Source organism: Pseudomonas sp. TE3644 (assembly GCF_056278815.1).
This window is the reverse complement of the sequence record NZ_JBWBQF010000001.1, coordinates 5,064,071-5,117,284: the sequence shown is the minus strand read 5'-3', so window position 1 is coordinate 5,117,284 and position 53,214 is coordinate 5,064,071. Positions and strand designations below refer to the sequence as shown.

At 62.9% G+C, this 53,214-nt stretch carries 57 protein-coding genes (2 of these 57 only partly in view); 28 read left to right on the top strand and 29 right to left on the bottom strand.

The window, feature by feature from the left end; translation table 11 throughout:
• Positions 1-221, bottom strand: partial view of a hypothetical protein gene (locus ACZ9GA_RS22590; protein WP_455924278.1) — the 5' portion only. The gene continues 46 nt to the left of window position 1, outside the view; only the first 221 of its 267 coding nucleotides appear in the window; the start codon lies at positions 219-221; its stop codon lies off the left edge, out of view.
• Positions 222-474: 253 nt separating this feature from the next.
• Here ACZ9GA_RS22590 and ACZ9GA_RS22585 point away from each other — a divergent pair, with 253 nt between their 5' ends.
• From ACZ9GA_RS22585 to ACZ9GA_RS22570, 4 genes are all read left to right on the top strand, one after another.
• Positions 475-1,131, top strand: coding sequence for a class I SAM-dependent methyltransferase (locus ACZ9GA_RS22585; protein ID WP_476226848.1), 657 nt, complete (start codon positions 475-477; stop codon positions 1,129-1,131).
• An 82-nt stretch (positions 1,132-1,213) separates the two neighbouring features.
• Positions 1,214-2,347, top strand: a complete 1,134-nt coding sequence (rnd, locus tag ACZ9GA_RS22580) for a ribonuclease D (RefSeq protein WP_457360675.1) — start codon at positions 1,214-1,216, stop codon at positions 2,345-2,347.
• On the top strand, positions 2,344-2,637 hold the full coding sequence (locus ACZ9GA_RS22575) for a YcgL domain-containing protein (protein WP_457360676.1): 294 nt from the start codon (positions 2,344-2,346) through the stop codon (positions 2,635-2,637). Before rnd ends, ACZ9GA_RS22575 begins: the two co-directional genes overlap by 4 nt.
• A 57-nt stretch (positions 2,638-2,694) precedes the next feature.
• Positions 2,695-3,627 (top strand): D-2-hydroxyacid dehydrogenase, encoded by a 933-nt coding sequence (locus tag ACZ9GA_RS22570; protein WP_457360677.1) that lies wholly within the window; start codon positions 2,695-2,697, stop codon positions 3,625-3,627.
• A gap of 110 nt (positions 3,628-3,737) precedes the next feature.
• On the opposite strand, the gene ACZ9GA_RS22565 is transcribed toward ACZ9GA_RS22570, so the two are convergent.
• Positions 3,738-4,331: a nitroreductase family protein gene (locus ACZ9GA_RS22565; RefSeq protein WP_027977076.1), complete on the bottom strand. Its 594-nt coding sequence runs from the start codon at positions 4,329-4,331 to the stop codon at positions 3,738-3,740.
• Between the two features lie 182 nt (positions 4,332-4,513).
• On the opposite strand from ACZ9GA_RS22565, the gene ACZ9GA_RS22560 reads away from it, so the two are divergent.
• Positions 4,514-4,963, top strand: a complete 450-nt coding sequence (locus tag ACZ9GA_RS22560) for a YcgN family cysteine cluster protein (protein WP_027977077.1) — start codon at positions 4,514-4,516, stop codon at positions 4,961-4,963.
• 130 nt (positions 4,964-5,093) lie between these two features.
• Here ACZ9GA_RS22560 and ACZ9GA_RS22555 read toward each other — a convergent pair whose 3' ends face one another.
• From ACZ9GA_RS22555 to ACZ9GA_RS22540, 4 genes are all read right to left on the bottom strand, one after another.
• Entirely contained in the window at positions 5,094-5,468 is a 375-nt protein-coding gene (locus tag ACZ9GA_RS22555; RefSeq protein ID WP_457360678.1) for a YgaP family membrane protein, read from the bottom strand.
• Between the two features lie 64 nt (positions 5,469-5,532).
• Positions 5,533-6,003, bottom strand: a complete 471-nt coding sequence (locus tag ACZ9GA_RS22550; RefSeq protein WP_027977079.1) for an RNA methyltransferase — start codon at positions 6,001-6,003, stop codon at positions 5,533-5,535.
• Between the two features lie 6 nt (positions 6,004-6,009).
• Positions 6,010-6,375, bottom strand: coding sequence for a YajD family HNH nuclease (locus ACZ9GA_RS22545; RefSeq protein ID WP_457360679.1), 366 nt, complete (start codon positions 6,373-6,375; stop codon positions 6,010-6,012).
• Positions 6,376-6,550: 175 nt separating this feature from the next.
• The gene (locus tag ACZ9GA_RS22540) at positions 6,551-7,237 is read right to left on the bottom strand and encodes a spermidine synthase (protein ID WP_457360680.1); all 687 of its coding nucleotides are present in this window, start codon (positions 7,235-7,237) and stop codon (positions 6,551-6,553) included.
• Positions 7,238-7,314: 77 nt separating this feature from the next.
• Between ACZ9GA_RS22540 and ACZ9GA_RS22535 the strand changes: the two genes are divergently transcribed.
• Positions 7,315-7,590, top strand: coding sequence for a hypothetical protein (locus ACZ9GA_RS22535; protein ID WP_476226842.1), 276 nt, complete (start codon positions 7,315-7,317; stop codon positions 7,588-7,590).
• A gap of 91 nt (positions 7,591-7,681) precedes the next feature.
• Here the strand turns inward: ACZ9GA_RS22535 and ACZ9GA_RS22530 are convergent, their stop codons facing one another.
• Together ACZ9GA_RS22530 and ACZ9GA_RS22525 are read right to left on the bottom strand one after the other, a co-directional pair.
• Positions 7,682-8,155 carry a cyclic nucleotide-binding domain-containing protein gene (locus tag ACZ9GA_RS22530; protein ID WP_457360682.1) on the bottom strand — a complete coding sequence of 158 codons (474 nt, stop codon included), beginning with the start codon at positions 8,153-8,155 and terminating at the stop codon, positions 7,682-7,684.
• A 115-nt stretch (positions 8,156-8,270) separates the two neighbouring features.
• A complete protein-coding gene (locus ACZ9GA_RS22525; protein WP_457360683.1) occupies positions 8,271-10,325 on the bottom strand; it encodes a S9 family peptidase in 2,055 nt (684 codons plus the stop codon).
• Between the two features lie 1,167 nt (positions 10,326-11,492).
• Between ACZ9GA_RS22525 and ltrA the strand changes: the two genes are divergently transcribed.
• The 4 genes from ltrA to ACZ9GA_RS22505 all read left to right on the top strand — a co-directional run bounded on the left by ltrA (position 11,493) and on the right by ACZ9GA_RS22505 (position 15,136).
• Positions 11,493-13,199: a group II intron reverse transcriptase/maturase gene (ltrA, locus tag ACZ9GA_RS22520; protein WP_457360684.1), complete on the top strand. Its 1,707-nt coding sequence runs from the start codon at positions 11,493-11,495 to the stop codon at positions 13,197-13,199.
• Positions 13,200-13,295: 96 nt separating this feature from the next.
• The gene (locus ACZ9GA_RS22515) at positions 13,296-13,802 is read left to right on the top strand and encodes an MFS transporter (protein ID WP_457360685.1); all 507 of its coding nucleotides are present in this window, start codon (positions 13,296-13,298) and stop codon (positions 13,800-13,802) included.
• 18 nt (positions 13,803-13,820) lie between these two features.
• Positions 13,821-14,597, top strand: coding sequence for a class II glutamine amidotransferase (locus tag ACZ9GA_RS22510; protein ID WP_027977086.1), 777 nt, complete (start codon positions 13,821-13,823; stop codon positions 14,595-14,597).
• 11 nt (positions 14,598-14,608) lie between these two features.
• Positions 14,609-15,136, top strand: a complete 528-nt coding sequence (locus tag ACZ9GA_RS22505) for a DUF2937 family protein (RefSeq protein ID WP_457360686.1) — start codon at positions 14,609-14,611, stop codon at positions 15,134-15,136.
• Between the two features lie 118 nt (positions 15,137-15,254).
• On the opposite strand, the gene ACZ9GA_RS22500 is transcribed toward ACZ9GA_RS22505, so the two are convergent.
• From ACZ9GA_RS22500 to ACZ9GA_RS22490, 3 genes are all read right to left on the bottom strand, one after another.
• Positions 15,255-16,433, bottom strand: a complete 1,179-nt coding sequence (locus ACZ9GA_RS22500; RefSeq protein ID WP_455924294.1) for a vWA domain-containing protein — start codon at positions 16,431-16,433, stop codon at positions 15,255-15,257.
• A gap of 10 nt (positions 16,434-16,443) precedes the next feature.
• A complete protein-coding gene (locus tag ACZ9GA_RS22495) occupies positions 16,444-17,289 on the bottom strand; it encodes an AAA family ATPase (protein ID WP_457360687.1) in 846 nt (281 codons plus the stop codon).
• 215 nt (positions 17,290-17,504) lie between these two features.
• Positions 17,505-18,581, bottom strand: a complete 1,077-nt coding sequence (locus ACZ9GA_RS22490) for a DUF748 domain-containing protein (protein WP_457360688.1) — start codon at positions 18,579-18,581, stop codon at positions 17,505-17,507.
• Positions 18,582-18,705: 124 nt separating this feature from the next.
• On the opposite strand from ACZ9GA_RS22490, the gene cysK reads away from it, so the two are divergent.
• Positions 18,706-19,680 (top strand): cysteine synthase A, encoded by a 975-nt coding sequence (gene cysK, locus ACZ9GA_RS22485; protein ID WP_457360689.1) that lies wholly within the window; start codon positions 18,706-18,708, stop codon positions 19,678-19,680.
• A gap of 226 nt (positions 19,681-19,906) precedes the next feature.
• Positions 19,907-20,845, top strand: a complete 939-nt coding sequence (locus ACZ9GA_RS22480; protein WP_457360690.1) for an aspartyl/asparaginyl beta-hydroxylase domain-containing protein — start codon at positions 19,907-19,909, stop codon at positions 20,843-20,845.
• A 37-nt stretch (positions 20,846-20,882) separates the two neighbouring features.
• Here the strand turns inward: ACZ9GA_RS22480 and ACZ9GA_RS22475 are convergent, their stop codons facing one another.
• Complete coding sequence (locus ACZ9GA_RS22475; RefSeq protein ID WP_457360691.1) at positions 20,883-21,284, bottom strand: heme-binding protein; 402 nt, start codon at positions 21,282-21,284, stop codon at positions 20,883-20,885.
• A gap of 553 nt (positions 21,285-21,837) precedes the next feature.
• On the opposite strand from ACZ9GA_RS22475, the gene ACZ9GA_RS22470 reads away from it, so the two are divergent.
• Positions 21,838-22,698: a DMT family transporter gene (locus ACZ9GA_RS22470; RefSeq protein WP_457360692.1), complete on the top strand. Its 861-nt coding sequence runs from the start codon at positions 21,838-21,840 to the stop codon at positions 22,696-22,698.
• A gap of 92 nt (positions 22,699-22,790) precedes the next feature.
• On the opposite strand, the gene ACZ9GA_RS22465 is transcribed toward ACZ9GA_RS22470, so the two are convergent.
• On the bottom strand, positions 22,791-23,696 hold the full coding sequence (locus ACZ9GA_RS22465) for a helix-turn-helix domain-containing protein (RefSeq protein ID WP_457360693.1): 906 nt from the start codon (positions 23,694-23,696) through the stop codon (positions 22,791-22,793).
• 172 nt (positions 23,697-23,868) lie between these two features.
• Here ACZ9GA_RS22465 and ACZ9GA_RS22460 point away from each other — a divergent pair, with 172 nt between their 5' ends.
• From ACZ9GA_RS22460 to ACZ9GA_RS22450, 3 genes are read left to right on the top strand one after another with little or no spacing between them, the layout of a single operon-like run.
• A complete protein-coding gene (locus tag ACZ9GA_RS22460) occupies positions 23,869-25,227 on the top strand; it encodes a glutamine synthetase family protein (protein WP_455924301.1) in 1,359 nt (452 codons plus the stop codon).
• Positions 25,228-25,265: 38 nt separating this feature from the next.
• Positions 25,266-26,354, top strand: a complete 1,089-nt coding sequence (locus ACZ9GA_RS22455; protein WP_455924302.1) for a polyamine ABC transporter substrate-binding protein — start codon at positions 25,266-25,268, stop codon at positions 26,352-26,354.
• Between the two features lie 20 nt (positions 26,355-26,374).
• Entirely contained in the window at positions 26,375-27,664 is a 1,290-nt protein-coding gene (locus ACZ9GA_RS22450; RefSeq protein WP_457360694.1) for an NAD(P)/FAD-dependent oxidoreductase, read from the top strand.
• A gap of 85 nt (positions 27,665-27,749) precedes the next feature.
• Here ACZ9GA_RS22450 and ACZ9GA_RS22445 read toward each other — a convergent pair whose 3' ends face one another.
• Complete coding sequence (locus ACZ9GA_RS22445) at positions 27,750-28,619, bottom strand: DMT family transporter (protein WP_457363670.1); 870 nt, start codon at positions 28,617-28,619, stop codon at positions 27,750-27,752.
• 266 nt (positions 28,620-28,885) lie between these two features.
• Between ACZ9GA_RS22445 and aceK the strand changes: the two genes are divergently transcribed.
• Entirely contained in the window at positions 28,886-30,607 is a 1,722-nt protein-coding gene (aceK, locus tag ACZ9GA_RS22440) for a bifunctional isocitrate dehydrogenase kinase/phosphatase (RefSeq protein WP_457360695.1), read from the top strand.
• A gap of 3 nt (positions 30,608-30,610) precedes the next feature.
• Here aceK and ACZ9GA_RS22435 read toward each other — a convergent pair whose 3' ends face one another.
• Positions 30,611-31,330, bottom strand: a complete 720-nt coding sequence (locus tag ACZ9GA_RS22435) for a TorF family putative porin (RefSeq protein WP_457360696.1) — start codon at positions 31,328-31,330, stop codon at positions 30,611-30,613.
• A 177-nt stretch (positions 31,331-31,507) separates the two neighbouring features.
• A complete protein-coding gene (locus tag ACZ9GA_RS22430) occupies positions 31,508-31,696 on the bottom strand; it encodes a hypothetical protein (RefSeq protein WP_027977102.1) in 189 nt (62 codons plus the stop codon).
• 317 nt (positions 31,697-32,013) lie between these two features.
• On the opposite strand from ACZ9GA_RS22430, the gene ACZ9GA_RS22425 reads away from it, so the two are divergent.
• Both ACZ9GA_RS22425 and ACZ9GA_RS22420 read left to right on the top strand, forming a co-directional pair.
• On the top strand, positions 32,014-32,850 hold the full coding sequence (locus tag ACZ9GA_RS22425) for a CvfB family protein (protein WP_455926516.1): 837 nt from the start codon (positions 32,014-32,016) through the stop codon (positions 32,848-32,850).
• A gap of 85 nt (positions 32,851-32,935) precedes the next feature.
• Positions 32,936-33,337, top strand: a complete 402-nt coding sequence (locus ACZ9GA_RS22420) for a DUF2177 family protein (protein WP_457360697.1) — start codon at positions 32,936-32,938, stop codon at positions 33,335-33,337.
• A 118-nt stretch (positions 33,338-33,455) separates the two neighbouring features.
• On the opposite strand, the gene ACZ9GA_RS22415 is transcribed toward ACZ9GA_RS22420, so the two are convergent.
• Positions 33,456-33,836 carry a hypothetical protein gene (locus ACZ9GA_RS22415; RefSeq protein WP_455926502.1) on the bottom strand — a complete coding sequence of 127 codons (381 nt, stop codon included), beginning with the start codon at positions 33,834-33,836 and terminating at the stop codon, positions 33,456-33,458.
• Positions 33,837-33,965: 129 nt separating this feature from the next.
• The gene (locus ACZ9GA_RS22410; RefSeq protein WP_457360698.1) at positions 33,966-35,447 is read right to left on the bottom strand and encodes a right-handed parallel beta-helix repeat-containing protein; all 1,482 of its coding nucleotides are present in this window, start codon (positions 35,445-35,447) and stop codon (positions 33,966-33,968) included.
• Positions 35,448-35,694: 247 nt separating this feature from the next.
• Between ACZ9GA_RS22410 and ACZ9GA_RS22405 the strand changes: the two genes are divergently transcribed.
• The 3 genes from ACZ9GA_RS22405 (at position 35,695) to def (ending at position 37,578) form a co-directional block, all read left to right on the top strand.
• Positions 35,695-35,874 carry a CsbD family protein gene (locus ACZ9GA_RS22405; protein WP_457360699.1) on the top strand — a complete coding sequence of 60 codons (180 nt, stop codon included), beginning with the start codon at positions 35,695-35,697 and terminating at the stop codon, positions 35,872-35,874.
• A gap of 192 nt (positions 35,875-36,066) precedes the next feature.
• Positions 36,067-37,020 carry a YihY/virulence factor BrkB family protein gene (locus ACZ9GA_RS22400; protein ID WP_457360700.1) on the top strand — a complete coding sequence of 318 codons (954 nt, stop codon included), beginning with the start codon at positions 36,067-36,069 and terminating at the stop codon, positions 37,018-37,020.
• 18 nt (positions 37,021-37,038) lie between these two features.
• The gene (def, locus tag ACZ9GA_RS22395) at positions 37,039-37,578 is read left to right on the top strand and encodes a peptide deformylase (protein WP_457360701.1); all 540 of its coding nucleotides are present in this window, start codon (positions 37,039-37,041) and stop codon (positions 37,576-37,578) included.
• 89 nt (positions 37,579-37,667) lie between these two features.
• Here the strand turns inward: def and ACZ9GA_RS22390 are convergent, their stop codons facing one another.
• The 5 genes from ACZ9GA_RS22390 to ACZ9GA_RS22370 all read right to left on the bottom strand — a co-directional run bounded on the left by ACZ9GA_RS22390 (position 37,668) and on the right by ACZ9GA_RS22370 (position 42,979).
• Positions 37,668-38,492 (bottom strand): class I SAM-dependent methyltransferase, encoded by an 825-nt coding sequence (locus ACZ9GA_RS22390; RefSeq protein WP_457360702.1) that lies wholly within the window; start codon positions 38,490-38,492, stop codon positions 37,668-37,670.
• Between the two features lie 138 nt (positions 38,493-38,630).
• On the bottom strand, positions 38,631-39,038 hold the full coding sequence (locus tag ACZ9GA_RS22385; protein WP_457360703.1) for a GNAT family N-acetyltransferase: 408 nt from the start codon (positions 39,036-39,038) through the stop codon (positions 38,631-38,633).
• Positions 39,035-40,429 carry an efflux transporter outer membrane subunit gene (locus ACZ9GA_RS22380; RefSeq protein WP_457360704.1) on the bottom strand — a complete coding sequence of 465 codons (1,395 nt, stop codon included), beginning with the start codon at positions 40,427-40,429 and terminating at the stop codon, positions 39,035-39,037. The genes ACZ9GA_RS22385 and ACZ9GA_RS22380 overlap by 4 nt, the downstream gene beginning before the upstream one ends.
• 1 nt (position 40,430) lies before the next feature.
• Positions 40,431-41,462, bottom strand: a complete 1,032-nt coding sequence (locus tag ACZ9GA_RS22375; protein ID WP_457360705.1) for an HlyD family secretion protein — start codon at positions 41,460-41,462, stop codon at positions 40,431-40,433.
• Entirely contained in the window at positions 41,459-42,979 is a 1,521-nt protein-coding gene (locus ACZ9GA_RS22370; protein ID WP_457360706.1) for an MFS transporter, read from the bottom strand. Before ACZ9GA_RS22370 ends, ACZ9GA_RS22375 begins: the two co-directional genes overlap by 4 nt.
• Before the next feature lie 80 nt (positions 42,980-43,059).
• Here ACZ9GA_RS22370 and ACZ9GA_RS22365 point away from each other — a divergent pair, with 80 nt between their 5' ends.
• The 3 genes from ACZ9GA_RS22365 to ACZ9GA_RS22355 all read left to right on the top strand — a co-directional run bounded on the left by ACZ9GA_RS22365 (position 43,060) and on the right by ACZ9GA_RS22355 (position 44,978).
• Positions 43,060-43,812, top strand: coding sequence for an IclR family transcriptional regulator (locus ACZ9GA_RS22365; RefSeq protein WP_457360707.1), 753 nt, complete (start codon positions 43,060-43,062; stop codon positions 43,810-43,812).
• A gap of 210 nt (positions 43,813-44,022) precedes the next feature.
• Positions 44,023-44,277 (top strand): DUF2790 domain-containing protein, encoded by a 255-nt coding sequence (locus ACZ9GA_RS22360; RefSeq protein ID WP_027977116.1) that lies wholly within the window; start codon positions 44,023-44,025, stop codon positions 44,275-44,277.
• A gap of 74 nt (positions 44,278-44,351) precedes the next feature.
• Positions 44,352-44,978: a DUF998 domain-containing protein gene (locus ACZ9GA_RS22355; RefSeq protein ID WP_457360708.1), complete on the top strand. Its 627-nt coding sequence runs from the start codon at positions 44,352-44,354 to the stop codon at positions 44,976-44,978.
• 135 nt (positions 44,979-45,113) lie between these two features.
• On the opposite strand, the gene ACZ9GA_RS22350 is transcribed toward ACZ9GA_RS22355, so the two are convergent.
• Both ACZ9GA_RS22350 and ACZ9GA_RS22345 read right to left on the bottom strand, forming a co-directional pair.
• Positions 45,114-46,310 (bottom strand): trans-sulfuration enzyme family protein, encoded by a 1,197-nt coding sequence (locus ACZ9GA_RS22350; protein WP_457360709.1) that lies wholly within the window; start codon positions 46,308-46,310, stop codon positions 45,114-45,116.
• 27 nt (positions 46,311-46,337) lie between these two features.
• Complete coding sequence (locus tag ACZ9GA_RS22345) at positions 46,338-47,405, bottom strand: NAD(P)H-dependent flavin oxidoreductase (protein ID WP_457363671.1); 1,068 nt, start codon at positions 47,403-47,405, stop codon at positions 46,338-46,340.
• Positions 47,406-47,694: 289 nt separating this feature from the next.
• Between ACZ9GA_RS22345 and ACZ9GA_RS22340 the strand changes: the two genes are divergently transcribed.
• Positions 47,695-48,342, top strand: coding sequence for a LysE family translocator (locus ACZ9GA_RS22340; RefSeq protein WP_457360710.1), 648 nt, complete (start codon positions 47,695-47,697; stop codon positions 48,340-48,342).
• Positions 48,343-48,532: 190 nt separating this feature from the next.
• On the opposite strand, the gene ACZ9GA_RS22335 is transcribed toward ACZ9GA_RS22340, so the two are convergent.
• Complete coding sequence (locus ACZ9GA_RS22335) at positions 48,533-49,342, bottom strand: helix-turn-helix domain-containing protein (RefSeq protein ID WP_457360711.1); 810 nt, start codon at positions 49,340-49,342, stop codon at positions 48,533-48,535.
• Between the two features lie 227 nt (positions 49,343-49,569).
• On the opposite strand from ACZ9GA_RS22335, the gene ACZ9GA_RS22330 reads away from it, so the two are divergent.
• On the top strand, positions 49,570-50,055 hold the full coding sequence (locus tag ACZ9GA_RS22330) for a GyrI-like domain-containing protein (RefSeq protein ID WP_051373507.1): 486 nt from the start codon (positions 49,570-49,572) through the stop codon (positions 50,053-50,055).
• A gap of 4 nt (positions 50,056-50,059) precedes the next feature.
• On the opposite strand, the gene ACZ9GA_RS22325 is transcribed toward ACZ9GA_RS22330, so the two are convergent.
• Together ACZ9GA_RS22325 and ACZ9GA_RS22320 are read right to left on the bottom strand one after the other, a co-directional pair.
• Positions 50,060-51,715 (bottom strand): phosphoethanolamine transferase, encoded by a 1,656-nt coding sequence (locus tag ACZ9GA_RS22325; RefSeq protein ID WP_457360712.1) that lies wholly within the window; start codon positions 51,713-51,715, stop codon positions 50,060-50,062.
• Positions 51,716-51,818: 103 nt separating this feature from the next.
• Positions 51,819-52,340, bottom strand: coding sequence for a GNAT family N-acetyltransferase (locus tag ACZ9GA_RS22320; RefSeq protein ID WP_457360713.1), 522 nt, complete (start codon positions 52,338-52,340; stop codon positions 51,819-51,821).
• A 152-nt stretch (positions 52,341-52,492) separates the two neighbouring features.
• On the opposite strand from ACZ9GA_RS22320, the gene ACZ9GA_RS22315 reads away from it, so the two are divergent.
• A complete protein-coding gene (locus tag ACZ9GA_RS22315; RefSeq protein WP_457360714.1) occupies positions 52,493-52,999 on the top strand; it encodes an SRPBCC family protein in 507 nt (168 codons plus the stop codon).
• On the opposite strand, the gene ACZ9GA_RS22310 is transcribed toward ACZ9GA_RS22315, so the two are convergent.
• A protein-coding gene (locus tag ACZ9GA_RS22310) for a GAF domain-containing sensor histidine kinase (RefSeq protein WP_457360715.1) crosses the window boundary here: on the bottom strand, positions 52,974-53,214 show its 3' portion. It continues 938 nt past the right edge of the window; 241 of the gene's 1,179 nt are visible here — the last part of the coding sequence; its start codon lies off the right edge, out of view; it ends in the stop codon at positions 52,974-52,976. The two genes, ACZ9GA_RS22315 and ACZ9GA_RS22310, sit on opposite strands and share 26 nt — an antisense overlap.

Here is a 53,214-nt window from a genome sequence, read left to right as displayed (position 1 = left end):
TCCAACTGCTGCACAATCCGATCCTTGGCCAGCAAGCGTTTCTCCTTGAGTTTCTTCACCTCGTCATCCGCTGCGGCAGCGGATTCGGCCTTGAGCACGTCTGCATCGATGGCGTCGTAGTCGTCCAGCAGCTTGCTGAGCCTGTCATCGCTTTTCCTGCGGGTGTCGACCTCTTCGCGCGTGAGTTTCAAGTCCTCGAACAGATTGTGTTTGACCGGCATCTCGTCACCTCTGCTGGGTTAGTGGGCCTAGGTTGAGACTATTGAGGATAGCCCCGATTAGCGTTTTGGACCCGCGTGGACCGAGGGTGTTTCACCGGACTTACAAAGGCGCGCTTTTCACAAAATATTGATGTGGTTCTGCTTACAGTGCCGTGCAGGATATCTAACATTTTTTTCACAATGGGTTGACCGGTCTTTAACCCGGACGGCGTTAACGTCAATACCTACCTTATCCCTCGGGAAGTTGCGCTTCATGCCTTTGCCACCCTCGACACCTGCTGAGCGTGACGTGCCCGTAGCCCAGGCCACCCCCGTGCCGTGCGGCTTCGGCGCGCGGCTGGCCTATTGGCGCGAGGCGCAACTGGTGCGGCATTCCCTGCACTCGGCCGGGGAGCCGGGGCTGATCCTGGACCTACCTTGTGGCAACGGGCATTTCTGGCCGGTGCTGACTGAACACGCCAACCGCGTGATCCTGGCCGGCGGCCACAACGCCGACACCCTGGGCCGTGCCATGCGTGGCTTCAGTCCGGCACTGGCGGCGCGTATCACCCCGCTGCACGCCTCGGTAGAAGCCATCACCCTGGGTAATAATGCGGTGGACTGCATCTTCTGCATGGAGGTGTTTCATCGCGTGGCTGACGGCGAGCAGCGGCTGGCCATCCTGCGCGAATTCCACCGGGTCAGCCGCGATACGGTGATCATCTCGCTCTGGGTGGACGGCAACTACCGCGCCTGGCGCCGGCGTCGCCTGGAACAGCGACGTGCCAACGCCGAGCGCAACAACCGCTTCGTGGTGGCCCGCAGCCAGATCGAAAGCGAGTTTGTGCAGGCAGGTTTCGAAATCGTCGACCATCATGATCTGGTCCCCGGTTACGCGATGTGGCGTACCTACGTGCTGCGCAAGGTCTGATCCGCGGCGCCTTTGTCGATGGAATGCCCAGTAAATGTCGGGGTCGATATATACTGCGCGCCATTCTTCAGGGGAGAGCCTTGTGGCCATCGATATTCACTGGATTCGCGACGACGAAAGCCTGGCTCGGCAATGTGCCGAGTGGCAGCGTCTGCCGTACGTTGCACTCGACACCGAGTTCATGCGGGTCGACACCTTTTACCCGATAGCCGGCTTGATCCAGATTGGCGACGGCGCTAGCGCCTGGCTGATCGACCCATTGACCATTCAGCAGTGGCAGCCCCTGGCGCAACTGCTGGAAAACCCCGCTGTGATCAAGGTGGTGCACGCCTGCAGCGAAGACCTGGAAGTGCTGCTGCGCCTGACCGGCAGCCTGCCTGCGCCGCTGTTCGACACCCAGCTGGCAGCCGCCTACCTGAACCTGGGCTTCTCCATGGGCTACTCGCGCCTGGTGCAGGCGGTGCTCGACATCGAGCTGCCCAAGGGCGAAACCCGCTCTGACTGGCTGCAACGTCCGTTGTCGGAGACCCAGGTCAGCTACGCCGCCGAAGACGCCGTGCACCTGGCCGAAGTCTACGAAAAGCTGCGCCCGCAGCTGTCGGACGAGCGCTATGCCTGGGTGCTGGAAGACGGCGCCGAACTGGTGGCGCAACTGCGCCGCGAGGTCGACCCCAACGAGATCTACCGCGAGGCCAAGCTGGCCTGGAAGCTGTCGCGCCAGCAACTGGCAGTACTGCGCGAGCTGTGCGCCTGGCGCGAGCGCGAGGCCCGGGCCCGCGACCTGCCACGCAACCGCATCGTGCGCGAGCATTCGCTGTGGCCCCTGGCCCGCACCCAGCCGGATAACCTGGGCGCCTTGGCCAAGATCGAAGACATGCACCCGCGCACAGTGCGCCAAGACGGCGACTACCTGCTCAAGCTGATCAAGACAGCCGGCAGCGTACCGCCCGAGCAATGGCCGCCGGCGCTGCCCGAGCCACTGCCGATCGAAGCCTCGGGCATCCTCAAGCAGTTGCGCGCCATCGGCCAGGCCGAAGGCGAGCGCCTGGGCATCGCGCCCGAGGTGATGCTGCGCAAGAAGACCCTGGAAGCGCTGCTCAAAAGCGGCTACCCCGACGGTCCCTATCAATTGCCTGACACACTGCGTGGCTGGCGTCGCGAGCTCATGGGCCAAGCCCTGCTCGACGCCCTGGCCAGCGCAGGAGAGACACCATGAAACGCATTTGCTCCATCTACAAAAGCCCGCGCAAGAACGAAATGTACCTGTACGTGCTCAAGGCCGACGCCCTGAAACGCGTGCCCGAGGGCCTGCTGACCGTGTTCGGCAAGCCCATGCACGCCTTCGACCTGGTGCTGACCCCCGAGCGCGCCCTGGCCCGCGAAGACATCACCCAGGTGCTGGCTAACCTGGACAGCCAGGGTTACCACCTGCAGATGCCGCCGCCCGAAGACGAGTACATCGAGCACCTGCCCGAAGAGCTGTTGCGTCGCAACGATCCGGTCTGACCGCCACACCCTGCAGTCGCGCGTGGCGCAGGCAGGGTTTTCAAGGGTTTCTCAAGCATGCGTGTTCTGATTGCAGAACAGGATTACGCCCTTTACGCGCAACTGCTGCGTGAAGCGGCGCCGGACGTGGACGTCCTGACCAGCGGTGACTCGGCCGAACTGTCGAAACTGGCCGCCGACTGCCCGGTCTGGCTGGGCCAGCCCGACCTGCTGGCCAGCCTGCTGCGCCAGGGGCACAAGCCGCAGTGGCTGCAATCGACCTGGGCCGGCATTACGCCGCTATTGATGCACGGGCTGCCGCGCCATTACCGCCTGACCCGCGCCGTGGGCATCTTTGGCCAGGTGATGGCCGAGTACATGCTGACCTACATGCTGGGCCATGAACGCGAAGTCATGGCGCGCCTGGTCAGCCAGGTGGAGCGCAAATGGGACCCGCGCCCCGGGCACAGCCTGGAAGGGCGGCGGGTGCTGATCGTGGGTGCCGGTGACATCGGCCAGCGTGTGGCCGAGTTCCTGGTGCCGTTCGGTGTGACGCTGTATGGCATCGCCAGCAGCCCACGGCAGCAGGCGCCGTTCGTCGAAGTGCTGGGCATGGAGGCGTTGAGCGAGAAGGTGGGGCAGGTGGACTACGTGCTCAACCTGTTGCCCGATACCCCGGCTACCCAGGATGTCTACGATGCGGCCCTGTTCGCCCGCTTCAATCCCGACGCGTTGTTCATCAATGCCGGGCGTGGCGTGGCGGTGGTCGATGCCGACCTGGTGGAGGCGCTGAAACTGGGCCATCTGGCGGGTGCGGTGATCGACGTGTGCCGGCAAGAGCCGTTGCCGCAGCGTCATCCGTTCTGGACGGCGTGGGGATTGCTGCTGACGGGGCACAGTTCGGCGCCGACTTCGCCGCAGGCGATGGTGCGGTTGTTCGTCGACAACCTGGCGGCGTACAACGCCAAGCAGCCGCTGCGCGGCGAAGTGGATTTCACTCGCGGCTACTGATCGCTCAATGCCTTCAACACCGCGTCGTCTGCATCGCGACCAAGGTCGGCTCCTACCACGGATGGCGTAGGAGCCGGCCTTGGCCGCGATGGTTTCAAGGGCGCCGGGTATTACAGGGTGAAATCACCTTCTGCAGCCAACTCGCTCAGCGGGCGACGCGGGCTTGGCAGTTCGCGGGCCTGCAGGTGCTCGGCCAAGGTCGCTTTGTCACCCAGCTTGCCGATGGCAATGGCGGCGTGCAGCTCATAACCTTCCGGCACTTTCAGTTCCTTGCGGGTCAGTTCCTTGTCGAAACCGGCCATGCCGTGGGTGTGCCAGCCGCTCAGGCTGGCTTGCAGCGCCAGGTGGCCCCAGGCGGAACCGGTGTCGAAGGTGTGCCACAGCGCCGGGGTTTCTTCGGTGGCGCCAGGGGCGGTGAAGGTGGTCTTGGAGATGATGATCACCAGCGCCGCCGCGTGCTGCGCCCAGCTGCGGTTGAACTCGTTCAGCAGGCCCAGGTAGCGTTCCCAGTTCGGCGTGCCGCGGCGTGCGTACAAAAAGCGCCATGGCTGCGAGTTGTAGGCCGACGGCGCCCAGCGCGCGGCTTCCAGGAAGCTGAGCAGGGTTTCTTCCGGGATGGTGGCGTCGCTGAACGCGCGCGGGGACCAGCGGTTGATGAACTGCTCGTTGATGCCGAGCTCGGCGATACGCGGATTTGCACTCATGAACGCTTCCTGTGACGTGTGCGGAAAACAGCGAAACTACTGCGCCAGGGGGCCGGCTGACAAGTGAAGTGTTGACCGGATGTCGCACGCGCTTGGCCTTACGCCCGCACAGCACTAGACTGGCGGCCTTTTCCAGCCGGTTGCCGGCGGAAACGCATTTCAGAGACAGGACACCCCGCACCATGCCCGCACCCGTCGACCGCTTCTGGCTGACCAAGACCCTCGACCAGCTCAACCCCGTGGAATGGGAGTCGCTGTGCGATGGCTGCGGCCTGTGCTGCCTGCAGAAGCTGGAAGACGAGGAAGACAACAGCGTCTACTACACGCGCATCGCCTGCCAGTTGCTGGACCTCAAGACCTGCCAGTGCACCGACTACCCCAACCGCAAGGCCAAGGTGCCGGACTGCATCCAGCTCACGCCCGGCCAGGCGGACGAATTCAAGTGGCTGCCGCCCACCTGCGGGTATCGGTTGGTGAGCGAGGGCAAGGACTTGCCCAACTGGCATCACCTGGTCAGCGGCGACCGCAAGAAAGTGCACAAGAAGCACATTTCCCAGTCGGGGCGCATGATCAGCGAGAAGGATGTGGATGAGGATGACTGGGAAGACTATCTGATCTTCCGGGCGGGGTGAGGATTAGGCTGGGCATCTGCGGTGTCAATGCCGGCCAGCGCAGCCTGCGGCAGCGGCTACGGGGTTTGTAGCCGCTGCCGGAGGCTGCGCTGGCCCTCACATTCACAGCGATTGCCAAGCGAGGCTCGCTTCAAGCCTTGGGAGACTTCAGGTCTTCATTCCCGGTAACCGTCGCCGTCTTCGTCGCTTTCAGCGCACTTTCCTGCAACTTGCTCAACTCTTCCCCGGCACGCTCGATCTTGGCCCGCACGCCATCGAACTCCTGACGGCTCTGCTCGATCAGCGCCTTGGTGGCGCTATGGCCGGTCAGCCCACGGGCCAACGCCACGCCGCCAATCGCCACCTGGATCAGCCCGAACAGCCCGCCACGGCGCAAGCCCTTGCCGACCATGACGATACCGGTGGCCACCGAGCCTGCGCGCTCCCAGCCCTGCACGTTGTGCGCAGCCGACGGGGCAGAACGGGGGATGGTGTCGAAAACATCCAGATGCTGGTTGTCGCTCATTGTCATTCTCCTGAAGGGGCGCTGTTCTGTACTGACTGCCAAAGCCTGCGGCTGTTCCATCCACTTACTTGAATTTCGGCCCCGAGCGGGTGTTCAAGCCCTTGGCCATGCGGTCGTACAGCACCACGTTGACCGTCGCCGCCAGGTTCATGCAACCCTCGGTGGGGATGTAGATGGTGTCTTCGCACCAGTCGCGCACGCTTTGGTCCAGGGAGCCGTCTTCAGGGCCGAAGATGTAGATGGCGCGGTCCGGGTGAGTGTACTCGGGCAGCGGCCGGGCGCCTTCCACCAGCTCCACTGCCACCGGCGTGCAGCCCAGGGGGATGATCTTCTGCAGGTCGTCGATGCCGATCAGCGGAATGTCGTAGTGGATGCGCTTGGTGTCGGTGACAAAATCCCGTGCCCGCTCGTAGCGCTTGCCGGTGTAGAACACCGAATTCACACCGTAGCAGCCGGCGGCTCGCATCACCGAGCCGACGTTTTCAGGGGATTTGGGGTTGAACAGACCGATGCAGCTGTAACGCTTGTTGGCCACGCCGGATCAGTCCTTCTTCAACATGCCGGCCAGGGCCGCAAATGGATTGTGGGTGGCCTTGGCGATGGTCGGGGAGCTCAGGGAGCCTTCGCCAAAGTACTGCTGGTCGGTGTAACGAGCGTGCTCGTTATCGTGGCAATACAGGCACAGCAGCTCCCAGTTGGAGCCATCCTGGGGGTTGTTGTCGTGGTTGTGGTCACGGTGGTGCACGGTCAGCTCGCTGAGGCGCTTGCCGGAGAATTCACGGGCGCAGCGGCCGCACACGTGCGGGTACATCTTCAGGGCCTTGTCGCGGTAGCCGTTTTCGCGCTCGCGCTGGGTTTCGGCCAGGATGCGGTCGAGCTTGGCGGTATGGGGCGTGGACGAACTCATGGGTTCACCTCGGGGGTAATGACGGTCAGGCTTCATTCTACCTGAAGGTGCGGAGGTGGATGTACTGGCCTCATCGCGAGCAAGCTTTGCTCCCACAGTGTTAAGGCAAACATAGATGTGGGCCTTTACATTGTGGGAGCAAAGCTTGCTCGCGATGAGGCCAGCACAGGCAACCTCAGGCCTTGAGCTTTTCGCAGATCCAGATGGTATGCCGCGTGCCCTTGTTGCCATGGGCAAACACTTGCACCTCTTCGGCCTTGAAACCGGCCTTGCGCAGGCGTTCGTTGAACTGCCGGTCGGCGCTGGCCGACCACACCGCCAGGATGCCCTTGGGCCGCAGCGCCCGGCCGCAGGCAGCCAGGCCGCCGCTGGAGTACAGCCAGGAGTTGGCCTTCTGGGTCAGGCCTTCAGGGCCGTTGTCGACGTCGAGCATGATCGCGTCGAAACCCTGGGGCTCGGCTTGCAGCACCTTGGCCACATCGTCCTGGACGATGGTGGTGCGCGGGTCCAGCACCGGCATGCCGGCTTTCTCGCCCAGCGGGCCGTGGTTCCACTCGACCACACCGGGTACCAGTTCGGCCACCACCACCTCGGCGGTCTTGCCCAGGTGCTTGAGCGCCGAGGCCAGGGTGAAGCCCATGCCCAGGCCGCCGATCAGTACGCGCGAGTTGGGCCGCCCGGCCACTTTGCGGCAGGGGATTTCGGCCAGGGCGTCTTCCGAGCCGTGCATGCGCGTGTTCATCAATTGGCCGCCGTCGCCGCCCTGGATCTTGATGACAAAATCCTCGCCGTACTCGAACAGGCACAAGGCACCGCCGTTGTCAGGGATCGGCGTGGTGTCCAGCAGTACAAAACGTTTCATGGGGATCTCGCAAGGGGAGGGGACAGCAGGCGCGCCAGGGAGTAGCCTTGGGGGACTACAAGGCCGCGGAGCCGCCGATGAAGTCGCTTATTGTATCGGGCATTGCCGCCCTTGCGCTTGGCATTGCGTCAGCGCAGGCAGCAGACACGCCATCCAATGTGTTGCCGGCCAGCACGGGCGCGCCCGGCACGCCTACGCCGACGCCGTATCCGCAGGTGCCCACGCCAATTGTGCCGAAGGCGGGCGGGGTGGATGGCAGCTCACCCTTGCTGCCGCCAATCAAGGTGCCGGGGCCGCCGAAGGATGAGCCGTTGCCGGCGATGGAAACCCCCAACAAACCCCCAACCCTGTAGCCGCTGCCGCCAGGCTGCGCGGGCCCTGTGCCTCGCTGGAGATCTTCAGTGCTCACCAGGGCCAGCGCAGCCTGGCGGCAGCGGCTACGCGTCAGGGTTGCTGGGACAGCAGTTGCCCATCCACCATGCGCAGGCGCTTGGACATCGACACTGCCAGCGCGCGGATGATCTTGGCGGCGATCTTCGGCGCATCGTTGAGCATCTTGTCCAGCGAGTCCTTGCCCAGGTTGATCAGCACGCAGCTGTCGGCCGCAACGCAGGTGGCCGAGCGCCGTTCGCCGTCCAGCACGGCCATCTCGCCAAAGGCGCGGCCCTTGCGCAGGCTGGCCACCAGGATGGGGCGGTCGTCGTTGTCGGTCTTCTGCACGTTCACGGTGCCGCGGTGGATGATGCACATGAAGGTGCCGGCATCGCCTTCGTGGAATATCTCTTCACCCTGCGCAATGCTGGTGATGATGAAATAGCCGGCCGCGGCGGCAAAGTCCGCCGCCTGCAGCTGGTTGAACAATCCGCAGTCCATCAGCATGTCGCGGATTTCGTTATTCAGGTACGTTTTTTCTGGCATGGCATCACGGTCTTGTTATACGCACGGTGTCCGACTGAAGTGTAGGCGTCGGCCACCGTGCAGTGTGTGAAATCAATAGTGCCACTCAGACATCATTGCCTGGCGAAGTTCCCGCTCAGGCGATCCCCAGCACCTTGAAGACAAACCCGTATTCCAGCGCCACGTCGCGCAGGCCCTGGTAGCGGCCGCTCATGCCGCCGTGGCCGGCGCCCAGCTCGGTCTTGAGCAGCAGCAGGTGGTCGTCGGTCTTGGTCTCGCGCAGGCGTGCCACCCACTTGGCCGCTTCCCAGTACTGCACGCGGCTGTCGTTATAGCCAGCCACCACCAGCGTGGCGGGGTAGGCCTGGGCGCTGACGTTCTCGTAGGGCGCGTAGCCCTTGATGCGTTCGTACACCTCGGGCTCTTCGGGGTTGCCCCATTCGTCGTACTCGGTGACGGTCAGCGGCAGGTCCGGGTCGAGCATGGTGTTGAGCACGTCGACGAACGGCACCTCGGCGATGGCGGCCTTGAACAGGTCGGGGCGCTGGTTGAGCACCGCGCCAATCAGCAGCCCACCGGCGCTGCCGCCGCTGATCGCCAGCTGGTCGCTGCTGGTCAGGCCTTGGGCGATCAGGTGCTCGGCGCAGGCGATGAAGTCGCTGAAGGTGTTGGCCTTGTGCTCCTGCTTGCCGGCGCGGTACCAGGCCTCGCCCAGCTCGCCGCCGCCACGCACGTGGGCAATGGCGAAGGCCACGCCGCGCTCCAGCAGGCTCAGGCGGGCGTGGGAGAACCACGGGTCCAGGCTTTCGCCGTAGGCGCCGTAGCCATACAGGTACAGCGGCGTCGCCTGGCCCAGGGTGTCGCGCTTGGCCACCAGGCTGATGGGAATGCGCGTGCCGTCGGTGGCCGTGGCCCACAGGCGCTGGCTGACGTAGTCATCAGCGTTGAACGGGCCCAGCACCGGGGTTTCCTTGAGCACCACCTGGGCGCCGTCGGCCAGGGTCAGCTGGCGCACCTGGGCGGGGCGGTTCAGGGCCTCGTAGCGCAGGCGGATGCGGGTGCTGACGAATTCCAGGCTGTCGGACACGTGCAGGCTGTAGGCGGCGTCGGGCAGTTGCACGCGGTACGTCGGCAGGCCCTGGGGGTGCACTTCGATAATCGGCAGCCCGCCTTCGCGCAGGCTGAGGGTGAAGGCGTGGGCGTTGAGGGTCACGCCTTCGAGCATCACGTCGTCGCGGTGGGCGATCAGCGGCTGCCAGCGCTCGCGGGTCGGCACCTGGCCGTCGTCCGGCGTTTGCAGCAGGGCGAAGTTGATGCCGTCCTGGTTGCTGCGGATAAACCAGGCCCACTGGCCGTCCAGCTGGCCGTGGTCGGGGTAGTACTCGTGGTCTTCCGCCCGCGGCGCCAGGCACTGGAAGGCCTGCTGCGGGTGGTTGGCGTCCAGCACCCAGGCTTCGCTGGTGGTCTTGCTGTTGAGCAGCAGGATCAGCTGGCGCTCGGAGCTTGAGCGGTAGCAGTGCAGGAAGAAGCGGCCGTCGGTTTCCTCGAACACCAGCTCGGCGTCATCGCTGCCCAGCACATGGCGGTACAGCTTGTGCGGCCGGTGGGTGTCGTCCAGCTCGCCGAAGAACAGCGTCCGGCTGTCGTTGGCCCACGTGACGCTGCCGTCGCAATCGTCGAAGGGCAGTTCGCTGACGTTGCCGTTGGTCAGGTCTTTCACGTACAGGCGATAAATCTCGTCACCGCTGGTATCCAGGCTGTAGGCCAGCAGGCGGTGGTCGGGGCTGACATTGAAGGCGCCCAGTGACAGGAAACCGCCGGCGGCCAGCACGTTGGGGTCCAGCAGCAGCTCTTCGTGGCTTTCATCGACCGTGGGGCTGTCGTCGGCCGGGCGCGGGCAGCGGTAGTGGCGGGCATACTCGTCGCCGGCCGTGGTGCGGGTGTAGTACAGGTACGGGCCCCAGGGCGACGCCAGGGACAGGTCGGTCTCGCGGATGCGGCCCTTGATCTCTTCGAACAGCTGTTCGCGCAGTTCGGCCTGGTCGGCCAGTTGGGCTTCCTGGTAGGCGTTTTCGGCTTTCAGGTAGTCCAGCACCTCGTCGCTGTCGCGCGCTTGCAGCCAGGCGTACGGGTCGGCGCCGTCGGCCTTGCGGGCGATCGGGGCGCGTGGGGCAGTGGCTGATGGGGACATGGGCAACTCACTCGGCAGATGAAATGTGGCGGCGCCCGGTGGGCCATTTGGCATGGGGGGCGCCTGCGCGGCGAAAAGTCGTTATCATAAGCGCCTATGTGCGACACGTGTAGCGTGTCTCTGAGCTTCGAGGTGAGGAGTCATCTTGAAGGGTTTTCTGCCAGAAAACCGATAGCTCGGGTATCCAGTCCCGTGAAACAAAACCACTAAAAAGTCTAGTGCCTTCAAGGGCTTGCCGCAGCGGCGGTGGCACAACCCAAGGTCGATTAGCATTCGGCGGCTCGACTGCGATACCCTTTTCGGGGTGTTGGAATGCACACTCACTTCAGCCCTTTAACGGGGCGCAACCCATGCGGGAGAGAATCCCCGCTGGGGTTACCTCCTGCTTTTGAAACATGAGGTAACAATTTTCTTTGGCCCGCTGCTTTCTGCAGTTCTCGCCTTCCATCACTTCAGAGACATGAGCGGAAGCTCTGTTTGTCATTGTCCATCTACCTTGCATCATGAGGTGGTAGCGGACTCGTTGTGCGACCAACGATAGCCTAGGAAGACATGCGTCACTGGTAACGGTGAGGTGTGAAGCTCTTCTGACAATGTAGCCCCAGTAAGGTGCGCCTCTATCGTGAGATAGGGCGTAGAAGCTCAGAGCAGTGCTGGGCTGAGGCGCTAGGCTGGCTGGTATGGGTAACACAAGTGAACTGCTGATAAACGCCGTAATTATGAACAAGCCAAAGCTGCTGTCAGGCTTGAGCCAAAAGGCATGTGGTTGGTTACGTCTGTATAGGCTGGACGTACGTCGTCGTTAAACCACCGGTGGAAAGGCAGACCCTAACCCAGTCGTGTGACAGATAGGGAACGTGGTAAGCCCGTATGGCTGCCTTCGGGCAGGAAAGCCGTAAGGTGATCTGTTGGCCATGCGGGTATGGGATCGCAGAAAAAGCGAATGCCGAATTGTAATGATTCGGATAGGGGTTGAAACATCACCCCACGGGAAACCGGGCAGACTTCTGTGTGGTCTTTTATCGCATGAATGCTGAGTTAACCTGTCTCAATATACTTAGAAATCCAGCCGTAACGGATTTTCCATACACCCAACCCTGTCGGGGGCGTCCACTCCCGTCAGGGACGTGCACGTCTTTCGCTCAGGAAATTTGAGAGGAAGGCAGCATGTTAGAGCACAGCCAAATAGCCGTGTCTGCGCCTTCTGGCGTTGCGCAGCAATGGCACGACATCGATTGGTGGCGTGTACAGCGCACCGTACGGGCGATGCAGATACGGATTGCGAAGGCTTGTCGGGAAGGTAACTGGCGCAGGGTCAAAGCCCTGCAACGGATGTTGACCCGATCACGTTCGGCCAGATACCTGGCCGTGCGAAGAGTCACTGAAAACCAAGGTAAGCGTACGGCGGGAGTCGATCGTGAGCTTTGGGATACACCCGATACCAAATGGCAAGCGGTAAGTAGGTTGAGGCGTCACGGATACAAACCACGGCCTCTTCGGCGTGTGTTCATCCCGAAGTCAAATGGACAGGAGCGCCCGTTGGGCATTCCTACCATGACTGATAGAGCAATGCAGGCGCTGTATCTGCTTGCTCTGGCGCCCATCGCAGAGACAACGGGAGACCCAAACAGCTACGGCTTCAGGATCGAACGATCTACTGCGGACGCAATGGGTCAGCTATTTGTCTGCCTATCCAAGAAGGCCTCGGCCCAATGGGTGTTGGAGGCGGATATTAAAGGCTGTTTTGATCACATTAACCATGAATGGCTGCTTACCAATGTTCCTACCGACAGGGAAGTTTTGCACAAATGGTTGAAAGCTGGCGTGATTCATAGAGGCCAGCTACAGGCAACGGATGCCGGTACGCCACAGGGCGGGATCATCTCGCCAACCTTGGCAAATATGGTGTTAGATGGTCTGGAGTCACAGCTCAAGCAGTATCTGGGCATAACGAAAGCCAAGAAGCTGAAGATCAATGTGGTGCGCTACGCGGATGATTTCGTGATCACCGGAGCTTCGCAAGAGGTTCTGGAAGAAACGATCCGACCTTGGGTGGAGCAGTTCCTGGCGGTTAGAGGGCTGCAGCTATCACTCGAGAAAACGCGGGTTTTACACATAGACGAAGGCTTTGATTTCCTGGGTTGGAACTTCCGCAAATACGAAGGGAAGCTTCTGATCAAGCCAAGCAAGAAGAACGTTAAATCGTTCTATCGCAAGGTTAAGGAAGTCATCGACACCAACAAGATGGCGAAGCAGGAAAACCTGATTCGAGTGTTGAATCCCATCTTGAAAGGCTGGGCGCAGTATCACCAGCCTGTGGTAGCCAAGCAGGCGTATAGCCGTATGGACAATTTGCTGTTTCACATTCTTTGGCGTTGGGCCAAACGGCGTCATCCTAGGAAGTCACTGGAGTGGATCGGAAGGAAGTACTTCCGACCACAAGGCAGCAGAAGCTGGATGTTCGCCACCACGTCGATCAAGGACGACGGGGCAAGACGGGAAGTCGCGCTTTACTTGCTAGCGAGTACGGCGATCGAGCGACACAGGAAGGTGAGCGGGGATTACAACCCCTTCGATCCATCCATGGAGGAGATGGGGGAGAAGCTGCGTATGGAGCGGATGCTGAAAAAGCTGAAGTACCGGAAGCAGATCCTCAACCTTTACCAATCCCAGAAAGGGGTGTGTCTGCTGTGCAAGCAACCGATTACCAAGGAAACGGGGTGGCATGACCATCACATCCTCCACCGCACTCGAGGTGGTGGAGACACCCTTGATAACCGAGTACTATTGCACCCTAATTGTCACCAACAGCTTCACGTACGTGGACTGACAGTGACCAAGCCGGCCCCTGCAAGGGGCTTACTTAAGACTTGAGCCGTATGCGCTGAAAGGCGCACGTACGGTTCTTAGGGGGAGGCAGGCCAGTAATGGCCTGTCTCTACCCGCCTTGCCTGCCTTGCCACGGACACCATGACCGAGAACGACTATTTCCTCGCCTGGGGTATTTACGCCTTCGCCGCCTTCGGTTGCCTGATGGTATGGCTGCGCCTGACCACCTGGATCTGGCGCTGGTTGCGCCAGCCACTGCGCCTGGTGATGGCGGTGGTGCTGTTTACCCCCACGGTCGTTGACCCGGGCAAGGGCATGTTTGCCCCGGCCGTGGCCATGACCGGCCTGGACATCCTGTTCAAGGATGCCGGCCACGCCTTGCCGGCCATGTCGGACCTGGCCATGTACAGCCTGGTGGCGCTGGTGCTGTACGTCATCTACGCCCTGATTCGCTGGCCCATCGAACGCAGCAGCCGCGCCCGCCGCGCCGAGCAGGCTGCCCGCGAGCAAGCCCAGGCCAAGGCCGACGCCCAGCGTCGCGACGAGCCCGACGAGCCGTTCGGCGCGGGCGACCGCTACGGCCGCACGCCGCCGACTCCAACGCCGCCCAGCCCTGCCGGGCGCATGCGCGTCGAGCCACGCCTGTAACCCTGCGAGAGAGCCGCCATGTGTGAACTGTTGGGCATGAGTGCCAACGTGCCGACCGATATCGTCTTCAGCTTCACCGGGCTGATGCAGCGCGGCGGCCGCACCGGCCCGCACCGTGACGGCTGGGGCATCGCCTTCTACGAAGGCCGCGGCCTGCGGCTGTTCCAGGACCCGGCCGCCAGCAGCGAGTCGCAGGTGGCCGAGCTGGTGCAGCGCTACCCGATCAAGAGCGAAGTGGTGATCGGCCACATTCGCCAGGCCAACGTCGGCAAGGTCTGCCTGTCCAACACCCACCCCTTCGTGCGCGAACTGTGGGGCCGCAACTGGTGCTTCGCCCACAACGGCCAGCTGGCGGACTTCAACCCGGCCGCCACGTTCTACCGCCCGGTGGGTGACACTGACAGCGAAGCGGCCTTCTGCGACCTGCTCAACCGCGTGCGCGAAGCCTTCCCCGAGCCGGTGGAGATCGAAGCGCTGCTGCCCACCCTGGTCGAAGCCTGCGCCCACTACCGCTCCAAGGGCGTGTTCAACGGCATGCTCAGCGATGGCGACTGGCTGTTCTGCTTCTGCTCGACGAAACTGGCGCACATCACCCGGCGCGCGCCGTTCGGCCCGGCCCGGCTCAAGGACGTGGACGTGACCGTCGACTTCCAGGCCGAGACCACCCCCAACGACGTGGTATCGGTAATCACCACCGAACCGCTGACCGCCAATGAAACCTGGAACTGCTACGAACCGGGCCAGTGGGCCTTGTGGCGTCGCGGTGAGTGCGTACTCCAGGGCACCACAGACTAGGAACCCCTCACATGCTGCGAAGTTACCTGCGTTTGGTGTTGTTCGCTGTCGGTTTACTGCTGGGCGTCCAGGTGCCCGGCCTGATCAACGACTACGCGCACCGCGTGGAAGCGCACCTGATGGAAGCGCAGACAAGCCTGCGCGGCTTCCAGGACAGCGCCGACAAGTTCTTCAATGGCGACCTGCAGGCGCTGGTGGCGCATTACCGCGAAAGCACTGACCCGGTGTTCCAGAATGACGGTCAGAGCGTTAGCGCGCTGATCACCCGTCAGCAGGCGCTGGATGCCGAGTGGATGGCCCTGCAAGGCCCGTGGTGGGTGCGTGACTGGCACGTGATCAGCGCCGCCGACCCGCAGATCAGCCAGGAAACCCTCAACGGTTACACCTACCAGGTGCTGCTGGTGCCCGAGGCCATTGGCTGGGGCGTGGCGGTGGCGTTCATTCTGGCGCTGGTGCTGGAATGCCTGATCATGCTGCCGGCCTGGACGCTGTATGGGGTGCGCAAGTACAAGGGCGAAGTGCCTGAGCATTGGCGCTAGGCGCGTCTTGATGCAATTCACGTAGCCGCTGCCGCAGGCTGCGCTGGCCCTGTGCCTCACTGGACATCTTCAGGGTTCACACAGGCCAGCGCAGCCTGGCGGCAGCGGCTACGGGGCTTTATTTACTGAGAAAACGCATCCCTTCTTCCAGCCCTCGCAAGGTCAACGGATACATCTGATCCTCGATCAACTCACGCACGATATTGGTCGACGCCGTATACCCCCACGTATCCTTGGGGTACGGGTTTATCCAGATCAGCTTCTTGTACTTCTCCATGAACCGCTGCATCCACACATACCCGGCTTCCTCGTTCCAGTGCTCGACGCTGCCGCCCGGCTGGGTGATTTCGTAGGGCGCCATGGCCGCGTCACCGACAAAGATCACCTTCCAGTCCGGCCCGTACTTGTGCAGCAGATCCTGAGTAGAGGTGCGCTCGGACGTGCGGCGCATGTTGTTCTTCCACACCGACTCGTACACGAAGTTGTGGAAGTAGAAGTACTCCAGGTGCTTGAACTCGGTCTTGCAGGCCGAGAACAGTTCCTCGCAGATCTTCACGTGGGCGTCCATCGAGCCGCCGATGTCGAATAGCAACAGCAGCTTCACGGTGTTGCGCCGCTCGGGGCGCATCTGGATGTTCAGCAGCCCGGCGTCGCGGGCGGTGTGGTCAATGGTGCCATCAATGTCCAGCTCGTCGGCCGCGCCCTGGCGGGCGAACTTGCGCAGGCGGCGCAGGGCCACCTTGATATTGCGCGTGCCCAGTTCCACCTGGTCATCGAGGTTCTTGTACTCGCGCTGGTCCCACACCTTCACGGCCTTGCCCTGGCGCTTGCCGGCATCGCCCACGCGGATGCCCTCGGGGTTGTAGCCGCCTGAGCCGAACGGGCTGGTGCCGCCGGTGCCGATCCACTTGTTGCCGCCGGCGTGGCGTTCCTTCTGTTCTTCCAGGCGCTTCTTGAATTCCTCGATCAGCTTGTCCAGGCCGCCCAGGGACTGGATCTGCGCGCGCTCCTCGTCGCTCAGGCTGCGCTCGAACTCCTTGCGTAGCCAGTCTTCGGGGATCAGTGCCTGTAAATGATCGTCGAGCTTTTCCAGGCCATTGAAATAGGCCGAGAAGGCGCGGTCGAACTTGTCGAAATGGCGCTCGTCCTTGACCAGAATCGCCCGCGACAAGTAGTAGAACTCGTCCATGTCGGCGAACGTTACCCGCGCCTGCAAGGCGTTGATCAGGTCCAGCAGTTCGCGCACCGAGACGGGCACCTTGGCGGCGCGCATCTCGTTGAAGAGGTTGAGCAGCATGGCAAGGCCCTCAGCGGTTGCCGCGACGGCTCATGAACGCCAGGCGCTCCAGCAGTTGCACGTCCTGCTCGTTCTTCACCAGGGCGCCGGCCAGCGGCGGGATCGCCTTGGTGGGGTCGCGTTCGCGCAGCACGGCTTCGCCGATGTTGTCGGCCATCAGCAGTTTCAGCCAGTCCACCAGTTCGGAAGTGGAGGGCTTTTTCTTCAGGCCCGGTACCTTGCGCACGTCGAAGAACACGTCCAGCGCCTCGCTGACCAGCTCTTTCTTGATGTCGGGGTAGTGCACGTCGACGATCTGCTGCAGCGTGGTGCGGTCGGGGAAGGCGATGTAGTGGAAGAAGCAGCGGCGCAGGAAGGCGTCGGGCAGCTCTTTTTCGTTGTTGGAGGTAATGATGATGATCGGGCGCTGCTTGGCCTTGATGGTCTCGTCGATCTCGTAAACGTAGAACTCCATCTTGTCGAGTTCCTGCAACAGGTCGTTGGGGAACTCGATGTCGGCCTTGTCGATTTCGTCGATCAGCAGGATCACCCGCTCCTCGGACTCGAAGGCCTCCCACAGCTTGCCTTTCTTCAGGTAGTTGCGCACGTCGTGCACCTTGTCCACGCCCAGCTGCGAGTCGCGCAGGCGGCTGACCGCGTCGTACTCGTACAGGCCCTGGTGGGCTTTGGTGGTGGACTTGATGTGCCAGGTGATCAGGCGGGCGTTGAAGGACTCGGCCAGTTGCTCGGCCAGCATGGTCTTGCCGGTGCCGGGCTCACCCTTGACCAGCAAGGGGCGCTGCAGGGTGATGGCCGCGTTCACCGCCAGTTTCAAATCGTCTGTGGCGACGTATGCCGCGGTGCCTTCGAACTTCATTCTGCTTACCCTCGATTTGAGCGATTTGTTATGAATGCGACTATAACGCGGCACTCGGTCGAATGTGAACGCAGCACTATTATTCAGTCGCTGAATGAACACCGGCTTGCCGATTGCCCGTAGCCGCTGCCGCAGGCTGCGCTGGCCCTGTGCCTCGCTGGGGATCTTCAGCGTGGGTGAGGGCCAGCGCAGCCTGGCGGCAGCGGCTACAGGGGTTAGCCTTCTTTTGGCGGCGCCTGCTCGTACTTGGCATTGAACGCCTGCACAAAGCCGTTGCGCAGGATTTCCCAGAAGGCCTCCAGGGCGCTGATGTCCTGGCGATGGACGCTGCCACTGAGCTCCACTCGGGTCGCAAACTGGTTTTTGTTCTGGTTCTTGAGCAACGTCTGAGTGCCGCCCACAATCGCTTCCCACACCGAGCGGAAGAAGCCCTTGTTCTTGTTCTCCACGTCCTGCTGCCAGTTGAACACCTCGACGTTATGCAGCAGCGGCTTGATGTAGCCGGTGAGTTGGGCCTTTTTCGCCTGGGCCTCGATCACCACGTCGCCGGTGCCGGCGTTGAAGTCGAACTTGCCGTAGGCGCTGGAGAAGTCGTTGACCCGGCGCAATTCCACGCCGGTGGCACGCAGGCGGAACTGGAAGTCTTCGAAGTTGCTGAACGGGTCGAAGGTGGCAGTGGCCTCCAGCGGTGCCTGGCCGAACAACTGGGCGCGACCCTCGAAGCGGGCGTCGCGCTTGCCTTGCTTGTCTTCAACGTTGGTGAGGTTGTAGAGGCTGGCATTGACCTGGTTGGCCGTCAGCTTGACCGGCGGTTTGGAACTGAAATTGCGGAAGGTGATGGTGCCATCGTCGACGCGCACCTCGTTCAGGGTAAACGGCAACAGCTTGTTCATCTGCGCCCGCCAGTCGGTGCCGGCACCGGTCTGCGAAGCCTGCTTGTTGGCACCACCGTCGACGAAGTTGAGCTCCGGTTTGACGAACAGTACCTTCGCCACCACCGCATGGTCATGCCACAGCGAGCCCCAGCTTACTGAGAGGTCGATCAGCGGTGCGGTCAACAGCGGCACCGGCACCTTGCCATCGACCTTGACGATTTCCAGGCCATTTATCTTGTAGGCGCCGCGCCACAGGGCCAGGTCGACGTCGGCGATGTGGCCGCGGTAGGCGCCCATGTCGGCCAGCTTGTCGTTGAGGTAATTGCGCACCACGTAGGGTAGGGCAATGTGCAGGGCGATCAGCAGCACCACCAGGGTGGCCAGCACGCCGAGGGGCCAACTGTAGCGACGTTTCATGATGCGCATGTCCGGGACCGTATACAGGGATTGACCCGTGGCCGCCGCATCCGTTCGCACTGGACTCACCCGGCTGCCAGGCTTACCCTTGGATTTTTACGCTGGTGCATAAGGACCTCCTGCCATGAGCCGTATTTTCGCTGACAACGCGCACTCCATCGGCAACACGCCGCTGGTGCAGATCAACCGCATCGCGCCGCGCGGTGTGACCGTGCTGGCCAAGATCGAAGGGCGCAACCCGGGCTATTCGGTCAAGTGCCGCATCGGTGCCAACATGATCTGGGAGGCGGAAAGCAGCGGCAGGCTCAAGCCTGGCATGACCATCATCGAGCCCACCTCGGGCAACACCGGTATTGGCCTGGCCTTTGTCGCCGCTGCCCGTGGCTACAAACTGGTGCTGACCATGCCGGCGTCCATGAGCATCGAACGCCGCAAAGTGCTCAAGGCCCTGGGTGCCGAGCTGCTGCTGACCGAGCCGGCCAAGGGCATGAAGGGCGCCATCGAGAAAGCCGAGGAAGTGGCCGCCGCCAACCCTGAAACGTATTTCATGCCGCAGCAGTTCAGCAACCCGGCCAACCCGGCGATCCACGAGAAAACCACCGGCCCGGAAATCTGGAACGACACCGACGGCGCGGTGGACGTGCTGGTGGCGGGCGTGGGTACCGGCGGCACCATTACCGGCATTTCGCGCTACATCAAGAAAACCCAGGGCAAATCGATCCTCTCGGTTGCCGTGGAGCCCATCGGCTCACCGGTCATCACCCAGGCCATGGCCGGTGAAGAGATCAAGCCCAGCCCCCACAAGATCCAAGGCATCGGTGCCGGTTTCGTGCCGAAAAACCTCGACCTGTCGCTGGTGGACCGGGTAGAACTGGTGAGTGATGACGAAGCCAAGGCCATGGCCCTACGGCTGATGCAGGAAGAGGGCATTCTGTGTGGCATCTCCTGTGGTGCGGCGATGGCCGCCGCCGTGCGCCTGGCCGAAAAGCCGGAAATGCAGGGCAAGACCATCGTCGTCATCCTGCCGGACTCGGGTGAGCGCTACCTGTCGAGCATGCTGTTTGCCGACCTGTTCACCGAGGCTGAGAACCAGCAGTAAAGCTGCACTGCCCTCGATTCAGATTGTGGGAGCGGGCTCCGCCCGCGAAAAGGCCACCGCGGTGTTCTTTTCGCGGGCAGAGCCCGCTCCCACGTCGTTTCAGGTCGTTGATCTGGCTCAAGTGCCGTCCTTGCGCGCCGCGCAATAATGAATCTCGTCCGGAGCGGCTGTTTAGCCAGCCTCCCAGGGTTTATCATGGCGGACTGCCCATTCAAGGAGTTGTTGCATGACCCTTTCACTCACCGTCAAGCTTGCGGTGCTGATGCTGTTCGTCTGCAGCATCCTTTACGTGCACCTGCGCGGCAAGGCGCGCCTGCCGGTGCTGCGCCAGTTCGTCAACCACTCCGCGTTCTTCGCGCCGTACAACGCGCTGATGTACCTGTTTTCCGCCGTGCCGTCCAAGCCGTACCTGGACCGCAGCAAATTCCCCGAGCTGGACCTGCTCAAGGACAACTGGGAAGTCATTCGCGAAGAGGCCATGCACCTGTTCGACGAGGGCTACATCCGCGCCGCCGAGAAGAACAACGACGCCGGTTTCGGCTCGTTCTTCAAAAAGGGCTGGAAGCGTTTCTACCTCAAGTGGTACGACCAGCCCCTGCCGTCGGCCGTGGCCCTGTGCCCCAAGACCGTTGAGCTGGTCAGCCGCATCCCCAACGTCAAGGGCGCGATGTTCGCGCTGCTGCCGGGCGGCAGCCACCTGAACCCGCACCGTGACCCCTTTGCCGGTTCGCTGCGCTACCACCTGGGCCTGTCGACGCCGAACTCCGACGCCTGTCGCATCTTCGTCGATGGTCAGGAGTACGCTTGGCGTGATGGCGAAGACGTGATGTTCGATGAGACCTACGTGCACTGGGTCAAGAACGAAACCGACTTCACTCGCGTGATTCTGTTCTGTGACGTCGAGCGTCCACTGAGCAGCCGCCTGATGGGCCGCGTCAACCGCGCCGTCAGCGCCTTCCTGGGCCGCGCCACGGCGCCGCAGAACGTTGACGAAGAACGCGTGGGCGGCATCAACCAGGCCTACGCCTGGAGCAAGCGCTTCAGCGACGGCATTGCCGGCAAGGTGAAGAAATTCAAGCGCGCCAACCCCAAGGCCTACCGCGTGCTGCGGCCAGTGCTGGCGGTGGTGGTGCTGACAGCCCTGGGCTACTGGCTGTTCGGCTAAGCCCTGTGCCCCGGCCGTTCGGCCGGGGCCTCTTTGCTCAACCCAGCACGGCAACGCCGGCGCGGGCGATCTGGGCGTCAAATTCCGACTTCACACCCGATACGCCGACTGCGCCAATCACCTGGCCGTCGTGGATGATCGGCACTGCGCCTTCCAGGCAAGTCATGATGTCCACCGACAGGAACGAGTTGCGGCCGTTGTTGACCAGCTCTTCGTAGTACTTCGACTCGCGGCCGCTGATGGCCGAGGTGCGGGCCTTTTCCGGGGCCAGGTAGGCAGTGCTGGCGGCGGCGCCATCCAGGCGTTCCAGGGCCAGCAAGTGGCCGCCATCGTCGACGACGGCGATGCTCACCGCCCAGTCGTTCTGTTGTGCTTCAGCGCGGGCAGCGGCGAGGATTCGCGTGGTTTCAGTGTGGCCCAGTACGGCTTTGGTACGCATCGATCAGTCCTTTTATTGGGTGGGGCGTCGGCCGTTATCTTCACACGGGGCGGGATGCTTTGTCCCATGAATGACGACTTATCACTGCGGCCGCGATGCCTGGGCTAGAGGGATTAACCCCAGCGTGACCGACCTGCTGTAGCAGCGGCCGCCAGGTCGCGTCACAGGCGCCGCGGTCTACCTGATGCACCGTGTGAGCCCGACGCCGCCTTCGGCAGCTGCTACAGAGGCTACCCATCGCCCTGACATCACGCTTGTCAGCATCAGCTCGGCATGGTTATAGTCCTGCAACCTTTGAACACGAGTCACCCATGGCCATCTCCTGCTCCCTCACCCGCACTCCGCGCACAGCTCACGCTGTCGGCGCGCCGCGCGTGAATCAGCAGCCGGCCATGCTCGGCCAATACCCCCCTCCTGTCGTTCAGACGCTTGTGTGTGCAGTCGTTGCGCACGTTGCTGGCGTTGTTTCTGCGGTCTGACCCGCACATCAAAACACTGAATCCGGCTATCTAGCCGCGCTGGCCTTGATTGGCCCGAATGACAGGTGCATCACATGTTTGCCTTTTCGAAAGAATCCGTGGCCTCGGCGGCTACGGCGACGCTGTTCGTGCTGCTGTGGAGCAGCGCTGCCATTTTCTCCAAATGGGGCCTGGCCCACGCCTCCGCCTTCGCTTTCCTGCTGTGCCGCTTCGCCATCGCCCTGACGGCGCTGGTGCTGTTGATCCCCGTGCTCAAGCTGCGCTTGCCCACCACAGCAAAGGGCCTGGGGTACGCCTTCGCCACGGGGCTGGTGCTGTTGGGCGCCTACCAGAGCTTTTACATCCTGGCCCTGAGCTCGAAAGTCACCCCCGGGGTGATGGCCACGGTCATGGGTGTTCAACCGATCCTCACGGTGGTGCTGATGGAGCGCCGGTTTTCCCCGAGCCGTCTGCTCGGCCTGGTGATGGGCCTGGCGGGCCTGGTGCTGGTGGTGTTCCAGAGCATCAGCATGGCCGGCATGTCGATGCTCGGCATGCTCTTCGCGGTGCTGGCGCTGCTGTGCATGACGCTGGGCTCGATGATGCAGAAGCGCATCACCCACGAGCCGCTGGGCACGCTGCCGGTGCAATACGCGGCGGGTCTGTTGCTGTGTGCAGTGTTCACGCCCAGCCAGCCGTTCCATATCGAGCACAGCCTGGGGTTCTACGTGCCGGTGCTGTACATGGGGCTGGTGATCTCCGTGCTGGCGACCTTGCTGCTGTACCGGTTGATTGCGCGGGGTAACCTGGTGAACGTGACCAGCCTGTTCTACCTGGTGCCGGCGGTGACGGCGATCATGGATTGGCTGATCTTTGGTAACCGGTTGGCGTTGCTGAGTATCGGCGGGATGGGCTTGATCGTGCTGGGGCTGGTGTTCGTGTTTCGCAAGGCCTGACCCTGTAGCCGCTGCCGCCAGGCTGCGCTGGCCCTCAAATACGCTGAAGATCTCCAGTAGGGCACAGGGCCAGCGCAGCCTGGCGGCAGCGGCTACAGGTTTTTACGCTTCAGCGTCTCACTGGGCAACTCATCAAACAACGCCCGATAGCTGCTGGAAAACCGCCCCAAATGCCAGAACGACCAATGCATCGCCACCTCGGCTACCGTGGTGGCGCTGCCCTGGGCGGTCAGCAGTTCGCGATGGGCATTGTTCAAGCGCTTTAGCCGCAGCCACTGCGCCGGCGCCATCCCGGTGTAGGCCTTGAACGCCTGCTGCAACTGGCGCAGCGACACTTCGGCGACGTTGGCCAGCTCCACCAGGTTCAACGTCTCATCCGGCACATCGGCGGCCCATTCGAACACCCGCTTCATGATGCGCCGCTCGGCCGCGCGGCGGTGCAGGGCGCTGCCGTCCAGGCCCACCGAGGCGTTGTCGAGAATGAACAGGCAATCGTCGAGCAACTGCGCCATCAGCGCTTCACGGTCAGGCGCCTGTTCGGTCTGGGCCAAGCGCGTGAGGGTGCTGCTCAGCCAGCGGGTGAACAGGCTGTTCTGCCGGCAACTGAGCGGGGCCATGAACAGGCCTTGCAAGCGGGCGCTGTCCAGTCCATGGTCACGCACGAATTGCGGGCCGAACACCACGGCCACTTCGCGGTAGTTCTCCGGGGTGATCCAGATGTTGCGGCTTTCGCCATTGAGCAGGTACAGCGATTGCTCACTCAGGTCGAAGCAGAACGCCAGCGAGCCTTTGGGCGCGTTGAAGTGCTGCTCCACGCGGGTGTTCATGCCTTCTTCGTAAATTTCCACGCCCTGCAGGTCCAGGTAGCGGATCTGGCCACGGAAATGGCCCGGCGACATCTGCTGGTAATCCTGCACCCAGCCGGGGGTGGCGCGGATCTGCTCGGCAAAGCTGCCGGTATTGAAGGCCTGGACGTGAAGCGTGGAAGGCTCTTTCATGCGATAACCTGGCGCACCATTGTGGTGCATGTAGGCGTGCGTAAAATGGATAGATGGTTATAAGACGCTTAAGCAAGATATAAGGGAACGCGTAACAGGGGAAGACATGCCCCATGCACGCCGTGCAAAAAACATGCAAGATCGACCCAGACAAAACCATTACGAGGTCTTTATGAATGCCCCCTTCGACCAACTGTCCAGTTGGCTGAAAGATCACAAGATTACCGAGGTTGAATGCGTGGTCAGCGACCTGACTGGCATCGCCCGCGGCAAAATAGCACCCACCAACAAATTCCTGCATGAGCGAGGCATGCGCCTGCCGGAAAGTGTGCTGTTGCAAACGGTAACAGGGGACTTTGTCGACGACGACATTTACTACGACCTGCTGGACCCGGCCGACATCGACATGATCTGCCGCCCGGACCCGTCCTCGATCTACGTGATCCCGTGGGCCATCGAGCCCACCGCCATCGTGATCCACGACACTTTCGACAAGCACGGCAACCCGGTGGAACTGTCGCCGCGCAACGTGTTGAAGAAAGTGCTGAAGCTGTATGCCGACCACGGCTGGCAGCCCATCGTGGCGCCGGAAATGGAGTTCTACCTGACCCAGCGCTGCGAAGACCCGGACCTGCCCCTGCGCGCGCCGCTGGGCCGCTCGGGCCGTGCCGAAAGCGGCCGGCAGTCGTTCTCCATCGACGCCGCCAACGAATTCGACCCGCTGTTCGAAGACGTCTACGACTGGTGCGAAGCCCAGGGCCTGGACCTGGACACGCTGATCCACGAAGACGGCCCGGCGCAGATGGAAATCAACTTCCGCCACGGCGACGCCCTGGACCTGGCCGACCAGATCACCATCTTCAAGCGCACCATGCGTGAAGCGGCGCTCAAGCACAACGTGACCGCCACCTTCATGGCCAAGCCGGTGGGCGACGAGCCCGGCAGCGCCATGCACCTGCACCAGAGCGTGATCGACATCGCCACCGGCAAGCCGATCTTCGTCAACGAAGACGGCAGCAAGAGCCAGCTGTTCCTCAACCACATTGGCGGGCTGCAGAAGTACATCCCCAAACTGCTGCCGATGTTCGCGCCCAACGTCAACTCGTTCCGCCGCTTCCTGCCCGACACCTCGGCGCCGGTGAACGTGGAGTGGGGCGAAGAGAACCGCACCGTGGGCCTGCGCGTACCCGACGCCAGCCCCGAAGCCATGCGCGTGGAAAACCGCCTGCCGGGCGCCGACGCCAACCCGTACCTGGCCATCGCCGCCAGCCTGCTGTGTGGCTACCTGGGCATGGTCGAGGGCATCGAGCCGAGCGCGCCGGTGGAAGGCCGCGCCTACGAGCGCCGCAACCTGCGCCTGCCGATCACCATCGAAGACGCACTGGCCCACATGGAAGAGTGCGACACCGTGATCAAGTACCTGGGCGAGAAGTTCGTCCGCGGTTACGTGGCGGTGAAACGCGCCGAGCATGAAAACTTCAAGCGGGTCATCAGCTCCTGGGAGCGCGAGTTCCTGCTGCTGAGCGTGTAGTTAAAAACCATTAGAAAAGTACCAACGGAGTGAGTCGAATGCGTTTACTGAAATCCATGCTTCCCGCAGCCCTGGCGCTGCTGTGCGCCACCGGCGCGCACGCTGAAGGCAGTGTCAGTGTCTATAACTGGACGGACTACATTGGTGACACGACCCTGGCGGACTTCACCGCCAAGACCGGCATCAAGGTGGTGTACGACGTGTTCGACTCCAACGAAACCCTGGAAGGCAAGTTGCTGGCCGGCCACACCGGCTACGACGTGGTGGTGCCTTCCAACCATTTCCTGGGGCGCCAGGTAAAGGCGGGGGCGTTCCTGAAACTGGACCGCTCGCAGTTGCCGAACTGGAAAAACCTGGACCCCAAACTCATGGCCCTGCTGGAAAAGAACGACCCGGGCAATGAGCACTCTGTCCCCTATCTGTGGGGCACCAACGGCATCGGCTACAACGTCGACAAGGTCAAGGAAGTGCTGGGCGTGGACCACATCGATTCGTGGGCCGTGCTGTTCGAACCCGAGAACATGAAGAAGCTGTCCAAGTGCGGCGTGTCGATGATGGACTCGGCCGACGAACTGTTCCCGGCGGTGCTCAACTACATGGGCATGGACCCGCGCAGCAACGACCCCAAGGACTACGCCAAGGCCAAGGCCAAGCTCAAGGCCGTGCGCCCCTACGTGACTTACTTCCACTCGTCCAAGTACGTGTCGGACCTGGCCAACGGCAACATCTGTGTGGCCTTCGGCTACTCGGGTGACGTGTTCCAGGCCGCCAACCGTGCCAAGGAAGCCAAGAACAACGTGCACATCGCCTACGCCATTCCCAAGGAAGGCGCCAACCTGTGGTTCGACCTGCTGGCCATCCCTGCCGACGCCGCTGACGTGAAAGAGGCCCACGCCTTCATCAACAACCTGCTCGACCCGCAGGTCATCGCCAAGGTCAGCGCCACCGTGGGTTACGCCAACCCCAACCCGGCCTCCAACCAGTACATGGACAAGGACCTGCTGACTAACCCCGAGGTTTATCCGTCTCAGGAAGTGCTGGACAAGCTGTATATTTCCACCGCCCCGACGCCGGCCATCATGCGCTTGATGACCCGCGACTGGACCGACATCAAGTCAAACCGCTGACAGCGAGAAGTGTGATGGTGATGCAATCAGAACATGCCCGGTCGTATTACGCTGCCACCGCCGGCCAGATGCCTGACTACCCCTGCCTGGGGGAGGATCTGGTGGTTGATGTGTGCGTGATCGGCGGTGGCTTCACCGGCGTCAACACGGCCCTGGAACTGGCCGGACGCGGTTTGTCGGTGGTGCTGCTGGAAGGGCGGCGAATCGGCTGGGGCGCGAGTGGCCGCAACGGCGGGCAACTGATCCGTGGTATCGGCCACGCGGTGGACGGCTTTGCCCGCTACGTGGGCAATGACGGCGTGCGCTACCTGGAACAGGCCGGCATCGAGTCGGTGGCCGTGGTGCGCGAACGCATCGAGGCCAACCATATCGATTGCGATCTGCGCTGGGGCTTCTGCGAGCTGGCCAACACCGCGGCGCAGTTCGCGGCGTTCGCCGATGAACAGCGCTGGCTGGGCGACATCGGCTACGGCCATGAAACCCGCATCGTCGGCCCCGCGCAGATGCACGAAGTGGTGGCGTCCGACCAGTACGCCGGTGGTTTCATCGACATGGGTTCAGGGCATCTGCACCCGCTGCGTCTGGTGCTGGCCGAGGCTCGGCTGGCCCAGGCCCAGGGCGTGCGCATCTTCGAGAACAGCCCGGCGCTGGAGATTATCCATGGCAGCACGGTGCAGGTGCGTTGCGCCGGTGGCACCGTGCGCGCCGGCCATCTGGTACTGGGCTGCAACGCCCACCTGGATGACCTTGAGCCGCGTCTGAGTGGCAAAGTGCTGCCGGCCGGCAGCTACATCATCACCACCGAACCGCTGAGCCGCGAAGTGGCGCAGAGCCTGATCCCCCTGGACCTGGCCCTGTGCGACCAGAAAGTCGGCCTGGACTACTACCGGCTGACGGCTGATCGCCGCCTGCTGTTTGGCGGCGCCTGCCATTACTCCGGTAAAGACCCGGCCGACATCGGCGCCTACATGCGGCCGAAGATGCTCAAGGTGTTTCCGCAACTGGCCAACGTCAAGCTGGACTACCAGTGGGGCGGGATGATCGGCATCACCGCCAATCGTTTCCCGCAGGTAGGGCGCTTGAGCCAGCACCCGAATGTCTACTATGCCCAGGGCTACAGCGGGCATGGGGTCAACGTCACTCACTGGACGGCGAAACTGCTGGCCGAGGCCATCCATGCCGGCCATAGCCACGGTTTCGACGTGTTCAGCAAAGTGCCGCACATGACCTTCCCGGGCGGCAAGGCCCTGCGCTCGCCGCTGCTGGCGCTGGGCATGGCCTGGTACCGTCTCAAGGAAATCCTGGGCTGATTAGCGTCGCCTCTGACGCCGCCTTCGGCAGCTGCTACACAATCCTGTAGCAGCTGCCGAAGGCGGCGTCAGGGCCTTACCGATACTATGAAGCCTTCGTAGGCCGCAACACCAGATACAACGCCACCCCAATCAACACCCCGCCATACAGGTGTGCCCACGACAGCGGCTCACCCAGCAACATCGCCCCCCACAACACCCCGAACGCCGGGATCATGAAGGTCACCGTACTGGACTTCACCGGCCCGATGTCGCTCAGCAGGCGGAAGTACAGGATGTACGCGAACGCGGTGCACAACAGCCCCAACCCCAGCAACGAGCCCCACACCTCCCAGCCACCCCAACTGGCCGGCGGCGCGACGGCCACGCTGACCGCGAACAGCGGCGTCAGCAGCAAAGTGGCGCCCAGCATGCTGCCCAGCGCCGACAGGCGCGGGTCCAGGCCGCCTTGCTGGTCCAGCCAGCGGCGCGCCAGGAAGCCGGCGAAGCCGTAGCAGGTGGTGGCCAGCAGGCAGGACAGGGCGCCCATGGCCAGTTGCAGGTCGAAGGCAACCGGGCCTGCACGGGTGAGGATGCCTACCCCCAACAGGCCGGCGAACACGCCCAGCAGCTTGATGGGCGTCAGGCGCTCGTGGAAGAACAGGCCGCCGATCAACACGCCCATCAGCGGCGTGGTGGCGTTGAAGATCGCCGAGTAGCCCGCCGGCAGCACCTGGGCGGCCACCGAGTAGAGGGTGGCGGGCAGGCCGGAGTTGATCATGCCCAGCAGCAGGCAGGTCTTGAGCTTGCCGTTGAAGGCCCACTTCACGCGCATCAGGCCCAGAATCACCAGCAGCCCGGTGGCAGCGATGGCGACGCGGAAAAACGCCGTGGGGAAGGCGCCCAGCACCGGGGCAATGACGCGCATGAACAGGAAGCTGGCACCCCAGACGGCGGCCAGCAACAGCATGTTCATGAGGGAGGCAGGTTTCACGCAGATCTCCTGATCCGGTTGGGCGGGGCGCAAGTGTCCATGAGGTGGTTGGTATTGGCAACTTGGCTGTGTGGGGGATGCTGCTGGCCTCATCGCGAGCAAGCTTTGCTCCCACAGTGTTGAGCCCAATACTGGTGTATGGCTCAACACTGTGGGAGCAAAGCTTGCTCGCGATGAGGCCCTCCAGAACAACACCGCCATCCCGGCTGCTACGCTTTGGGTTCGCCCACCGCAGAGGCTCGAGACCCATGGCGCAACAATGGCCGGCCGCCGACATCGCCCGTACCATCCTCGATGGTTTCGACGATTATCGCGAACATTTCCGCCTGATCACCGACGGCGCCCGCGTCCGCTTTGAGCAGGCCCACTGGCAGGCTATCCAGGAAGCCTCGGCGGCGCGCATCAATCTGTACGAAGCCAAGGTCAGCCAGACCGTCAGCGCCCTGCGCGAAGGCTTCGACGCGGGAGTACTGATGGACGTCGGCCAATGGCCCTTGGTCAAAAGCGCCTACATCCGCCTGATCGACCTGCGCTTCGACGATGAGCTGGCGGAAACCTGGTACAACTCGATTTTCTGCGGCCTGTTCAGCCATGACCTGATCACCGATGGCTGCATGTTCATCCACACCACGCGGCCGTCCCTGCGCGGCGAGCGGGCAGCGCAGACGCGTATCTACAAGCCTGACGGGCAACTGGCAGGCATGCTGGCCAAGGTGTTCCGCGATTACCGCTTCGATATGCCTTACGCCGACCTTGAAGGCGATATCCGCCGCCTGGAAGGCCATTTGCGCAGCCATCTGCCCGACTGGGTGTGCAAGGACAGCGAATTGCACCTGGAGCTGTTCTCCTCGGTGCTGTACCGCAACAAGGGCGCCTACCTGGTGGGCCGGCTGTACACCCGCGACGAGCAGTGGCCGGTGGCGATCCCCTTTCTGCACCGCGAAGGCGAGGGCATCCGCGTCGACGCCTTGATTACCGACGAAGCTGAAGTGTCGATCATCTTTTCCTTCACCCGTTCCTACTTCATGGTGGATGTGCCGGTGCCGGCCGAGTTCATCGGCTTCCTCAAGCGCATCCTGCCCGGCAAGCACATTGCCGAGCTGTACACCTCCATCGGCTTCTACAAACACGGCAAATCCGAGTTCTACCGAGCGCTGATCCGCCACCTGGCCTCCACCGACGACCGCTTCATCATGGCCCCCGGCGTGCGCGGCATGGTGATGTCAGTGTTTACCCTGCCGGGCTTCAACACGGTGTTCAAAATCATCAAGGACCGCTTCTCGCCGTCCAAGAACGTCGATCGCAACACGGTGATCGAGAAATACCGCCTGGTGAAAAGCGTCGACCGGGTGGGGCGCATGGCCGATACCCAGGAATTCGCCGACTTCCGCTTCCCCAAAAGCAAGTTCGAAGGCGATTGCCTGGCCGAGTTGCTGGAGGTTGCACCGTCCACCGTGCAGGTCGAAGGCGACACGGTGCTGATCCGCCACTGCTGGACCGAGCGGCGCATGACCCCGCTGAACCTGTACCTGGAAAGTGCCAACGAGCCCCAGGTGCGCGAGGCGCTGGAGGACTACGGCCTGGCCATCAAGCAACTGGCCGCCGCCAACATCTTCCCCGGCGACATGCTGCTGAAAAACTTCGGCGTCACCCGTCACGGCCGCGTGGTGTTCTACGACTACGACGAAATCAGCTACCTGACCGAGGTGAATTTCCGCGTCATCCCGCCGGCGCGCTTCCCGGAAGACGAGATGTCCTCGGAGCCCTGGTATTCCATCGGGCCCCACGACGTATTTCCCGAGGAGTTTCCGCCGTTCCTGTTCGCAGACGCCGGGCAGCGCAAGCTGTTCAGCCAGTTGCATGGCGAGCTGTACGATGCTGATTACTGGAAAGGGCTGCAGGGGGCCATCATGGATGGCAAGGTGATCGACGTGTTCCCGTATCGCCGCCAGCAGCGCGACAATGAATAGTTGTCAGAACAGCGAGCGCTGGGCCTGCAACACCAGGCTGCCGTCACACCAGCTGTTCTGCCCCGAATACGCTTCGCAGCTGGCGCCGCCCAGGCTGGAACCACTGTAGATCAGGTTGAGGTCCACGCCCATGAACGCACGCGACAGCTGCACCGACCAGTCGCTGAAACCGCGCACTTCGCTGCCATCACCGATGGTATAGGGGGTGTCGAGCTGATGGTCGCCCACCTTCACGCGCACGCCGAAATCCAGCAGCGGCACGTGGCCGAAGTCGGCGAACAGGGTGCTGTCGCGGCGGCCGGGGTCGTCGCTGAAGGCTGCGCCGAAGCGGGTGCTGAGCACGGTCAGGCCGGCGTACACCTCGTGGCTGTCATTGGTGGCAAGGTCGGGGAAGGTGTAGTGGATCACGCCCACTTCGTAGCCCAGCGTTGGGGTCAGCGAGCTCTTGAAGCCGGTGTAGGTGTCGATTTCCATGCTGGTGGACGCGGTCAGGCCCATGCTGGGTGTCCACTGGCCGAAATACCAACCGGTGTCGCTGCTGAGGTCCAGGCCGCCATGCACGGTATCGGAGGTGGCCGGCTTGACCAGGCCCTGGGCCATGCTGCGGGCGGGGCTGGTGCCAAATTGCAGGTTGTAGTCGCCCAGGTCACGCTGCAACAGTTGCGCGCTCGCACTCTGGGACGCCATCAAGGTGGCTGCAAGAACAAGGGTGAGCCTGAGCATCATGCTCCTCCCGGGCTGGAAGGTCCGATCTAGAGGGGCCAAGCATACCGGGCAAACGTTTCCGTTTCATACCGTTCATCGGCTTTATGTGCGCCGATTGGCAGAAAGGCTAAGCGGGGGAGGGTACAGCGCAGGCAGTGGGCCGGGCGGCCCACAAGCCTTGGGAGGCAGCGCGGGTTATTTCTTGCCCAGGCTGATGTGGCGCGACGGCGTGAAAGTCTGGCCGCTGACGCCCTTGGCGATCTGCTGGATTTCACCACCGGATTTAAGGAAGGCAGCGATCTGGTCGTTGATCGATTCGCTGGTTTCCACGGCCGGAGCGGGCTTGGCTTTGCTGTTGGAGGCTTTAACACGCATGGCTGCCATTCACCTGTGCAATATTCAATACGGCCGGTGATTATACCGCAAAGCCCCTTTACTTGCTGGGCTAATATTGTCCGGGAAAGGCGTGAATAGTAATTTGTCAATCATCCGTTTAATTTTCAATAATCGGCCGTAAGCGCTTGTTTTAATGGGAAAGTTTATGGCGCGAAATGGCGGTCGGGGCGCGGGCGGGCTGATGTGGCGACCAGTGGTCTGACGAACGGGGCGCCAAGCCCTTGAAAATCAAGGGCTGGCGCGGCGGGGCAGCGGCAGCCGGGGATCTGGGGTAGAATGCGCGCACGTAACGAGGGTTTTTAGAAATGGCTTTAGTCGGTCGCTACAACAGTTTGCAAGTGGTTAAACATACGGACTTCGGTTTATATCTGGACGGTGGCGCCGACGGCGAAATACTGCTGCCCAACCGTTATATTCCCAAAGACATTCCCAGTGAAGATGAAGACTGGTTGAATGTATTCGTTTATCTGGACAGCGAAGACAAGTTGCTGGCCACCACGGAAAAGCCGAAAGTTCAGGTGGGCGAGTTTGCCAGCCTGAAAGTGGTCGAGATCAACAGCATTGGCGTGTTCCTGGATTGGGGCCTGCCCAAGGACCTGCTGCTGCCTTACTCGGAAGAGAAGCGCGAGCTCAAGCAGGGCGACTACTGCGTGGTGCACGTCTACCTGGACAAGCGCACCAAGCGTATCACCGCCACCGCGCGCCTGGACCGCTACCTGGACAAGTTGCCGGCCAACTACAGCGTGGGTCAGGAAGTGAACTTGCTGGTGGCCGAAGAAACCGACATGGGTTTCAAGGCCATCATCAACAACAAGCACTGGGGTTTGATCCACAAGAACGAAGTGTTCAAGTTCCTGCGCTCGGGCAAAGAGGAAAAGGGCTTTATCAAGGAGCTGCGCAGCGACGGCAAGATTGCCCTCAGCCTGCAGCCGATCGGTGAGCAACTGACCAGCAGCCTGCACAACCAGATCCTCAGCAAGTTGCGCGACAACAACGGCGTGCTGCCGGTGAGCGACAAGAGCGACCCGCAAGTGATCAGCGGGCTGTTCGGCGTGAGCAAGGGCAACTTCAAGAAGGCCATCGGCGCCCTCTACAAGGAAGGCAAGCTGGTGATTCATGCCGACCGCATCGAATTGACCTGAAGCCCTTGAGCTAGACACCCGGCGTGAACTTTTTGCGCCGGGCCTGGGCCTACACTGTACGAACCCCCTTCGAGGCAGTGTACCGATGAAAAAAGCCCTGATCGCCTACGTCAGCACCCTTCTGGTCATCCTGATTCTCGACGCCCTGTGGCTGGGCGTGCTCATGAGTCCCACCTACAAACAGATGCTCGGCTCTCTGATGCGCGACAAGCCGCTGCTGGGGCCTGCGGCAGGGTTTTACCTGCTGTATGCGCTGGGCGTGGTGGTGTTTGCGGTGTGGCCGGGGGTGAATGCCGGCAGCGTCTGGCGCGGGTTGGGGCTGGGGGCAATGCTGGGGCTGATTGCCTACGGCACCTATGACCTGACCAACTGGGCGACGATTGTGGCGTGGCCGCCGTTGCTGGTGTTCATCGATATGGCCTGGGGCGTGGTGGTGTCGGCCCTGGCGGCGGCGGTGGGGGTGTGGGTTACGACGAAGTGGGCGTGACCCTGTAGCCGCTGCCGCCAGGCTGCGCTGGCCCTCGTCCTCACAGAACATCTCCAGCGAGGCATAGGGCCAGCGCAGCCTTCGGCAGCGGCTACGGGTGTACGGCGGCGACAGCGTTTCAGCCTTGCAGAAACTGCACAAAGCCCACGCCCGCGCCCAACGGCCGCACGTCCTTGAGGAACGAATCCTTGTCGGCACTCAGCTCCAGGCTCACCGTCGACTTGCGCTTGCCCTCGTTGCGCACCACCAACCCTTCCATTTTCTCGCGGAAATAGGCGGTCGGCACCTTCAGGTGCAGCAACTGGTCGGTGCTGGGCGTGTGCATCAGCATGTGAATCCATTCGTACTGCCCGATCGCCAGGCGGCCCACCGGAATGTCGAACCAGAAAATGTTGCGACGGGCGTCGTGCAGGGTGAAATGGCAGTTGTTGACACCAAGCACCGCGCCGCCGAGTTCTTTGTTGCGGCGCGCGATGGCCAGGGGTTTGTCGAGTTTCATAGAAGTCCTACGCAAATGAAGCGTCAGCGCCGTGGCTGAATACGCGGTGCATTCTCAAGGTAAAACGCGCAAACATAAAGGCAAACCTGACGCCCTGCCGCCAAAAGCGGGCAGGGCGCAGGCCAGGGGTCAGCGAGGCAGGGCCTTGCTCAGCTCGGAAGTGGCGCCATCGGGGCTGGTGGCGGTCACGGTGAACGAGCGGTTGGGCTCTTTCACGTCCAGCGGGAAGCTGAAGTTGGCCACGCCGCGGCCGTTGGTGGACACATACACCTCGCCCAGGAAATTGGCAGCTTCGGTCTCGGTCGGCTTGGCGTTGCCAAACACTTCCACGCGGTAGCGGGCGTTGGGCTCGCCGCTCACTTCACCGTGCAGCCTGCCTGCAGCAATGGCGCGCAGCTTGGGCGTGGGCTGGTTGTGGTTGGGCAGTTGCTGGCAGTCGGCGGTGGCTGCGCCCTTGGCGGCGCAGATCACGGCCTTGCCGGCTTCCACGCCGGCGCCGCGGTTGCCCACGAAACTGGCGTTATCGGGGCCGGGCACGCCGATCACGATGGCGCCGGTGCGCTGGGTAGGGATGCAGGCGCCGCCGCTCTGGCAACGCTTCACGTCCTGGCTGTTGTCCCAGATGCGGTTGGCGCTGATGCGCGTGTTGTGGCTGACCGCCTCGGGGCGCAGGGCGATGCCGATGCGGTTGCTGTGGATCAGGTTGCCGTCCAGCAGGTTGTCGGCGCCGGTCACGCTGATGCCGATGGAGTTGCCGCTGAACACGTTGCCGCCCAGGTAGTTGCGGTCGCCGCCGTTGATCTGCACGCCGTCGGAATAGCCTTCGAAGCGGTTATGGGTGAGCGTGTTGTCGCTGGCCTGCATGATCTCCACGCCCTGGGAGACCTCGGGGGTCAGCTTGTTGGCGCGGAACAGGTTGTCGGCCAGCAGGTTGAACGCCGCGCCACGGGTCAGCTCAAGGCCGTCGCCGTTGTCGATCAGTTGGTTGCGCAGGATGCGGTTGTTGTTGGTGGTGTTGGCCGTGGCGTTGCCCTGGCCATCGTCGCCGGTCAGCATGATACCGGCACCGCCGCGGTTGTTGAGAATGCGGTTGTCGTGCACGGTACTGGTACCGGCGCGGTTGAGCAGTATGCCGATGCAGAAGTTGCGCACTTCCAGGCCGCTGATGTCCACGCCCTGGGTGTCGCGTACGGTCAGGCCGGGGTTGCTCAGGGTGCGCACGTTGGCGCCTGACTGGCCAGCCAAAGCGCCTGGGCAGGCCTTGGCGGTGTCGCCCTGCACATAGGCCGAACCGTCGATGGCGATGAAGTCGCCGCTGTGTTTCCAGGCCGCGCCTTCGATCACCACCGGGCCCTTGATGTCCGGCAGGGCCGAAGCCGGCTTGATCACAAAGGGCGCGCTGCCCACCGCCTGGATCTCGATGCGGTAATGGCCGGGGTTCTGGTTGTTCTGCTCGATGGCCCAGCGCAGGGTGCCATCCTTGCCGTCGTCGGCGTAGCTGTTGACCACCAGGGTCTGTGGCGCATCCGCGGTCGCGGTCGGCTCGTCCGCGTGGGCTGTCACCACGGGCAAGGCCAGCAGCAGGGCTGCCAGTACGGGAGAAACACGCATGAGTATCGATTCCGGGAAAACACTGTTGTTTTTTCGCGCTCGCCGGCTCGGTGGCGCAACGCGGCATGATTCTAGTAGATGCAAAACGCGGTTGGCGGACGGTGCGGGTGGTTGCGGTCGATATTCGCCCGTGCAGTTCATCGGGTAACGACGATTGCCGAGAAAAAATTGAAACTCTGGCGCAAAGCGGTCAGTCAACCTCTATGTCGACTTTAGACACCTGTACTTTCCTGAAAGGAGAAATACCATGAGTGGCACTAAAGACAAAGTGAAAGGAATGGCCAACGAAGCGAAGGGCAACGTCAAGGAAGGCGCCGGCAAGCTGGTGGGCAGCGATAAGCTGCGTGCCGAAGGCGCTGCGGACAAAGCCAAGGGCAAAGTCCAGCAAACCGTTGGCGAAGCCAAGGACAAGCTGAGCAAGCACTAATCGGTGCGCGCGCGGTCTTATCCCACACAGCGGTCATCCTCGGATGGCCGCTGTGCTGTCTGGACATTGCCGGTAACCGTTGCAGCATCGTGTTTGCGGCTATTTTAAGGTAAAACCTGCGCCCCAGCGTTGGGCCAGGTCCGGCGTTTCACTCGTTGTACTCCTCCACAATGGCGGCGAAAGGAGACGCTAATGATTTTTCAGGAAATGCGTGATTTACCTCTGCATACGGTGCTGGCGCGCACGGTGAAAGAGTTCATCGACGACGAAATGTCGACTTACGCCTCTGCACTGGCCTACCAGATGCTGTTCTCGCTGTTTCCCTTCATCCTGTTTCTGATCGCCCTGATCGGTTTCCTGCACCTGCCCGACTTTTTCTCGTGGCTGCGCCTGCAGGCCGAACTGGTGCTGCCGCCCCAGGCGCTGGACTCGGTGAACCCGGTGATCGACCAGTTGCAGCAGTCCAAGGGCGGCCTGCTGTCATTCGGTATCGTCATCGCGCTGTGGACCGCCTCGGCCGGTGTACGGCTGATGATGAGCGCCATGAACGCGGCCTACGACGTGGTCGAGGAGCGCCCGGCCTGGAAGCGCATTCCGCTGTCGATCTTCTACACCGTGGGCATCGCCGGCATGCTGCTGGCTGCCGCTGCGCTGATGGTGCTGGGGCCGCAGGTGATGGGCTGGCTGGCCGGGCAGATCGGCCTTGAAGACTTTATTGTCACCCTGTGGACCGTGGCCCGCTGGCCGGTCATTGTCATCCTGATGATGATCGCCGTGGCGCTGATCTACTACGTGATGCCCGACGTGAAGCAGAAATTCCGCTTCATCACCCCAGGCTCGGTGCTGGCCGTGGTGGTGTGGATCATCGCCTCGCTGGGCTTTGCCTTCTACGTCAAGACCTTCGCCAACTACAACGCCATGTATGGCAGCATCGGGGCGATCATCGTGCTGTTGCTGTATTTCTACATCTCGTCGGCAGTGCTGTTGCTGGGCGCGGAGATGAATGCGGTGATCGAGCACATGTCCGTGGAAGGCAAAGACCCTGGCCACAAGGAATTTCCCGAGGACGAAGCGGAAAATGCTAAAAAGCATGTTTCGGGGCTGGGGCGCGATCATTCGATCAAGCCGGACCCTGAGCAGGCCTGATCGGGGATCCGCCACACCATGATTCGTGACATTCTGAAAATGGGCGACGAGCGCTTGCTGCGCGTGGCCCAGCCCGTACCCACCGAGATGTTCGGCAGTGCCGAGCTGGACGAGCTGATCGCCGACATGTTCCAGACCATGGAACACGTGGGCGGCGTAGGGCTGGCGGCGCCGCAGATCGGCGTTGATCTACAGCTGGTGATCTTCGGCTTCGAGCGCAGCGAGCGTTACCCGGATGCCGAGGCCGTGCCGCAGACCATTCTGATCAATCCGCTGATCACGCCGCTGAACCCGGCCACGGAAGAGGGCTGGGAAGGGTGCCTGTCGGTGCCGGGGTTACGGGGTGTGGTGGATCGGTATTCGCACATTCGTTATGAAGGGTTTGACCCGCAGGGGCAGCCGATTCAGCGGGTGGCCCAGGGGTTTCATGCGCGGGTGGTGCAGCATGAGTGCGATCATTTGATTGGGCGCTTGTACCCGTCGCGGATTGCGGATTTCAGCCGGTTCGGGTTTACCGAGATTCTGTTTCCAGGGCTTGATCCGGCGAGTGATGACTGACGATCGCGCCGCCCCTATCGCTTCCAAGGTCGGCTCCTACACCGATCGTGGTAGGAGCCGACCTTGGTCGCGATAGGGGCGGCGCGGTATCACTCCTTGGCCACCGCCACCGGCTTGATAAACCGCAAGGTCATCCGGTCCGACTCGCCAATGGCCTGGTACTTGGCCCTGTCCTGCTCCCCCAGCTTGTAAGTCGGCGGTAACGTCCACACCCCCTGCGCGTAGTCCTTGGTGTCCTTGCTGTTGGCATTGATCTCGCTCTGCCCCACCAACGTGAAGCCCGCATCCGTGGCCAGTTTGATTACATAGGCCGTGGGCAGGTAGCCGCTGCTTTTGATCTGCCCCACGCTTTCCCCCGGCTTGCCGCGGTGGTCCACCACGCCCAGGCTGCCGCCCGGTTTCAACACCTGATAGAAGCCCTGGAACATCGCCTTGGCGTTGTCGGCCATCACCCAGTTGTGCACGTTGCGGAAGGTCAGCAGCAGGTCGGCGGAATCGTCAGGCCCGAATGTGGGCGCCTTGGGGTCGAAGCTGAGCAACTGCGCCTTGCCGAAATGGGCGCTGTCGGCAGCGAACTTCTGCTTGAGGGTGTCGGCGCTGCCGGACGATTGCACGGCGGCGATGTAATGGCCGTGGTCCTTGAGCAGCGGCGCCAGGATTTCGCTGTACCAGCCGTTGCCCGGGGTAATCTCGATGACGGTCTGGTTTTGCCGCAGGCCGAAGAACTGCAGGGTCTGGCGCGGGTGGCGATAGCGGTCGCGGGCGCTGTTGGCGGGGTCGCGCCAGTTGCCTTTGAGCACCGAGTCGAAAGTTTTTGTGCTGATGTTGGACGCGGGTGCCACGGCGGCCAGGGTCAAGGCAAAGGTGGGGGCGGCGCAGGTGAAGGCCAGCGCCGCAAGCAGCAGACGTTTCATGACAATCCTTGTGGGCGAAAAGACGATTCCCACAGGCTAGCACGCAATCCGTAGCCGCTGCCGCCAGGCTGCGCTGGCCTGTGTGAACCCTGAAGATCTATAGCGAGGTACAGGGCCAGCGCAGCCTGGCGGCAGCGGCTACGGTATCAGGGCCATGGCGATCAGGGCTTTGCTGCGCTGGTAGCGCACCAGGCGTTCGGCCAGGGCCTGGGGCAGGTCATACTGCTCGACGAAGCCCAGCCGCTGGTAGAAGCCGGCCAGGTCTGGGTCGCAGAACAGCCACACCGGGCCGGGAACGCTGGCTACCGCGTGTTGCACCAACGCACTGGCCACCCCCTGCCCGCGACAGGCCAGGGCCACCAGCAACCCCGTCAGCCAATGCCCGTCCGCCACAGGCGTGAGGTTGAGCGCCGCCACGATCTCACCCTGGCGCGCCACCCAGGCCTGGGCCGCCTTGTCGCCACGCATGGATGAGCGCTGCTCACGGTAGAACTTGTTCAACAGCGGCCACAAGTCCGCCGCCAACGGGCCGTAATCGATGCTCATGCCGAAGGCCATCCGCCGCCCAGGGCGCGGTACAACTGCACCCGGTCCAGCGCCACCTGGGTGGCGCTGTTGACCAGCGCGCTTTGGTTCTGCAAGCGGATGCGCTGCACGTTGAGCACGTTGATGAAGTCGATCGCGCCCTGGCGATAGCGCTCCTGCGCCACGTTCAGGGCCATGTCGTTCTGGCGCACCGCCTCGGCCAGCGCGGCATGGTGCTGCTGTTCGGCGCGGTAGTCGGTGAGGGCGTTGTCCACTTCATGCCAGGCGCCCAGCACGGTCTTCTGGTAGTTGAGCGCGGCTTCCTGCTGTTGGTGCTCACGCAATTGCAGGGTGCCGGTCAGGCGGCCACCCTGGAAAATCGGCAGGTACAGGCTGGGTCCGTAGCTCCACTGGCGCGAGTTCCAGGCGCCGAAGTTGGAGCCGTCCAGGGCCTGGAAGCCGAAGCTGGCGCCCAGGCTGATGCGCGGGTAGAAATCGGCCTTGGCCACGCCGATGGCGGCGGTGGCGCGGTGCAGGGCGGCTTCGCTGGCCTGGATGTCGGGACGGCGCTGGGCCAGTTCCGAGGGCAGGCCCAGGGGCACGCTCGTCGTCGGCGCGGGGATGGCCTTGGGGGTGGTCAACTCATTGGCCAAGGCGCCGGGAGCTTCGCCCAGCAGGTAGCTCAGGGCGTTGATCAGGCGGTCCTGGTCGGCCTGCAGCATGGGCAGCAGTGCCTCGATGCTGGCCACCTGGGCGGCCGAGTTGGCGGTGTCCAGGTGGGTGGTCACGCCGTTTTCCAGGCGGGTCTGGGTCAGGTCGCGGCTGCGCTTGGCGATCTCCAGGTTCTGCTGGGCCACCTGCAATTGGGTCTGTACGCCGCGCAGTTTCAGGTAATCGCTGGCGGTTTCGGCGCTGATGCTCAGCAGCACGCCGTTGCGCTGGGCCTGGCTGAGCTCCACTTCGGCATCGGCGGCTTCCACGGCCCGGCGCACATGGCCCCACAGGTCCACTTCCCAGCTGGCGTCAGCCGCCGTGCTCCACAATTCAAAGGGCGCCTGCCCACTCAGGTTGGAGGCATCCAGCAGGCTGACCGCACTGTTGCGTTCACGCTGGTAGCTGGCGCCCAAGCCGACGCTGGGCGCCCGCGCGGCCGCGCTGACCTGGCGCATCGAACGGCTCTGGTCCAGGCGGTTGCTGGCCACACGCACGTCGAGGTTGGCCTTGGCGGCGCGTTCCACCAACGAGGTCAGCTGTGGGTCGCCCAAGGCCTGCCACCATTGGCTATCGATAGCCGCAGTCTGGGTTTGCTGCGGCCACTGGGCGGGCAACTGCACCTGGGGTTTTTCAAAGTCGGGGCCGACGCTGCAGGCGCCGAGGCTGGCACAGGCCAGCACAAGCAGGGCACGTTTCATCTCAATGCAGCTCCTGGGCGGTGTCGATGCGGGTCACCACCGACATGCCGACGCGCAGTTTATCCAACTCCGGCTGGTCGGCGTCGAAGACGATCTTCACCGGAATGCGCTGCACCACCTTGGTGAAGTTGCCGGTGGCGTTGTCCGGGGCGATGGCCGAAAACGACAGGCCAGTGGCCGGCGCCACGCTGTCCACGTGGCCGGTGAAGGTGCGGTCGGGGAAGCTGTCGACCTCGATCTGCACGGTTTGCTTGAGGTGCATGTGCGCCAGCTGGGTTTCGCGGAAATTGGCCACCACGTAGGCGTCTTTCAACGGCACCACGGCCAGTAGCGGTTTGCCGGGGGCCACGTAGGCACCCACGCGCACCGAGCGCTGGCCGACCATGCCGTCCCGGGGCGCGACGATGCGGGTGTAGGACAGGTTCAGGTTGGCCTGCTGCAAGGCGGCTTCATCCTTGGCCAGGGCGGCCTGGGCCACTTCGCGTTGGGCCTTGAGCACGTCCAGGGTTTTCTGCGCGGCGACTTTGGCGGCGTCATCGCGGTCGCGGGCGGCTTGCCAGCCTTGCAGGTCGGACTCGGCCTTCTGGCGTTCTTCCTGGGTGCCGGCGCCGGCGTTGGACAGGTTGCGGTAGCGCTGGGCGTTGGCCTGGGCGAACGCCAGCGAAGCGGCGGTGGCGCGGATTTTTGCCGTGGCCTGGTCGATCTCGGCGGCCTGGCGGTCGATGCCGGCGCTCAGGTTCTTCAGCTGCGCCTGGGCGGCGTTGACGTTGGCGGTGGCCGCCGCCTGGGCCGCCAGGTAGTCGCGGTCGTCAATCTGCGCCAGCAGTTGCCCGGCGGTCACCGCCTGGTTGTCGGCCACGGCCACCTGGGTGATCTGCCCGGCCACGCGGGGCGCCACCAGTACGGAGTCGGCGTTGATGAAAGCGTCGTCGGTGCTTTCCACCGCGCCATGGCGCAGCAGCCGGTAAGCCCCGTAGCTGCCGCACACGATAACGGCGAGGGTGATCAGTGAAATGGCGGTTCTATGTTTCATGGGGATACCGGAGGTTGCGGTGGATAGGCACGTTTGGGCAGGGTCAACAGGACAAGCAGCAGCACCGCGATCACCGCGATCAGCGCCAGGAAGGCATCGCTGGCGGTCAGCACCAGCGCCTGGGCATGCACGCGGTGGGCAAGGCCGCTGTCATCAAGCAAGGGCGCAAGGCCCTGGCGCACGCTGCCCAGACGGTCGAGCAGTACGTTGGAATGCAGGTGTTCACGCCAGGTGACGAAGTTCTCCAGGGCCACCGCTGCCAGCACCGAGAACAGCGCGCGCAGGGTGTTGACCATGGCCGAGGCGAACGGGCCTTCCATGGGGTGGATCACGCCGGTGGCCAGCATCAGCAGCGGCACCACGATCATCGGCTGGCCGATGGCGTGCAGCGCTTGCAGCCAGTAGAAGTCGTCACGAATCCACTGGCTGGTGACCAGCGAACCGCCCAGGCAGGCTGCGGTGAGAACGGCCAGGCCGGCAGCGATGACGTAGCGCGCGTCCACCCAGTTGCGGTTAATCACGGTGGCCACCAGCGGCGCCAGCAGCAGTTGCGGCAAGGCGATGCTCAGGGCCAGCGGCATGGTCTGCAACGGCCGGTAGCCTTGCACGCCGGCCAGGTACGCGGCGGGGATGGCGCTGCCGGCCAGGCTGACGAACATGAACAGGGTCAGGGTGGTGATGCCGAAGGCGAAATTGCGCCGTTCCAGCAACTGCAACTTGAACAGCGGCAGCGGGTGGAACCATTCGTTGAGCAAGAACAGCGGCAGGCTCACCGCCGCGCCCAGCAGCAGCCAGCAGATCAGCTCCGAGTCCAGCCAGTCCAGGCGCTCGCCCTGGGTCAGGGCGATCACCAACATGCTGATGCCGCCGCAGCCCAGCAGGGCGCCACGCCAGTCCACCTGTTTGAAGCGCTCCAGACGCAGCGGGTCCTGGGGCAGCCCGAAGGCAATCAGGGCCGCGCCGATCAGGCCGGCGGGGATGATCTGCCAGAACAACAGGCGCCAGTCCGAATTCTCCGTCCACAGCGACGCCAGGGGCATGGCCACATTCGGGCCGAAGGTGGCGGTCAGGGCGTAGGCCGACAGCCCGTACAGCTTGATGTGCCAGGGCAGGAAGCGCAGTGCCACCGTCATCAGCAGCGGCGGCAAACAGCCACCGGCCAGGCCCTGGATCACGCGCAGGGTCAGCAGGCTTTCCAGGTTGGGCGCCAGCGGGCACAGCGCGCCGCACAGGCTGAACAGCAGCGTGACGACAATGGCGAAGCGGCGCAGCGAGAAGGTCACCGCCAGCCACGGCGCGATCAGCATGGCCGAGACTTCGGCGGCGCTGTAGGCCGAGCTGATCCAGGTGCCTTCGTCATGGCCCAGGCCGAACACGCCCAGCACATCGGCCAAGGCGATGTCGGTGGCGCGGTCGTTGATGCCCGAGGTCAGCGCGGCGATCAATACGCCCACGAGGCCCAAGGCCAGGCGCCAGCCGAACGGAGTGGGGGCGGGAGGAGGTGGAGGTGCCGACACGAAAGATTTCCCGAGACGCGAGCGAGTAAGAGTGCGATAATTGGTACAGTGTACTGATCAGCGATACATGAGGCAATCCAGTGACGACCGACAACGACCGTAGTGGCATTCAGGTGATCTCCCGCGCTGCCGCCATCCTGCGCTGCCTGGAAAACGAACCGGCGGGCCTGAGCCTGGGCGCCATCGCCAAGCGCATCGAGCTGCCGCGCTCCACCGTGCAGCGGCTGGTGGATGCGCTGGCGCTGGAGCAGTTGCTGGAAGTGCGCGGGGCAGGGGGCGTGTGCCTGGGCCCGGCGTTGATGCGCTTGGCTACGCACAGCCATGTGGACATTTCGCAGATGGCGCGCCCCTTCATGGAAGACCTTTCGCGCCTGACCGGGGAAACCGCCGTCCTGCTGCACGCCAGCGGGACCGAGCTGCTGTTGCTGCATTCGGTGGTGTCGGCCAACGAACTGCGCGTGGCGCCCGGCAGTGGCAACTTCCTGCGCATGCATGCTTCCTCGGGCGGCAAAATCCTGTTGGCCAGCAAGAGCGATGACGCAGTCCGCGAACTGCTGGACGGGCAGACCGAGCCCCTTACGCCGTTCACCCTGGACCTGGCGCAGTTGCTGGCGCAATTGCCGCAGATTCGCGAAGAGGGCTTTGCCTACGATCGTCAGGAACATATCGAGGGCGTGGGCGGCGTGGCCAGCCTGCTGCAGACGCCCCAGGGCAGCTACGCATTGACCGTGGTAGGGCCGGCGTGGCGGATCGAGCAGCACCATCCGCGCATTCGGGAGCACCTGGGTCGAATCCGCGATGAGTTGAGCCAGGCGGTGCACAGCAAAATCTGATTGTTGCAACTTCGGCAACAGTGCATGTCGGCAGTTGATCTTTATTCCTGGCGGGGAAGTTGTATTCTAAGTGTGTCCCCGCTGACATATAACTACAGCCGGGACAGGTACTTCGTGTTACGTGGAAAGTTCCAAAAACGTAACAACTTCTTCCAGCCCCAACACGGCAAATGAAGTCAATCAGCGTGATTGCTTTAAAGGCCCTCTATCATGAAAAGTCTGTTAATTGCCGCACTGGTCTCTTTCTCGGCCGTGGCCGGCGCTGCCACCTTGCCCGCCGCCCAGAACAACAGTGTTCAGGAATATAGCTACGGCACCCATCTGGATATTGCCAAGGTGGTCAGCATGACCAGCATCCCCGATGTGTGCGAAGTGGTGCCGGCTAAAATGACCTACCTGGACCATCAGGGCGAACGCCACACCATCGAATACCGCGTGATGGGCAACGGCTGCGAGAACAACTGACCGGTTGCGGGCCGTGACGTGGCCATGTCGGCTGTAGTATGGTCCACGCCACTGACTGCCCCCGGAGTGTTCGCTTGAAATCGTTACCGTTGAAACCGCTGTATGTGGCTGGCGTGGCCATCCCTTTCTGGTTGGCCATTGCGCTGCTGATTCTGGGCAGCCTGTATCCCGATTACAGCCAGTTCGAACAGTCCATGAGTGTATTGGGCGCGGTGGATGCACCGACCCATTTTATTGCACCGTTGATTAATAACTTTCCGATTGGTTTGTTATTCATTTTGTTTGGGGTAAGTGTCTTTAAAACCTTCCCGCAATCGGCGTTGGCACGGTTGAGTGGGTTGTTGATTGTGTTGCATGGTTTGGCCAGTTTTGTAACTGGAGATTTCTCTTGCGACGCCGGTTGTTCGCCTGAAGATCCTTCCACCGCGCAGCAGATTCATCATATTGCCGGTGTGGTCATGGCCTGGAGCTTGATTGTTGCCGGTGGTATCTGGGCCTGGCTGGGTTTGCGTCTGCAGGGTTTCCGTGGGCTGGCGTTCTTCTCCATGGTGTTTACCCTGGCGGCGTTGGTGACCTTCCCGATGGTGGTGATTTCGGCGAAGAACCTGGTGGGGCATGGCTTGTATGAGCGCGTGAACACCTTTGTCTCGGCGATCTGGACGGCGATTTTTGCGGTGATTCTGTTGCGTCGCACGGCCTGATCCCTCGCGTTGCCCCTATCGCGGCCAAGGCCGGCTCCTACGCCGATCGGCGTTGGCCGCGATTACGTAGGTGTTGGCCATGATCGCCAATCGGCGTAGGAGCCGGCCTTGGCCGCGATAAGGGCGACGCCGATTTCAGGCGATGTTCACTTTGCTCAGGGCCTGCGTTATGTCGCGCTCCAGGTCCTCGACATCCTCGATTCCCACGCTCAACCGCACCAATCCCTCCGTCACCCCATACTGCCGCCGAATGTCCTCGGCCACTGCGCTGTGCGTGGTGGACGCCGGGTGGCAGGCCAGCGAATCGGTGTCGCCCAGCGATACGGCCTGGGTCACCAGGGTCAGGCTATCCAGAAAAGTGCGAGCCGCCGCTTTACCGCCCTTGAGTTCAAACGCCATCAGCGCGCCGAATCGGCTCATCTGCCGCTTGGCCACCGCGTGCCCGGGGTGGCTGGGCAGGCCGGGGTAGAACACCGTGGTCACGGCCGGGTGTTCGTCCAGCAGCCTGGCGATGCGTTCGGCACTCAGACTCGCGGCCTCCACGCGCAGTGGCAGGGTTTTCAGGCCACGGATCAGCAGGGAGGCTTCGAACGGGCTCAGGCAACCACCGAACTGTTTCAGGCCTACACCGCGAATTTTCTCGATCAAGGCTTTGTCGGCCACTACGACTCCGCCAGTAGCATCACCGTGTCCGCCAATGAATTTGGTCGCCGAGTGCACTACCACATCAATGCCCAGGCTCAGCGGCCGGGTCAGGCACGGGGTGGCGAAGGTGTTGTCGGCCACGGTGACGATCTGGTGGGCGCGGGCGATGCGCGCGGTTTGTGCCAGGTCCACTATGCCGAGCATGGGGTTGTCCGGGGTTTCGGCGAAGATCAGCCGCGTCTTGGGGGTGATGGCGGCCTCCAGTTGCTCCACGCCCGTCACGTGGAAGGAGCGTACGCCGAAGCGCGGCAGCAGGTTGCGCATCACCCCTTCGGTGCCGCCGTACAAGGTGCCGACGTGGATCAGTTCGTCGCCCGCCGACACCAGGGCCAGCACGGTGGAGCAGATCGCCGCCATGCCACTGGCGAACGCCACGGCGCTTTCGCCACCCTCAAGCGCCGCCATCTTGCCTTCCAGTGCCGCCACCGTCGGGTTGGCGAAGCGGCTGTAGAGGTAGCCCGGGCTTTCGCCGCTGAAGCGTTGCTCGCCGGTGTCGAAGTCACCGTAGGAATAGGCCGAGGCGGTGCTGATGGGCGTGGCCACCGCCCCGGTACTCGGGTCGGGGGCTTGGCCAGCGTGGACGGCGAGGGTACGGATACCAAGGGGGTGTGAGGTGTGCGTGGTCATGCCTGACTCCTTCAAGACATTGTCCTGTCAGAGAGTAGACCGCGCCGCGTGGTATTCGTCCGTCAGTACCGCCAGCAGTTCGGCGGCGGGCAGGCTGCGCGCGCGGGTGGCGCCGGTGCCGGCCCAGTGGGCGGCGAACTCGGGCGAGCCGGCTTTGGCCGCAGCGGCGATCAGTTCCTTGCCCGCGTGGTAGGCGATGCCGAAGCCGGGCACGGGTGGGTGGCCGGCGGCCCCTACTTCAACCATGAAACGGTTGACGATGCCCCGTGCCGGGCGACCGGAAATCACTCGGGTGAAGTCGGTGCGCTGGGCACGATCGCTGGCCAGCATTTGCCGGTAAGCCGGGTTGGCGGCCGACTCCGGGCACAGCACGAAGGCGGTACCCAACTGCGCGGCCACTGCGCCCAGGGCCAGCACTTCGGCGATGTCGGCGCCGTCCATCAGGCCCCCAGCGGCGATGATCGGCACCTGCACCTGTTCACGCAACAGGCGCAGCAGGTCCCGCACGGGCAACTGCTCATCGGCGCCATGCTCATCGAAAATGCCCCGATGGCCCCCGGCTTCGGCACCTTGAGCCACCACCACATCGATGCCGGCGGCCTGCACCTGCAGCGCCTCGGCCAGCGAAGTGGCGCTGGCCAGCAGCAGGATACCGGCCTGTTTCAGCGCATCGATGCGCGCCTGGGGCGGCAGCCCCAGGTGCAGGCTGACGATGGGCGGGCGTTCGTCGAGCAGCACCTGGAATTGCGCTTCATCGTCGAACAGGCTTTTGTAGATGTCGTGGAGGGCGGCAGGCGGCTGCGCGCCGAATTCATTGAAGAAGGGTTTGAGGTGCGTCAGCCAGGCGCTTTCAATCGCTGCGTCAGGCCGGGAAGGGCGGTTGCAGAACACATTGATGTTGAAGGGACGCTCGGTCAGCGCCCGCAGTTGACGAATCATTGCCCGCCCGGCCTCTGCATCCACCGCTGCAATCGAAATGGAACCCAGCCCCCCGGCATTGCTGACCGCGGCGGCCAGCTGCGGCGTGGCCGTACCGGCCATCGGCGCCTGAATGATGGGAGTGCGGATGCCCAGCAGCGTGTGTGCGTCAGTCATGATGCGGCCCTCGAGTCCAGTGTCCATGGCAGCATCCTAGAATCCGGCGGGGTATTAATAAACCCGGCCGGGCGGCTAACTGACATGAATCCGATGAATATCGCGCAGCTGTAGCCGCTGCCGCAGGCTGCGCTGGCCCTCAGCCTCGCTGAAGATCTGCAGGGTACTCAGGGGCCAGCGCAGCCTGACGGCAGCGGCTACGAGCCGCCTTGGGCGCAATTTTTTCCAATACTTTCAGGGAAGGTTTTGGCCCAATACGCCTTTCGTTTTCCCCTTCGGATGCTTTGCCATGCAGTTCTCCAGCGGTTTCCTCCTCAGCCTTTCCCTGTGCCTGGACATTGGCGTGGCCAATATCGCCATGATCACCCTGGCGATGCAGCGCGGGTATCTGCAGGGGTTCTGGCTGGGGCTGGGCACCTGTTTTGGCGACCTGGCCTACGCGATTCTGGCGCTGGTGGGCATGACGGTGTTGTTGCAGTACACCTGGGTGCGCTGGGTGCTGTGGGTGGGCGGCTCGCTGTTGCTGGTGTATTTCGCGGTGAAGATGCTGATCAGCGCCTGGCGGCATGACAGCGCGCTGCAAGCGGGGGAGGTGGCGGGGGCCGGCTCGGGATTGAAGGAGTTCTTTCGCGGGATCTTCCTGGCCATGTCCTCGCCCAGCGCCATCCTCTGGTTTGCCGCCGTGGGCGGCACGCTGATTTCCCGTTCGGGTGGGGGCGGGCTATTGAGCGCCGGGCAGTTCCTGGCCGGTTTTTTCTGCGCCGGGGTGCTGTGGTGCGTGGCCATCTGCACGGCGGCCAGCCAGGGCGGCAAGTTGTTGGGCGATCGTCTGCTGCGTTATAGCTACCTGGCGTCGGCGGGGATCTTCGCCTGGTTTGCGGTTTACGTGATCGGTTCGGGCTATCAGGAATTCATTGTGGGGCAGGCATCGGCGTAAATAGTCCGTCGCCCCGTGGAACAGGTGTTATACCTAATAGAACCATCCACCCAACCAGGGGAGTGCTCGGCATGAAAGGCATGGACTCGAAGAAAGCAGCGAAGAAAAAACCCACCCGCACCGCGGAAGAGAAACGCGCTGAAAAACGTGCGAAGAAATCGAATATTTTCGGCCACTGACCCTTTGGCCGTTACCGGCAAAAGCCCGCCCCGTTGCGGGCTTTTGTCTTGAAGGCCTGGGCATAGGCCTGCGGGGTCACGCCCATCACCTTGCGGAAGGCGTTGATAAAGTGGCTCTGATCGTAAAACCCCAACTCCCCGACGATCTGCAGTGAATGCTGTTGGCGGCGCAGGCGTTTGCGCGCCTCCAACAGGCGCAGTTGCATCTGGTACTGCAATGGCCCCAGCCCGGTGTGCTTCTTGAAGCAGCGCACAAAATGGTATTTGCTCAGCCCAGCGACGGCGGCCAAGGCGTCCAGTTCGATCTTCGCCCCCAGATTGTCACGCAGGTAGTCCAGGCTATGCTGCACCCCGGCGTGCTGCTCGCCGGCCTTGCCGGGGCCCGGCTCCATCCACTGGCACAGCATCTGGATAAAGGCTTCTTCCTGCTCGGCGCGGTGGCTGGCCGGGGTGGCGGCGAAGTCGAGGATGGCCTGGTGCAGGCCGGCATGATGGAACACGCCTTGCTCGAAGGTGCTGCCGGCCAGGTTGTTGTCGCGCACCACCTGTTCAATGGCGTGGGGGGCCAGGTGCAGGCTGATGTATTCCACGCCCTGCGGGCTGAATTGCGAGGCCTGCATGGCCTGTGGGTTGTACAGGGTGATGGCACCGGCGGGGGCTTCCAGGGCGTGGCCGTCCAGCCAGATATGTTCCACCCCGGTCAGGTTGGTGCCCAGCACGTATTCGTCGTGGGTGTGGCGTGGGAAGCTGGCGGCTTCGGCGCGCACCCATGAGGCTTCGACCACGGCGCCGGCGTGCCAGTCTTCGGTAATCAGGTTCATGCCGACTTTTCCGGGGGTTGGGAGGTCAGAACGTTAACGCACGGGGCAAATGGCCTGCAAGGTACCCCGTACTTCGTAGTAGCGATTGTGGGAGCGGGTTCTACCCGCGAAGAAGGGCACGCGGACTTCCTGATACGCCGCGGCGTGCTTTTCGCGGGTAGAACCCGCTCCCACAGAGACAGTTGCTGCTACGGTGAGTGCAGGTCAACTCAGGACGCGAGGTATTCATGACTGGAATCGAACCCACCGCCATCGAGCCGGTGCGCTATGAACAGGGCCGGGCGATGATCATCGCCGGTTTGTCCGACCGCTTTACCCAGGACACCACCAGCGGCATCGAGGCGCTGTGGCGCGAGTTCGTGCCGTTTTTGGGCAAGGTGCCGGGGCAGTTGGGGCATGAAAGCTATGGGGTGTGCTGCAACCCCGATGGCATCGGCGGCTTCGAGTACATCGCCGGTGTCGAGGTTGAGACCGAGCGCGAGCTGCCCCAGGAATTTCGCTGGATCAAGCTGGCGCCCCAGCGCTACGCGGTGTTCGAGCACCAGGGGCATATTTCCGGCCTGGGCCAGACCTTCCAGGCCATCTGGCAGGTGTGGCTGCCCAATAGCGGCCTGGAAGCGGCCGATGCGCCCGAGTTCGAGCGCTACAGCGATGATTACGAGCCGGCCACCGGTAACGGCCGACTGGAAATCTGGCTGCCGATCAAGGACTGATCGCTTACTGGCCGGCGGTCAGCGCCCGGCGGCAGTCATGGAACATGTCCAGGCCAGACTGGTACACGCCGGTCTGCACCTGGAACAGGCCTAGCACCGAGTGGAAAATGTTGTCGTGGCTCAGGTCGCCCTCGTCCTGCTTGGCCTTCAGGCACGAGCGGTCGATGCCGTCCTGAGCCAGGGTGTCCTTGCCGAACCACATCACCATCGGCACGTGGGTCTGCGCCTCGGGGGCGATGGCGTACGGCGCGGCGTGCAGGTACATGCCGTTTTCACCCAGCGACTCGCCATGGTCCGACACGTAGATCATCGAGGTGTCGTACTTGTCCTGGTTCTGCTTGAGCAGGTCGATCACCTTGGACAGGAAGAAATCGGTGTAGAGGATGGTGTTGTCGTACACGTTCACCAGTTCGTCATGGCTACAACTGCCCAGCTGGTTGGTTCGGCACACCGGCTGGAACGCCTCTTTGTCCTTCGGATAACGCTCGTAGTACTCCGGGCCGTGGCTGCCGTCGGCGTGCAGGACGATGATGGCATTGTCCTTCAACCCGTCGATGTAGTCCTGCAGGCCCACCAGCAGCGACTCGTCCAGGCAGTTGCTGCCGTCGCAGAAGGCGCTTTTCTGGTCTTTGGGAATGTCGTGGTGGGGGATGCGCAGGCAGGTGCCCTTGCAGTCGCTGTTGTTGTCCAGCCACACGGTCTGCACGCCGGCGCGCTGCAGAATATCCAGCAGGCCTTCGTAGGTTTTGCCCTTCTTGTCGCTGTAATCGCTGCGCGGGAACTTGGAGAACATGCACGGCACCGACACGGCAGTGGAGGTACCGCAGGAAGCCACGCGGGTGAAGTTGAGGATGTCCTGCTTCTTGAGTTCGGGGTTGGTCTCACGGGCGTAGCCGTTGAGCGAGAAGTGGTCGGCGCGGGCGGTTTCACCCACCACGAAGATCATCAGGCTCTTCTTGGGCCGCGCCTTGGCGTCGGCGCTCATCACCGCGTCGGTGCCGATGGGCTGCACCACCACGTCCTGTTTCACCGAGTAGCGCGACTTGGTCAGCTTGGTCACGGCGTAGAGGTAGTTGGTGGGGTTGATGAAGTGAGTGAGCTTGTCTTCCTGGCGGAAGATGGGCGCGTAGGTGGAGTAGAAGGCACCGACCGAGGCCGCCACCACCACCAGGCCGGCGACAATGACCAGCACCTTGTTCAGCAGCCCGGGGAAGAAGCGGCGGTACTGCACCGGCAGCCACCACACCAGCGCCGAGGGCAGTACACCCAGCACCAGCAGGTAGCCGAACAGTTTCGGGCTGAGCAGGGCCTTGGCCTCGCCGGGGTTGGTCTCCACCACGTTCTGGATCATCACCGTGTCGATGGCGATGCCGTAGTTGTTCATGAAGTAGGCCGCCGCCGCCGAGGCCAGCGCCACCACGGTAATCACCGGCTTGAGCAGTGGGCGGAACGACACCAGGGTCAGCAACACGGTGAAGGTGGCCCACAGGAACAGGCCGAAGGACAGGTAGAAGCCGGCACGCTTGACGCCTTCCAGCGTCACCAGGTTGCCCAGCGCCTGCCAGGTGGCGAGGTTGTAGAACAGCACCATGGCCAATGAAAACAGCAACACCAGACGTGTTGAAGTGATTTGAAACCGTCTGCCCTGACTTGCCACCATCTTCACTGCTCCTGGCCTCTGCGTGCCGTCAATAAACCCATGCCCTTGCGGCGAGGGAATCTAGCGCTGAAATCGTCAAAAAAACGTGAACCTGTAACATAGTTCAGGTATCGGGCAGCGCCAGCTTCAAACAACGTTCCAGGCCCACGCGGCCGCGATAGCCGGTGCCGCAATCCACCCAGCCAGCGCGCGTGTACATGTGCATCGCAGCCACGTTGCCGGTGTCCACCGACAGCATCAACTGGCGAATGCCTGGCCACGCTTGTCGCGCCACCTGGGGCAGCGCCGCCAGGCAGGCCTTGCCGTAGCCGCGCCCCTGTTGGCGGTGATCCACTTGCAGGGCATGCAGGGTGGCGGCGTCGGCGGCGGCCCAGGGCGGCAGGAACGGTGGGCGCTTGAGCAGCAGGAACGCCACGGGCCGCTGCTGTACCAGCAGGGCGAAGCCGCGCACGCTGGGGCTTGGCCGATGCAGCAGGGTGTAGAGGGCGCCCTCGATGTCACCGCAATAGGGACGCTGCTCGGGCAGCACACTCAGCTCACACAGCTGTTGGCGCTGGGCGAGGCTCAGGTGGCTGTAGCACACCAGGCGCGGGGCGCCGTCAGTCGTTGCGGTTGGAATGGTCATGGGCGCTATCGTCGTCGATTTGGCACGGCGGTGCAGCATCGGATCTTAAGAACGGTGAATTTATTCCCAATTGCGCTTTCGCGAACCGACGGTTTTATGGCCATAGTGGCGTGTTGCCTGGCAACCCCCTGTCCGCGAAGGAGAATAATAAAATGAGCCTTCACCCCCTCGACACGCCGCCCGGCGAGTTCGAACTGTCGATCACCCGGCTGATCGATGCCCCGCCCAGCGAAGTGTTCCGTGCCTGGATCGAACCTGAATTGTTGCGCCAGTGGTGGGGCCCCCACGGCATGACCACCCCTGTATGTGAAATGCAATTGTGGGTGGGCGGCCTGTTCCGCACCGTGATGCGCGCACCCGACGGCACCGAGTATCCCAATCAGGGTGTGTTCCTGGATATCCAGGCGCCCCGCCGTATCGTTTTCACCGATGCCTTCGGCCCCGGCTGGGTGCCGTCCGCCCGGGCGTTCATGACCGCAGTGATCACCCTGGAGGATGTCGGCGGCCGCACCCGCTACACCGCGCGGGCCTTGCACTGGAGCGATGCCGATCGCAAGGCCCATGATGAAATGGGCTTTCACGAGGGCTGGGGGCAGAGCCTGGACCGGCTGGTGGAACTGGTGACCCGGCGGCTCAGTGTGCCGGCACGTGCAGGGTGAACAGGGTGCCCGCCTGCGCCGTCGACACCACGGCCATGTGACCGCCATGGGCCAGGGCGATCTGGTTGGCAATGTACAGCCCCAGGCCCAGGCCGCTTTGCGGCGATGAGCCGGCGCGGCGCGCGAAGGGTTGGAACAGTTGGGCCTGGATCGCCGGCTCGATGGCCTCGCCCTGATTGTGCACGCTCAGTTCAAAACGACCGTCGATGGCCTGG

What these genes read in the sequence shown, in the direction of transcription:
- ACZ9GA_RS22375 (WP_457360705.1), bottom strand. Translation starts at nt 41,462, where the DNA reads ATGAAACATAGAACCGCCATTTCACTGATCACCCTCGCCGTTATCGTG.
- ACZ9GA_RS22490 (WP_457360688.1), bottom strand. Translation starts at nt 18,581, where the DNA reads ATGAAACGTCGCTACAGTTGGCCCCTCGGCGTGCTGGCCACCCTGGTG.
- ACZ9GA_RS22505 (WP_457360686.1), top strand. Translation starts at nt 14,609, where the DNA reads ATGCTGCGAAGTTACCTGCGTTTGGTGTTGTTCGCTGTCGGTTTACTG.
- ACZ9GA_RS22410 (WP_457360698.1), bottom strand. Translation starts at nt 35,447, where the DNA reads ATGCGTGTTTCTCCCGTACTGGCAGCCCTGCTGCTGGCCTTGCCCGTG.
- ACZ9GA_RS22525 (WP_457360683.1), bottom strand. Translation starts at nt 10,325, where the DNA reads ATGTCCCCATCAGCCACTGCCCCACGCGCCCCGATCGCCCGCAAGGCC.
- ACZ9GA_RS22325 (WP_457360712.1), bottom strand. Translation starts at nt 51,715, where the DNA reads ATGGTGGCAAGTCAGGGCAGACGGTTTCAAATCACTTCAACACGTCTG.
- ACZ9GA_RS22470 (WP_457360692.1), top strand. Translation starts at nt 21,838, where the DNA reads ATGTTTGCCTTTTCGAAAGAATCCGTGGCCTCGGCGGCTACGGCGACG.
- ACZ9GA_RS22400 (WP_457360700.1), top strand. Translation starts at nt 36,067, where the DNA reads ATGATTTTTCAGGAAATGCGTGATTTACCTCTGCATACGGTGCTGGCG.
- ACZ9GA_RS22570 (WP_457360677.1), top strand. Translation starts at nt 2,695, where the DNA reads ATGCGTGTTCTGATTGCAGAACAGGATTACGCCCTTTACGCGCAACTG.
- ACZ9GA_RS22460 (WP_455924301.1), top strand. Translation starts at nt 23,869, where the DNA reads ATGAATGCCCCCTTCGACCAACTGTCCAGTTGGCTGAAAGATCACAAG.
- ACZ9GA_RS22315 (WP_457360714.1), top strand. Translation starts at nt 52,493, where the DNA reads ATGAGCCTTCACCCCCTCGACACGCCGCCCGGCGAGTTCGAACTGTCG.
- ACZ9GA_RS22500 (WP_455924294.1), bottom strand. Translation starts at nt 16,433, where the DNA reads ATGCTGCTCAACCTCTTCAACGAGATGCGCGCCGCCAAGGTGCCCGTC.
- ACZ9GA_RS22345 (WP_457363671.1), bottom strand. Translation starts at nt 47,405, where the DNA reads ATGACTGACGCACACACGCTGCTGGGCATCCGCACTCCCATCATTCAG.
- ACZ9GA_RS22560 (WP_027977077.1), top strand. Translation starts at nt 4,514, where the DNA reads ATGCCCGCACCCGTCGACCGCTTCTGGCTGACCAAGACCCTCGACCAG.
- ACZ9GA_RS22585 (WP_476226848.1), top strand. Translation starts at nt 475, where the DNA reads ATGCCTTTGCCACCCTCGACACCTGCTGAGCGTGACGTGCCCGTAGCC.
- ACZ9GA_RS22340 (WP_457360710.1), top strand. Translation starts at nt 47,695, where the DNA reads ATGCAGTTCTCCAGCGGTTTCCTCCTCAGCCTTTCCCTGTGCCTGGAC.
- ACZ9GA_RS22420 (WP_457360697.1), top strand. Translation starts at nt 32,936, where the DNA reads ATGAAAAAAGCCCTGATCGCCTACGTCAGCACCCTTCTGGTCATCCTG.
- ACZ9GA_RS22385 (WP_457360703.1), bottom strand. Translation starts at nt 39,038, where the DNA reads ATGAGCATCGATTACGGCCCGTTGGCGGCGGACTTGTGGCCGCTGTTG.
- ACZ9GA_RS22390 (WP_457360702.1), bottom strand. Translation starts at nt 38,492, where the DNA reads ATGAAACGTCTGCTGCTTGCGGCGCTGGCCTTCACCTGCGCCGCCCCC.
- ACZ9GA_RS22515 (WP_457360685.1), top strand. Translation starts at nt 13,296, where the DNA reads ATGACCGAGAACGACTATTTCCTCGCCTGGGGTATTTACGCCTTCGCC.
- ACZ9GA_RS22455 (WP_455924302.1), top strand. Translation starts at nt 25,266, where the DNA reads ATGCGTTTACTGAAATCCATGCTTCCCGCAGCCCTGGCGCTGCTGTGC.
- ACZ9GA_RS22540 (WP_457360680.1), bottom strand. Translation starts at nt 7,237, where the DNA reads ATGAAACGTTTTGTACTGCTGGACACCACGCCGATCCCTGACAACGGC.
- aceK (WP_457360695.1), top strand. Translation starts at nt 28,886, where the DNA reads ATGGCGCAACAATGGCCGGCCGCCGACATCGCCCGTACCATCCTCGAT.
- ACZ9GA_RS22330 (WP_051373507.1), top strand. Translation starts at nt 49,570, where the DNA reads ATGACTGGAATCGAACCCACCGCCATCGAGCCGGTGCGCTATGAACAG.
- ACZ9GA_RS22480 (WP_457360690.1), top strand. Translation starts at nt 19,907, where the DNA reads ATGACCCTTTCACTCACCGTCAAGCTTGCGGTGCTGATGCTGTTCGTC.
- ACZ9GA_RS22335 (WP_457360711.1), bottom strand. Translation starts at nt 49,342, where the DNA reads ATGAACCTGATTACCGAAGACTGGCACGCCGGCGCCGTGGTCGAAGCC.
- ACZ9GA_RS22445 (WP_457363670.1), bottom strand. Translation starts at nt 28,619, where the DNA reads ATGAACATGCTGTTGCTGGCCGCCGTCTGGGGTGCCAGCTTCCTGTTC.
- ACZ9GA_RS22555 (WP_457360678.1), bottom strand. Translation starts at nt 5,468, where the DNA reads ATGAGCGACAACCAGCATCTGGATGTTTTCGACACCATCCCCCGTTCT.
- cysK (WP_457360689.1), top strand. Translation starts at nt 18,706, where the DNA reads ATGAGCCGTATTTTCGCTGACAACGCGCACTCCATCGGCAACACGCCG.
- ACZ9GA_RS22510 (WP_027977086.1), top strand. Translation starts at nt 13,821, where the DNA reads ATGTGTGAACTGTTGGGCATGAGTGCCAACGTGCCGACCGATATCGTC.
- ACZ9GA_RS22435 (WP_457360696.1), bottom strand. Translation starts at nt 31,330, where the DNA reads ATGCTCAGGCTCACCCTTGTTCTTGCAGCCACCTTGATGGCGTCCCAG.
- ACZ9GA_RS22430 (WP_027977102.1), bottom strand. Translation starts at nt 31,696, where the DNA reads ATGGCAGCCATGCGTGTTAAAGCCTCCAACAGCAAAGCCAAGCCCGCT.
- ACZ9GA_RS22535 (WP_476226842.1), top strand. Translation starts at nt 7,315, where the DNA reads ATGAAGTCGCTTATTGTATCGGGCATTGCCGCCCTTGCGCTTGGCATT.
- ACZ9GA_RS22475 (WP_457360691.1), bottom strand. Translation starts at nt 21,284, where the DNA reads ATGCGTACCAAAGCCGTACTGGGCCACACTGAAACCACGCGAATCCTC.
- ACZ9GA_RS22545 (WP_457360679.1), bottom strand. Translation starts at nt 6,375, where the DNA reads ATGAGTTCGTCCACGCCCCATACCGCCAAGCTCGACCGCATCCTGGCC.
- ACZ9GA_RS22575 (WP_457360676.1), top strand. Translation starts at nt 2,344, where the DNA reads ATGAAACGCATTTGCTCCATCTACAAAAGCCCGCGCAAGAACGAAATG.
- ACZ9GA_RS22380 (WP_457360704.1), bottom strand. Translation starts at nt 40,429, where the DNA reads ATGAAACGTGCCCTGCTTGTGCTGGCCTGTGCCAGCCTCGGCGCCTGC.
- ACZ9GA_RS22495 (WP_457360687.1), bottom strand. Translation starts at nt 17,289, where the DNA reads ATGAAGTTCGAAGGCACCGCGGCATACGTCGCCACAGACGATTTGAAA.
- ACZ9GA_RS22320 (WP_457360713.1), bottom strand. Translation starts at nt 52,340, where the DNA reads ATGACCATTCCAACCGCAACGACTGACGGCGCCCCGCGCCTGGTGTGC.
- ltrA (WP_457360684.1), top strand. Translation starts at nt 11,493, where the DNA reads ATGTTAGAGCACAGCCAAATAGCCGTGTCTGCGCCTTCTGGCGTTGCG.
- ACZ9GA_RS22350 (WP_457360709.1), bottom strand. Translation starts at nt 46,310, where the DNA reads ATGACCACGCACACCTCACACCCCCTTGGTATCCGTACCCTCGCCGTC.
- ACZ9GA_RS22425 (WP_455926516.1), top strand. Translation starts at nt 32,014, where the DNA reads ATGGCTTTAGTCGGTCGCTACAACAGTTTGCAAGTGGTTAAACATACG.
- ACZ9GA_RS22450 (WP_457360694.1), top strand. Translation starts at nt 26,375, where the DNA reads ATGCAATCAGAACATGCCCGGTCGTATTACGCTGCCACCGCCGGCCAG.
- ACZ9GA_RS22465 (WP_457360693.1), bottom strand. Translation starts at nt 23,696, where the DNA reads ATGAAAGAGCCTTCCACGCTTCACGTCCAGGCCTTCAATACCGGCAGC.
- ACZ9GA_RS22405 (WP_457360699.1), top strand. Translation starts at nt 35,695, where the DNA reads ATGAGTGGCACTAAAGACAAAGTGAAAGGAATGGCCAACGAAGCGAAG.
- def (WP_457360701.1), top strand. Translation starts at nt 37,039, where the DNA reads ATGATTCGTGACATTCTGAAAATGGGCGACGAGCGCTTGCTGCGCGTG.
- ACZ9GA_RS22565 (WP_027977076.1), bottom strand. Translation starts at nt 4,331, where the DNA reads ATGAGTGCAAATCCGCGTATCGCCGAGCTCGGCATCAACGAGCAGTTC.
- ACZ9GA_RS22530 (WP_457360682.1), bottom strand. Translation starts at nt 8,155, where the DNA reads ATGCCAGAAAAAACGTACCTGAATAACGAAATCCGCGACATGCTGATG.
- ACZ9GA_RS22415 (WP_455926502.1), bottom strand. Translation starts at nt 33,836, where the DNA reads ATGAAACTCGACAAACCCCTGGCCATCGCGCGCCGCAACAAAGAACTC.
- ACZ9GA_RS22360 (WP_027977116.1), top strand. Translation starts at nt 44,023, where the DNA reads ATGAAAAGTCTGTTAATTGCCGCACTGGTCTCTTTCTCGGCCGTGGCC.